Here is a 57,671-nt window from a genome sequence, read left to right on the forward strand (position 1 = left end):
TAAGCTTATGTACACCCTTTTCCTCCCGAGCAATCGGGAGGGAGAAACTTTCTAATACACTTTTTATATTCTTTATCTCAGTATGTTAAGATATTTGCTCGACGCAAGAGCAGTCAAAAGACGAAAGTCACAAGTCCAAAAGGTAACTTTAGACTTTAAGACCTTCGACTTTAGACTAACAACCTTAAGGTGGTTATTGCGGCGGGGCTCACCTCTTCCCATCCCGAACAGAGTAGTTAAGCCCGCCTGCGCAGATGGTACTGCAGTTATGTGGGAGAGTATGTCGTCGCCTTTCTTTGAAAAGCCTATCTGCAAAGATAGGCTTTTTTTGTTTTATAGTGATAGTATTTTTAAGCTAATATTACCAACCCCTCTTTAATTGCACGTTCAAAAAATAGATTTTTATGTGTACTATGTATTAGGTAATATTGATCATGGTATATTAAAAGCAATTAAAAATGCAAATACATTATATGATGAAATTGTTTATATGTGATTGAATTTCAATATATTATTTTTTTTATTGAATTGAAATATTCGAAATAAGTGATTTTAACGTTAATTAGATTTAATAACTAGCAAAGATTTAATCAATATTCTAAAAGTATTGGTTTCTTACTTTTCTTGGTCTAGTAAATTTTCATTAAAAAAATAGATCAAAAAAAAGCAGCAAAATATTTTGCTGCTTTTTCAATTTTATACTAAAAATACTAATCTGCAAAAATGGATTCTGATGTCAGTACGTTCAATTCTATCATGCATTGCTTCATCATTTGAAACGTTCTTTCAATATTATTATCTAAACCTATTGAAAATCGAATTAAGCCATCAGTCAATCCCATTTCTATTTGTTCTTCCATTGGAATTTCGCTTGAAGTTGATGTTCCCGGTGCGCTAAATAAAGTTTTATAAAATCCTAGACTCACAGCAAGGTAACCTAAGTTTTTTTCTTGCATTAATTCCATCAAGGCATTTGCTTTTTCTAAAGTACCTACATCAAGCGTCATCATACCACCAAATCCATACTCATGATTAATCATAGAAGAATACAATTCATGACTAGGGTGACTTTTTAAACCAGGATAAACCGTTTTTAAACCTTCTTTTTCAAAACGTTCGGCTAGATACATTGCGTTATAGCTATGTAGTTTCATTCTAATATGCAGTGTTCTTAGGTTTTTCATTACGCTTGCAGATCGCAAACTATCCATTGTAGGTCCTAATAACATACTAGCTCCACTATTTACATTTTTTAAGCTATTGATAAATTCTTGCGATGCACACGTTACACCTCCCACAGTATCACTACTGCCATTAATGTATTTTGTTAAACTGTGAATCACAATATCAGCGCCTAATTTTGCAGGAGAAACAGATAATGGTGAAAAGGTGTTGTCAACCACGAGTGTCAAGTTGTGCTTTTTTGCAAGTATAGAAAGCCCTTTAATATCAGCAACTTCTAGCAATGGGTTACTCACTGTTTCACAATATAGCACTTTAGTATCTGAAGTAATGGCAGCTTCTACAACATCTAGTTTTGTAATATCAACAAAGGTAGTTTTGATACCTAATCTTGGAGTAAAATTCTTCAAGAAAGCATACGTACCACCATAAATTGTTCTGCTCGAAACAATGTGATCACCAGTTCCGCACAACTGCAAAAGAGTAGGTGTAATGGCACCCATTCCAGATGCCGAAACATTTGCCGACTCTGTTCCTTCCATAGCTGCTAAGGCTTTGTCTAAGTATAAATTACTTGGTGAGGAATGACGAGAATACAAGTAGCAACCTTCCATATTTCCTTCAAACGTTTCGAACATGGTTTTTGCAGAAAGGAAAGTATAGGTTGAGGAATCAGAAATTGATGGATTTACACCTCCAAATTCTCCAAAATACTGTAAATCTTGGATGTTATCTGCGGGATTGAAATTTTTCATAAGTTTTTTTTTTTGAAGCTATTCCTGCTATTCGCTATATCTTTTATTCGCTGAGGCGCATAAAAGGATGCCGCTTCTATCAGGGCTAGGGGATTACGGTTCTAAGATTAATTCTATTTCAAATTAACAGTGTTCTAGATTAATAATCAATATTACTCGTTAATTTTAGATTTTTAAACTATAAAAAGCATTAAATGTTGTTAAATTTTCTAATTTAGCATCAAAAATAGTATTTGTATAGATTTTTTTTCATTTATAAATTTCAAGAATATGATTTTAGACGCTATTGATAAGAAACTCTTGTATTTATTACAATCAGACAGTAAAAAAACAACCAAGGAGCTTTCCTTAAAGTTAAATTTATCAGTAACTGCAGTCTATGAGCGGATTAAAAAACTAGAAAGAGAGGGAGTCATTGCTAAGTATGTAGTATTGATTAATCGGTCCCAGGTCGAAAAAAGTTTTGTGGTTTTTTGTCATTTAAAGTTAATACAACATACCAAAGAATTTATTGCAAAGTTTGAAAGTGAAGTAGTCCAACTAAAGGAAGTTATTGAATGCCATCATGTAAGCGGAGATTATGATTATATTTTAAAAATAGTGGTAAAAGATATGGAAGCCTATAGAGAATTTTTGGTTACAAAACTTACTACACTACAACACATTGGTAGTACTCACAGTACCTTCATGATAAGTGAAGTTAAAAATACCACTGTTATAGATGTATAATAAGTTTTTCTGGATTTCATTTTTTTTTAAGTCCATAAATTAATCCCAAAAAACCTGCTTAATTCAAGCTGAAACAAAACTAATTTCTTAATTTTGTCAAACTTTTATATAAACTTCACAAAATAAATATACTATGAGTTCATTTGACGTAGTCATTATAGGTTCTGGTCCAGGCGGATATGTATCTGCTATTCGTTGTGCGCAATTGGGATTTAAGACAGCAATTATTGAAAAATATTCCACTCTTGGAGGAACATGCCTAAATGTAGGCTGTATTCCTTCAAAAGCATTGCTTGCTTCTTCTCATCATTACAGTGAAATTGCACATTTTGCAGATCATGGTATTGAACTTTCTGGTGAAGTAAAAGTCAATCTTGAAAAAATGATTGCACGCAAACAAGCGGTTGTGGATCAAACTTCAGGTGGAGTTAAATTTTTAATGGATAAAAATAAAATCACAGTTTTTGAAGGTTTAGGTTCTTTTGTTGATGCTACACATGTTGCTGTTGAAAAAGCAGATGGAACTTCTGAAACTATCGAAGCAAAAAATATTATCATAGCAACGGGTTCTAAGCCTTCTTCTTTACCTTTTATCAAAATTGATAAAGAAAGAATTATAACTTCTACTGAGGCACTAAAACTTAAAGAAGTGCCAAAACACCTTGTAATCATTGGTGGTGGAGTAATAGGTATAGAATTAGGTCAAGTTTATTTAAGATTGGGAGCGCAAGTTTCTGTAGTTGAATATTTAGATCGAATTATTCCAGGAATGGATGCATCTTTGTCTAAAGAATTGACAAAAGTATTAAAGAAACAAGGTATGAAATTCTACGTTTCTCACAAAGTGAAATCAGTAGAGAGAAATGGTGAAGGAGTTGTTGTTCAAGCCGAAAATGCTAAGGGAGAAACAATAACATTAGAAGGAGATTATTCATTAGTTTCAGTAGGTCGTCGTCCGTATACCGATGGATTGAATGCAGATAAAGCAGGTGTTAAAATATCTGAAAGAGGAATGGTTGAAGTAAACGATCATTTGCAAACAAATATTCCTAATATCTATGCAATAGGGGATGTAGTTCGTGGTGCAATGTTAGCGCACAAAGCTGAAGAAGAAGGTACAATGGTAGCTGAAATTCTAGCAGGACAAAAACCACACATCAATTATAATTTGATTCCAGGTGTTGTATACACTTGGCCAGAAGTTGCTGCTGTAGGTCAAACTGAAGAGCAGTTGAAAGCTGCTGGAGTTGATTTTAAATCAGGTAGTTTCCCATTCAAAGCTTTAGGTCGCGCACGTGCAGGTGGTGATTTAGATGGTTTTGTGAAAATTCTAGCTGACGCAAAAACAGATGAAGTACTTGGAGTTCACATGATAGGTGCTCGTTGTGCTGATTTAATTGCCGAAGCAGTTACTGCTATGGAATTTAGAGCGTCTGCTGAAGATATTTCAAGAATGTCTCATGCACATCCAACTTTTGCAGAAGCGATAAAAGAAGCAGCTCTAGCTGCTACTGATAATAGAGCATTACACGTATAAGCAGACTATATTTTAACAAAAACCCGTTCAATTTAATTTTGAACGGGTTTTTTATTTAATTGACTTTGCGAAAGTATTTTTTGTATGCGAAATAGCCTATTATGCCAATTAAAATTACGGACCATAATTGAATGATTACCGCAATTATTCCTTCAATAAGATACCAGCCATTTTCGAGTCCATCAATTATTTTCGAACCAAAACCTTGACGAAATTCCTTTTCATTAGCAATCATCTCTTTTTTGATGGTTTCACGTTGGTAAATTTGTAACGTTAAAGTGCTAAAATTTACTTGGTCAGCTAATAAGATATTTTCTAGTTTGCTGTTATCTTTTTGTTCGCTTTTTTGATTTAGGTCGTTTTCTGCCTGCACCACTTCATTTAGTTTTTTGCCTTTGCTATCAATCGCTTTTACAAGTCGCTTTTCTTGATTGGCGTCTCTTTTTTCTTTTAATTGATTTGAAAGTAGTTGTAATGAAACATCGTCGGCCTTAATTATACGATACTCCAGAAAATCAATTTGTTTCGCAATGGTTTTGATTACCGTATCCATTTTGGTATTGGGAACCCGAATAGAGATATTATTCTCAACAGTGTATTTCGTGATTTCTAAAGTGCTGTCTTGGCTCATTTTAACCTCTTTTTTTTCAGAAATTGTACTTTGTAAATTGGTGTAAGTTACAAAACCTCCAAATTTGCTGGTGGCGTTTTCAATAATGTAAGTTGAGTTGGGAACATTTTTTACCTTAAATTTAATATCGGCAGTTCGTACAAATTTTCTATCACTATTTTTTGGTTGTACTGCTGCAGCTGAAGAAACTGTATTACTACTATCTATTGAAGAAGTTGTTGTTTCAGAAGCAGTTTCATCTAAAGAATCCGCTTTTTTGCAAGAAATAGCTAAAATGATTAGCAGTAAAGGGAATAGGACATGGTGTTTTTTAAGCATAATTTTTTGTTTTACAGGTTAATAATTTATTTGTTAATAGGTGTTTTCTTGTTTGCTGGCTTTTTAGATTTTAAGTAAAATGCTACAATTCAAATTTCATGCCATCAAAATAAACTTTGTGTAAATGGGTAAGGAATTACGTTTAAAAGCTTTTTATATTCTTGCTTTTAGAATAAGTCATGATTACCTATTTAACATAAAAATGTTGTAATTTTGAGCTATAAAAAACATTTTAATTCCTTGAGAACATCTATTGAGAAAATTGTAAACGACCCGGAGCGCTTCAAGGAGCAACTTTTAACTTGGTCACAAGAGCACAGAGAAATTATTTTTTTAGATAGTAATTCGTATCCGCAGCAGTACTCATCTTTTGATTGTGTACTTGCAGTTGATGCTTTTACATCTTTAAAAACAGATTATTACAATGCATTTGATGATTTAAAACAGTATCAAGAAAGCACTAAGGATTGGTTGTTTGGTTACTTATCTTATGATTTGAAAAATGACGTTGAGAATGTTTTATCAAAAAACAATGACTTTTTAGATTTTCCAGATTTGTTTTTTTTTCAACCCAAAAAAGTATTTGTACTTAAAGGAAACAAACTTGAAATTCAATATTTGAATTTTTGTGATGATGAAATTGACTATGATTATGCAACTATTTTGTCTACAGAAGGTCCTATCAATACAATTGTTGAAACAGTTCATGTGCAACAACGGATTTCAAGAGAAAATTATTTGAAGAAAGTGATTAAAGTAAAAGATCACATTCACCGAGGAGATATTTATGAAGCTAATTTTTGTATGGAATTTTTTTCAGAAAACACAGTAATTGATCCATTGCAAAAGTTTTTAAAATTAAATTCCATCTCAAAAGCGCCTTTTGCTGTTTATTTTAAGAATCATAAGCATTATATACTTTCGGCATCACCGGAACGGTATTTAAAAAAAGAAGGAGAATTAATAGTTTCTCAGCCCATAAAAGGTACATCAAAACGTTTTTTGGATCCAACTGAAGATGAAGAATCGAAAAATAAATTAGCATTAGACCCAAAGGAACGTGCAGAAAATATAATGATTACTGATTTGGTGCGAAATGATTTGGCACGTACAGCACAAAAAGGCAGTGTTAAAGTAACTGAGCTGTGTAAGATTTATTCTTTTTTACAAGTACATCAAATGATTACTACTATTACCTCTAAACTTGATTCTCAATATGCTGTAATAGATGTCTTAAAATCAACTTTCCCAATGGGAAGTATGACAGGGGCACCAAAAATTTCTGTCATGAATATCATTGACGAACTTGAAGAAACTAAAAGAGGCGTTTACAGTGGAGCAGTTGGATATTTTACTCCTAACGGTGATTTTGATTTTAATGTAGTTATCCGAAGTATTTTGTACAACAGTGCTTCAAAATACGTTTCTTTTTCTGTGGGAAGTGCCATTACTTCTTTATCGGTTCCAGAAAAAGAGTATGAAGAATGTTTGCTAAAGGCTCATGCTATGCTTGAGGTTTTGCGTTAGTTAAGTTAAATAAAATGATACAACAAGTAGAGAAACATATTCAGCAAAACCTATCTTTTTTACAAGGTAATAAGGTGCTTTTGGCAACCAGTGGTGGCATAGATAGCATGGTTATGGTTCATTTGTTTCAGCAAATGGGTTTTAACATGGCTATTGCTCATTGTAATTTTCAGCTTCGAGGTTTAGAAAGTTTTGAGGATCAAAATTTTGTTCAAGAGTATGCATCAAATAACAATATTCCTTTCTTTTTTACCCAATTCGACACCAAGGCATTTGCCGAAGATTATAAAATATCCACACAAGTTGCCGCCAGAGAGTTGCGTTACAGCTGGTTTTACGAAATTTTAGAGCAAGAACAGTACGATTACATTCTTACGGCACACCATGCTGATGATGCTCTTGAAACTTTTATTATCAATTTAAGTCGAGGAACTGGAATTGAGGGTTTGACCGGAATTCCTCAGCAAAATGAGCGTGTAGTAAGACCACTTTTGGCATTTAGCCAAGATGAAATTACACGTTATGCCCAAGAGAACAATATCAAATGGAGAGAAGACAGCAGCAATGCCACAGATAAATACCTTCGAAACAAAATCCGGCATCAGATTGTACCTTTGTTAAAAGATATTAACTCTAATTTTTTATCATCATTTCTTAAAACGCAAACCTATCTTCAGGAAGCTAATGTTATGATGGAGGATGCCGCGATTATGATTTATCAGCAGGTTGCAAAGCAAGAGGATGAAATTATACATCTTGATATTAAAAAATTAAAACAATTACCCAATTATAAATCCTATTTGTACCAGTGGCTCAAAGAATTTGAGTTTACATCTTGGGATGATATTTATGCACTTGTTGAAAGTCAATCAGGCAAGTTTGTTCTCTCTCCTCAATACCGATTATTAAAAGATAGAGATTCTTTAATCCTTAGTCCGATAAATTTCGTAGATGAAAGAGAAGAGTTTAAAATTGATAGCGATTTACACGAAATTGTATCTCCTTTTCATTTGAGTTTTCAGTCGGTTGAAAAATTGACAGCTGTAAATGAAAATATAATTTTTGTAGATGCAGATAAGTTAAAATATCCATTAGTATTACGCCGATGGAGAGAAGGAGATGTTTTTCAGCCTCTTGGTATGGAAGGAAAGTCTAAAAAAGTGAGTAAAATTTTTAAAGACGAGAAAATATCACTCCTAGACAAAGAAAATAGTTGGATTTTGTGTTCCAATGCAGCTATTGTCTGGATCCTCTCAATAAGACAAGACGAACGATTTAAAATAGACCAACAAACTAAAAATATTCTAAAAATAGAACGACGCTCATGAAAAAAATAATCCTTTTACTTATAGCATTTTTGGCTTTTGCCAATGGTAATGCTCAAATTTTAGATCCAGCAAAATGGACTACTAAAATTGAAAAAAAGTCAGATACCAGATATCTCTTGATTTTTAATGCTGTTATTGATAACGAGTGGCATTTATATTCTCAATTCACTCCAGATGGCGGACCGCTTCCTCTTGAAATTATTTTTAAAAACCAAAAAGGAAATTTTAAACTTATTGGCAAAGCCAAAGAAAGCAAAACAAGAACTGCCTTCAATGATATATTTGAGGTAAACGAAACTTTTTTTGAGAAAAAAGCTCAAATTCAGCAAGAAATTGAACTTACAAATACTAAGCTTACTGAGGTTAAAGTAGATTTTAATTATCAGGTTTGTAAAGATGTTTGCATCAATGTTGAAAAGAATTTTACTGTAAAAATTCCGCAAAGTACTGCTGCAGCTACAACAGTGGATCCTATGCAAAGTGTTACCACTGCAGATTCCACGCTATCAAAAGAGGTTGTTGATACTGAGAAAACAGAGATTAAAGCTGATAAAACCGCTAAAATAACAGCTCCTATAGCTGAAAAGCCAGAGGAAAAAAGAGGATTATTGTCTATCTTTTTTATTGCATTTTTATCTGGGTTTGCAGCATTATTAACACCATGCGTTTTCCCAATGATCCCTATGACGGTTAGTTTTTTTACCAAACAAAGTAAAACTAAAGCAAAGGGAATTCGAAATGCTATTATTTATGGTATTGCAATCATTTTTATATATGTTGTTTTAGGATTTTTGGTAACGGCAATATTTGGAGCTGATGCCCTAAATGCTTTATCTACAAATGTATGGTTCAATATCATTTTCTTTATTTTATTAGTTGTTTTTGCATCTTCTTTCTTGGGCGCATTCGAAATCATGTTGCCAAATTCTTGGGCGAATAAAGTAGACAATCAAGCAGATAGAGGTGGTATTATTGGTATTTTATTCATGGCATTGGCTCTAGCCATAGTTTCATTTTCATGTACGGGGCCTATTGTAGGAACTTTATTAGTAGAGGCAGCATCAAAAGGTGGTATTGCACCTATTGTAGGAATGTTTGGTTTTTCATTAGCGCTTGCATTACCATTTATGTTGTTTGCTATGTTCCCAGGTTGGTTGAACTCATTACCTAAATCAGGTGGGTGGTTGAATACGGTTAAGGTTGTTTTAGGTTTCTTAGAATTGGCATTGGCCTTTAAGTTTTTATCTAATGCTGACTTGGTATTACAGCTACATTATTTAGAAAGAGAAGTGTTTTTAGCTATTTGGATTGCGATCTTTGGAACATTAGCTTTATATCTTTTTGGAAAAATTACACTCCCACACGATAGTCCATTAAATCATATTTCTGTAGGAAGATTGTCTTTAGGATTAGTAGTTTTGGCTTTTACAGTGTATCTAATTCCAGGAATTTGGGGTGCACCATTGAAATTAATTTCAGGTTTTCCACCGCCTATGACCTACAGCGAAAGTCCTTATGGAGTAGGAAATTCAAAAGGAGGCTCAGCAACAACAGCTCAAATTTTACCAGATGGAGCTCATTTAGGGCCACATGATTTAATAGCTTTTGAAGATTATGACAAGGGGGTAGCTTACGCAAAATCAGTTAATAAGCCTATTTTATTAGATTTTACAGGTTATGCGTGTGTAAATTGTAGAAAAATGGAAGATTATGTTTGGTCTGATCCAATGATTTTAAAAATATTACAAAACGAGGTTGTGCTTATTTCATTGTATGTTGATGATAAAAGGGAACTGCCAAAAGAAGAGCAATACGTATCTAAAGAAACTGGAAAAGAGGTGGTAAGCGTAGGTAATAAATGGAGTGATTTTCAAATTACCAAGTTTAAAGCAAATGCACAGCCATACTACATTGTTATAGACACTGACGGAAATATGTTATCAGATAAACCAGAAAGTTACAACTCAAATATCAATGCCTACAAGGATTGGTTGAAAGACGGAATTGATTCATTTAAAAAGGCCGAATAGGCCTTTTTTTTTGTTCAAAAATATTTCATAAAGTATTTTTTTTGATGGACATATATTATTTTTATTTCCACATATTTTTTATCTTTAAACCCTATTAAATTTAAAAAACTCATGAAAAAACTACTAAGTATTGCATTATTGATATTTGGTTTCTTATTATCCTCGGCTCAGGATTCTAAACCAAATTATGTAGCAGAAAATTACACTAAAAAAGAAGTGCATATCAAGATGCGCGATGGAGCTGAGCTATTTACCTCAATTTATGCTCCAAAGGATACTTCAAAAAAGTATCCAATTATTATGCAAAGAACACCTTATAACTCGGGACCTTATGGGGCTGATAAAATGAAAAGGTCGATTTCACCTAGTGATACGATGATGAAAGAAGGATATATTGTAGTTTACCAAGATGTTCGTGGTAGATTTATGAGTGATGGTTTGTATGATAACATGCGTGGCTATGTACCTAACAAAAAATCAAAGACAGATATTGATGAAGCATCTGATACGTATGATACAATAGATTGGTTGGTAAAAAATGTACCTAATAATAACGGAAACGTAGGGACATGGGGGATATCTTATCCAGGTTTTTATGCAACGTATTCTTTGTTAAGCAATCACCCCGCTTTAAAAGCAGTTTCGCCACAAGCGTGTATAGCTGATTTCTTTTTTGATGATTTTCATCATAATGGGGCTTATCTTTTAAGTTACTGGAAAGTAACGCCTTTATTTGGACCACAAAAAAAGGCACGTACCACAGAGCCATGGTATACTTTTACCAATACAGGAACCAATGATGATTATCAATTTTTTCTTGATGCTGGACCACTTTCAAATTTAGATAAGTATTACGGAGCCGACAATGAATTTTGGAAACAGTTAAAAGATCATTCTAGTTATGACGATTTTTGGCAAAAAAGAGGTATTCTACAGCATTTAAACAATATTAAACCTGCTGTCATGACAGTAGGAGGTTGGTTTGATGCAGAAGACTTATATGGTCCTTTAAATACATACAGTACGATTGAAAAGAGCAGTAAAAATTACAATACAATCGTAATGGGGCCATGGAGTCACGGAGATTGGGCTCGTAATTCTGCTAAACAGGTTATTGGTAATATTAATTTTGGCGATAGCATATCAGGTTTTTACCAAAAAAATATTGAAGCTAATTTTTTCCGTCATTTCCTAAAAAATAATGGAAAAGGTGAAAACACGCTTCCAGAAGCTTATGTTTTTGATTCTGGTAAAAAAGAATGGAAAACGTATGATGCTTGGCCTCCAAAGAATACCGAAAAGAAAGCTTTTTTCATGCAAGACAACAAGTTGTCACAAATGGCAAAAAAGAATTTTGCCTTTGAAGAATTTATTAGCGACCCAAAGAAACCGGTTCCTTATTCTGAAGATGTAAAACAACAAGGTCTTACACCTAGAAAATACATGACAGATGACCAGCGTTTTGCAGCAAGACGTCCTGATGTTCTTGTTTTTGAAACCGAAATTTTAACAGACGATACAACTCTTGCTGGCGATATTTTAGCGCAATTACAAGTGGCTACAACAGGTACAGATGCGGACTGGGTTGTAAAAGTTATTGATGTTTTTTCTAATGAGGAGCCAGAGACTAAAGAGGTAGCTCCTCATTTAAAAATGAGCAATTATCATATGATGGTAAGAAGCGAAGTAATGAGAGGACGTTTTAGAAATAGTTTTAGTAAACCAGAACCGTTTGTGGCAAATGAAAAAACAGCAGTAAATGTTAAGTTGCAAGATGTATTTCATACCTTTAAGAAAGGGCATAAAATTCAAGTACAAGTTCAAAGCACTTGGTTTCCATTGATAGATCTAAATCCTCAAACTTTTGTTGAAAACATTTTTTATGCAAAACCAGAAGATTTTCAAAAACAAACTCATAAAGTGTATAATGATTCTAAAATAGAATTTACTATTCTTAAATAAAGAGTTGTTAAGATTTATATCTTTTATGAATCAATCCCTTTCAAAAAAAAACACCTAAAAAAGTTACTACTTTTTGAGGTGTTTTTTTTTGAAAATAAATTACTAAATAATTATCGATAACTTATCCTAGTAAATAATGTTTGATTATAAAAATTCACCATGTTGAGAAATGTCAAGTCCTAATTCTTCTTTTTCCTCGCTTACACGTAAAGGTGTTATTTTGTTAACAATAAAAAATAAAACATACGATGCAGTAAAAGCAAAAATTGAAACCACAACTAAAGCTTTTAATTGGTTTAAAAACAAAGTGGTTTCTCCAAAAATTAAACCTTGATTATCTCCCACAATTGAGTTAATTGATTTTGAAGCAAATACGCCAGTAAGAAGCATACCTACCATACCGCCCACACCGTGACAAGCAAAAACATCTAATGCATCATCAATTTTTCCTTTATGAAATGCTCTCACTACAAGATTACTGATGATACTAGCAATTGCACCTATAAACATAGCGTGTGGAATACTCACAAAACCAGCAGCTGGTGTAATAGCCACTAAGCCTACAACTACGCCAATACAAGCTCCCATTGCTGATAATTTATGTCCTAGTATTTTGTCAAGAAAAACCCAAGCCATTCCAGCAGCAGCAGCAGCAACTGTTGTAGTTCCTAATGCTTGTACAGCAAGTCCATTTGAGCCTAATGCTGATCCTGCATTAAAACCAAACCAACCAAACCACAACAAACCAGTACCTAATAAAACATATGTAATTCTTGCTGGATTTACTTTTTGAACTTTTCTTTTACCAAGGAAAATTGCTCCTGCAAGTGCTGCCCATCCTGCACTCATATGTACTACTGTTCCGCCTGCAAAATCAAGCACTCCCATTTTGAAAAACAAACCATCAGGATGCCAAGTCATGTGCGCAAGCGGAGTATAAATAAATAATATAAACAAAACCATAAAAAGTAAATAAGCCCAAAAACGGATACGCTCTGCAAATGCTCCAGTTATCAAGGCAGGTGTAATGATGGCAAACTTAGCTTGGAATAAGGCAAATAGCATAAACGGAATGGTAGGAGCAAGACTCCATGCGGTGTTAGTCCCTACGCCTTGAAAAAATAAGTTAGGAATTGGATTTCCAATAATACCACCAATTGTAGGGCCAAATGAAAGTCCGAAAGCAATTATAACCCATAAAACAGTAACAATTATCATAGCCATAAAACTTTGTAACATTGTACTAATTACATTTTTTTTTCCAACCATACCGCCATAGAAAAAACCTAACCCAGGAGTCATGATAAGTACTAGAGCTGTCGCAACAATAATCCATGCGGTATCGCCAGTATCAAATTTTACAGCTTCGGTTGGAGCTGGTGCGTCGATTAAGAAATAATTTGAAAAAAGGGTAAATAACAAGATTGCAATTAATAGCACACTCAAAACAATTTTTCTCATAGTTTTTTGATTTAAATTTCAATAAAAGTATAAAAATGTTATTTATACCCCATTAAAAATAACAGTATGAGTTGAACTTTTGAATATATATTAAAATGACCCCTATTTTTTTAAGGGTTAATTATAATTTAATCTTAAAATTTACAATTTAACAAGCCCAATTTGAACTTTTTAAAAATTTTGTTATCAATCTTGATTATTTACATGAATTTATGGCATAAAAAAAGACACTAAATTGAAAATATCAATCAGTGCCTTTTAAATGTGTTGTGCAAACTATTATTTCAACGTGTGTCTACTTAAAATTTGATACACTTCATTAATGTTGTTACCGCCTTTTCCAAATTGTTTGCTAATGGGGGCATCATCATTATTAAGCCAAATTTTTAATTCAGCATCCATATCTAATAATCCTGCACTTTCTTTGGAGAATTTTTTGATACTAGAGTAGGGAATGGTTAAATAATCAACTTTAGTTCCTACTAATTGCTTTTCAATCAAGATCAATCTCTTATTGGTGAAAATAAACATATCTCGAATGAGTTTGTATGCTTTTTCAATTACCTCACCTTCAATCAAGATTGGTTCAAATTCTGTAGCAATATTTTGAATATTTACCTCAGACGCATTTCCTAGAATAGCATTAAATAATCCCATAATAATTTATTTTTGGTTGTATTTTGTTTTGTAACGATCGTTTAATTTAGTTTGATGTGTTTCTAAGCTGATCATTCTACCTTGTATGAAAGCATTTGTAAGCTTGTTTGTTCTCATATCTAGAGCATCACCATCAGATAAAAATAAGGTTGCATCTTTTCCTTCTTCAAGAGTACCGCATTGTGCATCAATACCTAATATTTTAGCTGTATTTGATGTTATAAGTTGTAAAGCTTGTTCTTTATCTAAGCCATAAGCAGCACAAGTTCCAGCTAAAAACGGTAGGTTTCTTGTATTCATTCTTTCATGTGACCCACTGTTTTCAAGTCCTACAAGTACTCCTTTGTCAGTTAGTAGTTTTGCATTTTTATAAGGTAAATCAATATCATGATCGTCATTTTCTGGCATTTCATGAACTCTTTTTAATAAAACACCAATGTTGTTTTCTCGTAATAAATCGGCAGTTTTATAAGCTTCGTATCCACCAACAATAACCATTTTTTTGATTCCGCTTTGTTTAGCAAACTGTACTGCGTCTATAATTTGTTTTTCTTCATTAGCATGGATAAATAAAGTTTGAGTGCCATCAAAAAGACCTTTTGTAGATTCTAAAACAATGTTTCTTTCTTTTGAATTTTCGCCTAAATAGGCTTTGGCGTTAGCAAGATAAGATCGTAGTTCTTGAACTTCTTTTGCATATTCTTTGTTAGCTTCAATATTTCCTGGTTCAGCCCACCAGCCGCTTCTTCTAAAAGTGGATGGAAAGTTAACGTGTATTCCATCATTTTCTTTAACCAATGCATCTTTCCAGTGCCATGCATCCAGTTGAACAATTGATGAAGTTCCTGATATTACTCCGCCTCTTGGGGTAATTTGTGCCATTAAAATTCCGTTTGGTCTTACTGTTTCAATTACTTTTGAATCAGCTGTATAGGCAATGATACTTCTTACGTGAGGTTTCATAGCACCTATTTCATCTTCGTCATCAGATGACTTAACTGCGTCAATTTCAACAAGACCTAAAGTAGAATTTGGAGCAATAAATCCAGGGTAAACATGTTTTCCAGCAGAATTTATGGTAACATCATAAGCACCAGCCGCAAGACGTATCACGGTAGCATCTGCAATGAGTGTGATTTTTCCGTTTTCAAAACCTAAAGCACTGTTTTCAATCACTTTTCCATTTCCTAAATGCGCAGTTGCATTCATGATCAAAACAGATTTGGATTGTTTATTTGCGGGTGTTTGTTGCGCTTGAGCTAGTATTGGCAAACCGAGTGCCAAAACTAAGAGGTATATTTTTGTATAATTCATTTTATATTTTTTTTAAGTTACTTGACTAAGCTTAAAGTATGAAATTGAGAAAGTGTTACTCCTCAAGAGTATCGCACTCATATTCTTTTCTTTCTTTCTTTTTAGGCTCTTGTGTGATCATTCCTTTGTTTTTTTCTTGTAACAATTGACCAATCAGTTCACTTCTTTCTTTTGTGATTTCTACTCTTTTTTCAAGATCTTTTTTTGCATCAAAGTAAACAACTCCTTCAATTAAAGTTTGCTCTGCTTTTGCATAAATAGATAATGGATTGTCACTCCATAATACAATATCAGCATCTTTACCTGTTTTTATACTACCCACTTTATCATCAATGTGCAATAATTTTGCTGGATTCAATGTTACAAATTTCCACGCATCCTCTTCAGATATATTTCCGTATTTCACTGCCTTAGCTGCTTCTTGATTTAATCTTCTTGACATTTCAGCATCATCAGAGTTGTAGGCAACTACAAGTCCGGCATTGTGCATAATAGGACCATTAAAAGGAATGGCATCATTTACTTCAAATTTGTAAGCCCACCAATCAGAGAAAGTAGAAGCTCCCACACCGTGCTCTTTCATTTTATCAGCAACTTTGTAGCCTTCTAAGATGTGAGTGTATGTATTTACCCTAAAGTTGAATTTTTCGGCAACATTCATTAACATTAATATTTCTGATTGTACATAAGAGTGACAAGAAATAAAGCGTTCTTTATTTAATATTTCAGCAAGAGTCTGTAGTTCTATGTCTACTCTAGGAGCTTTTCCTTTTTTATTACTTGCGTTAAATGCTTTCCAGCTCAAATCATATTCTTTGGCTCTTTGAAAATAATCAATAAAAACTTGTTCAACACCCATTCTTGTTTGTGGAAAACGAGTAGGATTTGTATTTCCCCAGTTTGATTGTTTTACGTTTTCTCCTAGTGCAAATTTTATAAATCCTGGTTGGTTTTTGTATAACATTTCATCAGCTGCAGCTCCCCATTTCCATTTTACAATGGCAGATCTACCACCAATAGGGTTTGCTGAACCGTGTAATAATTGCGATGTTGTTACACCACCAGCTAGTTCTCTGTATATATTTACATCTTCAGAGTTTACTACGTCTTGAATAGTTACTTCGGCACTAGAGTTGTGTCCGCCTTCATTCACTCCATTAGAAATCGCAATGTGAGAGTGCTCATCTATAATACCGCTTGTAAGGTGTTTTCCTTTGGCATCAATTACAGTAGCAGAGGCATCCGAAATGTTTTTACCCACTGCTGCAATTTTTCCGTTTTTCACCAAAACATCTGTTTCTGTCAGGATTCCTTCTTTTTCGTTAGTCCAAACTGTTGCATTTTTATACAAGATAGTTTGCGCAGCAGGTTTACTAAGATTTCCAAATGCTGTATTTGGGAATGTTCTAGGAATTACAAAATTGTTTTTTTCAACTTTAGTAGAATCGATGATTTTTACAAATGGAGCTGTTTTTACTGCAGACCATTTTACTTCTTTTCCGTCAAATAAAACTGCTTTTCCAGAAAGGGTTTGGGTATCGTCAATAAACCCAATCAATCTTGTAAAACTAGTTTTGGTTGAATCCAAAGGTTTGATCACGGTAGATAACCAATTGTTGCTCATAGAAAGTTTTGAATTTACTTTTTTGGCATCAACAGTTGTAATTTCTGATTTTGGTGCGCTTACTTCACCATTAATTTTCCATTTGAATTTTTCATTGTTGATGGTAAGGTCGTAATTTCCTCTAATATCTTTGATGGTTAAATCATTTATTACGAACTTGTTACCTTGAACCCAGTTTTCGTATAAAATTGTTTTTTCATCAAATATTGCTCCAGATGCAATTACGAAATTAGCTAAACTTCCGTTTTTTAACGATCCAACTTCATTGCTTTTTCCTAAAATAGCTGCAGGAATTGTAGTCAGTGCTTCTAGAGCTTTGGTACTGTCAAAACCAAATTTTATAGCTTTTAAAAGATTCGTTCTAAAATCTTCAATTTTCTTTAATTTATCAGTAGTTAATGCAAATACCACTCCATTGTCTGATAAAACTTTTAAGTTTGTAGGAGCTTGATTCCAAAAACGCAAGTCTTTTAACTCCATTTGATTAGCCTGGTTTGGATCCGAAACATCATACGCTTCTGGGAAGTTTATGGGAATTATAAATTTAGAATTGGTGTTTTTTATTTCTTCAATTCTCTCAAATTCGTTTCCGTTTCCTTTTAAAACGTAATTTAATCCAAATTCTTTAGCGATTTTGGCGGCACGCAAACTGTTTAGTTTGTCTTCAGATGCAAATATTTGAACTAATTTTTCATTATTTGCAAGTGCCTCAAGCGAAAGATCTTTAGTAGCAGAGTTCCCCTTTTTATACCAGTCTAAATCATGATACATTTGTCTTAATAACGCCATCATTCCCATTAAGGACCCAGGATAAGATTGATTTGTGGTAACGCTCCTTGTAAAAGCAAAGTGATTGGTTAACTTGTCTGCCAGCAATTGGTTTTGCTTTTCAAAATTATTCAATGCTATTAAAGTTCCTGTTCCTCTTGCAATTCCGTTAGGAACGTGTGTTCCTACTACTCCAAAACCAGCTTTTAGCAATTCTTCTGCTTTGGCTTGGTCGTATTTAAAGTTTTCATATGCATTAGCCTCGGCTAATATGCTCTCATTCCAGTAATAGCCTATTCTTTTAGTGTCGTATGTAGGCATACGTGGACCAGCAACACTTTTTGGTTTTTCAATTCCAAAACTCGTGTAAATGTCTATGAAGGATGGGTAAATAGATTTTCCTTCAAGGTCTATTGTAGTACAGTTTTTTGGAATAACAACTGAGGCTCCCGCACTTACTACTTTTCCGTTTTGAATCAGTAACGTACCTTTTTCAATAATTTGTGTAGGAGTTACATAAATTTTAGCATTTGTAAATGCGGTAAAATTACTGCTCTTGTTTTGTATACTTTCGTTGTTAGGAAAGTATTCCTGCGCATACGTTTTAGATAGCACCACGCTAAATAAAAGTAGAAATAGAATTTTTTTCATAGTTTAGTTTCTAATTAGTTCTTAAAAGTAAAAAATTGTACAAAGAGTGCAGGCTGTTTACATGAATTTAACATTTGTTTTTTATTATAGTTATTTACTTTGCTTTTAAAGTTTTAAAAAATTTTTATTTTAAGAGCTTATTTAAACATTTATATTTTTTTACATTGTTTGTCATTGTGTTAAAATATAAGGAAAGTTTTTACTAATTTTAATTTAAAATAATGATATATGTTAGTAAAGGTTTTTGGGAGTGCTGTTTTTGGCGTTGAAGCGACAACAATAACAGTTGAAGTTAATATGGATAAGGGTATAGGCTACCATCTTGTAGGTTTACCAGATAATGCCATAAAAGAGAGTAGTTATCGTATTGCTGCTGCGCTCAAAAACAATACCTATGCTATGCCCGGAAAAAAAATCACCATTAACATGGCGCCTGCAGATTTACGTAAGGAAGGTTCTGCCTATGATTTGACATTGGCTATTGGTATTTTAGTGGCTTCAGGCCAAATCAAAGCAGATGCTCTTGAACAATATATTATAATGGGTGAATTGTCTCTTGATGGAAGTTTGCAACCTATAAGGGGAGCCTTGCCAATAGCAATTAAAGCTAAAGAAGAGGGCTTTAAAGGTTTTTTTCTGCCTAAACAAAACGTAAAAGAGGCAGCCATTGTAGCTGGACTTGAAGTCTATGGTGTTGAGAACGTTCAAGAAGTGATTGATTTCCTTGAAGGTAAAGGAACTCTAGAACCTACCACGATTGATACCCGTGCTGAGTTTTATAAAACACTTGATTTTCCGGAGTTTGATTTTTCGGATGTAAAAGGACAAGAAAGTATAAAACGTTGTATGGAAATTGCTGCTGCTGGAGGACACAACATTATTTTAATAGGTCCGCCTGGTGCAGGAAAAACAATGCTTGCCAAAAGATTACCAAGTATTTTGCCTCCCATGACGTTGCGCGAAGCACTTGAAACTACAAAAATTCATAGTGTTGCTGGTAAACTTAAAGAAGTGGGTTTGATGAATCAAAGGCCTTTTAGGAGTCCGCATCACACTATTTCTAATGTTGCCTTAGTAGGTGGGGGAAGTTATCCGCAGCCTGGAGAAATTTCTATGGCGCACAACGGAGTTCTATTTCTGGATGAGCTACCAGAATTTAAAAGAGATGTACTTGAAGTCATGCGTCAACCACTTGAAGATCGAGAAGTTACTATTTCTAGAGCTAAGTTTACGGTAACGTACCCTTCATCGTTCATGCTTGTTGCTAGTATGAACCCTAGTCCGAGTGGTTTTTTTAATGATCCAGATGCTCCACAAACTTCTTCACCACATGAAATGCATCGGTATTTGAGTAAAATATCTGGGCCATTGCTAGACAGAATAGACATTCATATTGAAGTAACTCCTGTTCCTTTTGATAAACTTTCAGATGATCAAAAAGCTGAGAGTAGTGTTGCTATTAGAGAGCGCGTGACTGCAGCTAGAGAAATACAAGCTGCACGTTTTGATCACATGGACCACATTCATTACAATGCCCAAATGAATACTAAACAAATCAGGGAGTATTGTGCTCTTGATGAGGTGTCAAAACAATTATTAAAAACTGCTATGGAACGATTGAATTTATCTGCAAGGGCTTACGACCGAATTTTAAAGGTAGCGCGAACCATTGCTGACCTTGAAGCAGCTCCAGCAGTACAGTCAAACCATATTGCCGAAGCCATTCAATACCGAAGCCTTGACCGAGATGGTTGGCTGGGATAATTTTTTTGATGTTTTTTTTAATTATGGTCTACTCTAAAAAACATAAATGATAGTCTTACTTTTTACAAGACATTAATTCATGATATATCGAATTAGTATATTTTTTAATTCTAAAATAATATTACGTTGCTTTATCTACAATAGCTATGAAAAACGGAATTAGGATCAGTATAAAAGCAATGAAATAGTCTTTTTTATTTTGCCCTTTGAGTCATTGGAATGAACATATTTGAGTTTACAGCTCAAGGTTATTTGCCGAATTGATAAACGGGTCAATTTTGTCATCAGTAAGATTTTGAATGTTTTTAGTAATTTTTTCAATATCCCAATTCCACCATTGTATTGTTAACAATTTTTCAATTTGTTCTTTTGTAAATCTTTTTTTTATCTCATTAGCGGGATTCCCGCCAACAATAGAATAAGGTTCTACATTTCTTGTTACCGTCGAATTCGATGCAATTATCGCCCCGTCACCTATTTTTATTCCTGGCATTATAGTAGAGTTATACCCAATCCAGACATCGTTTCCTATCTCTGTATTTCCTTTATTAGGATACTGTTTTCCTTCCATGGCATTTTTCCAATCCTCTCCAAATATTGCAAAAGGATAAGAACTTATTGATTTTGTAAGGTGATTTGCCCCATTCATTATAAATTTCACATCAGAAGCAATCATACAAAATTTGCCTATAATTAATTGGTCTCCAATAAAATCAAAATGATATTTTACGTTTTTCTCAAAATTAGCAACGTTTTCAAAATCATCATAATAGGTATAATCTCCAATAATTATGTTGGGGTTTGTGATTGTGTTTTTTAAAAAACAAAGTTTATTATAATTTTCTAATGGAAATTGGGTGTCTTTATTAGGTATTTTCATTTCTGAATTTTTCTTGGTGATGTTTTTATCTTCGGGAGATTCTGCTTTTCTAAAACTTCATTGATTTTTATTTGAACAGTAAGGTATACTCTAATTTGTTAATTAGCATTCTGGTAAATGTTCTGGTTTTGCAATGTATTAAAAGTGATCTTTATTTTTACCAATAGCATGTTTCATTTTTTGTCCCATACTGCTCGTTGCATAACCTAAAACACTTTCTTTTTTTCGTTGCCCGTTTGATAAATATTCAATACTAATGGAGCAGTCTCTTGGAATCTCAACCCAAACAGTTTTACTTTCTCCAACTTCTAGTTTGTCAATCTTTCCACCGCCACAACCCACAATGTTTATCTTTGTCAAAGTTGTTTGTGTTGTGTTTGTAAAATTGATTCTCATGGTGTTAAGCAAAATAATTGTAAACCAACAATAAAGGAATAGTATTGGAATATTTATCAACATAAGGCTACAGGATGTGAGTAGTTTTTTTCTGCTGTCTTTGTCCTGTCTAGCTTTAATTAGAATGAAAATAAGAATACCAATGTTAATTAGAACTATAAAAGGGATAAAACTGTAACCAACGATAAGCACTTCATCTGATGAGGTTAGAAAATAAAGACTAAAAATACAGGTCCCGAGCAAAAATGAAATAAAAGTAGTTAGTCGTCCTAGTTTTATGTATCGGTCTGCATTCATGTGTTTTCTATTGTTATTAGTTTGTTTTAAAACACGTTTGTTTGGTTTTTCAATGTAAAATTAGTAGATTTAAACTACAAAAAAAATAGCTTCTTTAAAAAAGTATAGAAATAAATACGTCAAAAGAGAGATTTCGATAAAGATCTCTTTTACTTTTGTCAGATGTTAGAAATTCTGTACCAAGACGATTATATTATTGCAATTAATAAGCCAAGTGGATTGTTGGTTCACAAATCATTTTATGCGCGCGATGCAAAAGTGTTTGCTATCCAAGAATTGAGAAATCAAATAGGAGGGCAACATGTTTATCCTATTCATCGTTTAGACCGCAAAACATCAGGTGTCTTGTTATTTGCGTTGGATACAGCCGTTTTAAAAATTATGAATGATCGATTTGCCTCACGTGAAGTCGAAAAAAAATATTTAGCAATTTTACGTGGTTGGTCACACCAAGAACTAACGATTGATTATGATTTAACCAATGATGATGGTGTTGTACAAAATGCAATAACCTATTTTCATCGATTGCAAAGTGTTGAAATTGAGTTGGAATTTAATAAACAGCCAACGTCACGATATTGTTTGGTTGAAGCGATTCCTGAAACTGGGCGTATGCATCAATTACGAAAACATTTCAAACATATTTTTCATCCCATTTTAGGAAGTCGGCCACATGGATGCAACAAACAAAATAAATTATGGTTGGAGCATTTTGAACTGAAAGGAATGATGCTTCATGCGCATCAATTAATTTTTAATCATCCCATAACAAATGAACAATTAATCTTGAATGCAAAGATTAATGAAGAGTTTAGCAGAGTAGGTACTATTCTTAATCTAGATTTGAGTACGTATGAATAGCATGCTGATTTGTAAAGCAATGCTTTAAGTTATTGCTGTATTTTGAAGCAATAGTTTCAGTATAAATAGGATCATATTTCAGATTTTTGATTAATTCTTGAGACATTTATATCGAATGTTATTTTTACGGATTTAAATTTAAAGGTTAAATTCATAGATATTTTCGCAACTTTTACGATAAATTTATTTTTCAAAATGTTACTTCGTTCTGGGCGTAGTTCAGGATTTTGTTTTCTCTTACTGCAGTTGAACGATTTCTTTTTTAGTCATAAATTTCACATTATAAGACCTTCACAAGATGATGGAAATTAGCAGTAGTGCTACCGTAGATTTAGTTCAACTACTGTTTCACCAAACTTGTAAAACCCAAATTAGCAAACAGAAATATAAAATAATAAAAACGCTACTTTGAAAACACAAATTCTTCCCTTTGAACTTCTGCTTTTTTACAAACTTCGTTAAATTCTTCCACTGATTTAAACTGTAGTTGCTCGATAATTTTATATTCGTAAAAAACCGTGAAACTATCATTTTTGAAAACCCAAGGTTCTACTGTGATTTCTTTTTCAGCCTTGTAAAACGTTTGACTCATATCACCATCAGGGCTTTCAGACACTTCCATTTTACGTCCTTCGGGTTGTATTTTGTCCATGCAAATAAGAAGTGAAAAAGCATCGCACCATTCTACAAGGCGGTACAAGCGATGCATGTATTCTTCGTTTATGTTTAAATGTTTGAAAATATCTTTGCGGTTTTTTTCTTGCTCCTTCAAAAAAGTTTTCAAATTCTGGTCTTGACCGTGAATTGAATCACCACAAATGAAATCTAAATGTAAGGAGGTCAATAATGCATTTAACTGACTTTTTGAAGTTGCATTTTCCATTACATTGAGGTATCGCTTTAAATCCGTTTTTTTAGATTCATCGTTGACTAAGAAATGTCTTGGCGCACCTGCCTTGGTTAGGTTTTTATTTTCTAATGTTTCTACAACCCCGTCATCATGCTCTGCAATTGCAATGAGTGTTGGAACAATGATATCATTTGGCAAATCAATATCGTATTGATATCCTATCATCGCAGCTAAAAGGCCGTGAGAGTGCTGGTTTATAATTTTCCAACCTTTAGCATGTGAAGCAACAATCATAATACGGAGGTTTTCAAATTAATATTTAAAATAAAAAAGATTTCATTATAGAAAATTCTCTTATAATTCAAATTTACCATAATATATCCAAAGAAGGCAATAATTCTAACCTTGGTAGTAATTAAAAAAAGTGGAATAATAAATTTATGTAAGTTCAAGTTATAAGCGTAACAGATAAATTAAAAACTCTTGGAGTTATGCCATTGCGATGACGAGCTTCCCGCTGGTGCCTTTTACAAATTTATAGTGATCCACTTTTGCTAGTGTTCATGAGCTGGTGTAAGGGATTAGATAACATTGTTTTTGTCACGCAAGCAACGAAATTCTGGCTGCTAGCTATTGTTTTATTTGGTCTTAAAGTCCTTTTTTATTAGACAATTTGGAATGAACGGTTTTAATTTTTTCAATTGTTAAGAAGGAGTGAACACAAAAATATAAAAAAGGAGAAATTATTTTTTCATTTAGAGTTTAGGTCAATTTGAAATAAACTAACCGTTGCGTTGTCATAATGTGCAGGAAGTCCTTCAGTATTTTTAAGTTTTAATAAACCTAAAAACTCAAAGCCACATTTTGTGTAGTAATTAATCAATCCTGAATTATCGCCAACTGTATCCATTCTAATGAATTTTTTTTGATTTTCAATAGCATAAATTTTTGCCCACTCAACGATTTTACCCACTAAATTTTGTCCGCGAAAATCAGGACTGGTTGCTATTCGGTGAATGTAAATAGCTGGTTCTTCGTTACGTTCCTCCCAAATTTGTGGATCGTCAAAAGTTGTCGCCCAGACACAAGCAATTTTACCATCAACCACTACTTTCCATTGTCTGTTTTCTAAAATTTCAGTTTCAATAAGTTGTCTGTCAAATTCTGGCCAGTGATGGGTAAATCTCGTCTTCTGAAAATCGGTTGCGATTTTGTATAAACGGAAAATTTCGTCGGTATCGGTACTGTTGCTATTCTGTATTTGAAAGTTCATTTTTGATTTTCTTTTTATTTTATAATAAACAGCATATAGTCAATTTCTTTTTTGAAAAGACTATATGCTGTAATTTTTGTTAATTATGCATCAACAAGTATCACTTGACCAGTAATAAATCCATCAACCGAGCGCTCAAACGCTTTACCAACCAATGCACTTGGTACAGGTTGAAATCCTGGCATCATATCGCCATAAACATCCCAAGCTTCTGCTAAAACTGTTGGATTTACTGAATTTACACGAATACCTCTTGGCATTTCGAAGGCTACACATTTTACAAAGGTATCAATGGCACCACTTGTAGTTGCATCTGCAATAGCAAAAGGAATAGGCTTTAAATTTAGTATACTTGTAATAAGCGTAAAGGAACCTTTATCAGCAATGTATTACTGACCTATTCTAACAATATTGATTTGCCCCATCATTTTACTCATTACTGTAGTCATCCATTGCGCTTCAGTCATTTCCTCGAAGGTTGCATATTCACATACGCCAACTGTATTCACAACTGCATCAAAGTGACCAACCTCCTTGAATAATTTTCTCAAAGATTCTTCACTGGTAATGTCAACTTGGAAGTCACAACCGTCTTGAGAGCGACCTGCTGTAATCACTTTGTGTTTTCCTAAACCTGTAAGTGCTGCTTTTCCCATTTTCCCATTAGCACCTATTAAAATTACTGTTTTCATATATTTAATTATTTTTAATTTGAAGTGCAAAATTACACTCCTGCCCTACTAAGCACGTAGGACATTTGTCTAATAATTAAATCGATGCTCTTATTCTACTTAAATGTCTTTGAGTAATTCCAAGATAGGAAGCTATGTAGTGAAGTGGAATTTGTTGCACAAATTGTGGATAGTTGTTTATCAAATCTACATATCGTTTTTGGGCGTTGGATTTTTGATGATTAAATATCCATTTTTCGAGTTCAACATATTCTTTTTCAGCAATTATTTTTAAAAAATTCAACCATTTATTGTTTGATTCCGCAAGGTTTTCTAATTCTTTTTTTGAAATTGAAATTATTTCAGAATCGGTTAAAGCTTGTAAATTTTCTTCTGATTTATTCTGTGTAATAAATGAAGAATAAGCCACTAATAACGAATTAGGAAAGGTAAAGCAATAGGTTATTTCTTCATCATTATTAGAATAATAGAATGAACGAAAAATACCAAAATTCACGAAGGAAAGCGTGGTACAGATTTCATCTTGTTTAATGAAAAAATCTCCTTTTTTTATCGTAGAAATAGTCGCTAAACTTATAAATTCATTTATTTCACTATCTGTAAATAAATTATATTGTTTTAAGTATTCCAACAGTTGATTTTTCTTAAACATAGTACTTGTTTTAAGCTTTAATTCTATAATTCGTATTTATATTTTGCTGCTTTGCAAAGTTAGCAATTACAAGTGTAGAATTTTAAATCCCTTTCAAATCATTGATGAGATAAAAAAAATATGACATTGATTTACTGGCTGTTTTTCTATAAAATCATTTGTGCTTAGTTTATTAAAAGACTCTACTTTCTCCATCATTTGGAATAAAAACTTTATCAGAAAGTCCAATTTTTGAAACTTCTGCTTTTAATTGTTTTCTGGTTGTCGGACAATGATTTACAGCTTCTAAATGGTTAGCGATAACTTGATTTGGTGCGTTTTTTACAAATTTTAATATTTCGTCCATTCGCATTAATAAAGGTTGAAAAATATCTAATTGCGCTGTTCCGCAAGCTACAACAGCAACTTCAGGTTTTAATTGTGTCAAAACTTTATGAACATCATCAGTATAAATGGTATCCGCGCTTAAATAGATTGATTTTTCATTTGGTAATTCTATATAAAATCCCATCACATTTCCCATTGGTTTTGCAACAAATCCGTAACCGTGAACTGCTGGAATACCTATAATTTTTCCTCCTAAAAAAGGGTTTTTTATCCAATATTCTATAGTTTGAAAAACTTTTAAACCTTTTTTTAGTAATACATCTTCGTCTTTTATGCTACATATCACAGGTATTTGTTTAGAACGTAGAAAATTTTCTGCTTCCTTGTCTAAATGGTCTGGATGTAAATGTGTTAATAAACAATGCGTCGTTTTTTCAACAAGTTTCATTGCATTACTTGGTAAATCTACAATAGGATTTCGTTGTGCTTTAAAACGGAAAAGTGTAAAAGTGGGTCCAGCTGTTCCTTTTTTTCCAAGCATTGGATCAACTAAAATTACTTTATCTCCAGTTTCTATGATCATAGTGGCATTTCGCAGATGATGTATTTTCATTTTTTGATGTTTTAAATTGAAAGTACAAAGTTGCTTATTGGTACAATAGATTCCATTGATTGAAATCAATAAATCAAAAAAATAAAGTGTACTCGATATTGATTTGAATCAATGCACCTAAATTTATTCAATATTATTTTTGCAATAATAAAAGTTACAAAGAAATGAACTATAAAGTTGAAGTACTATCGAATACTATTTTTGCTACAAATTCTTATTTAGTAATTGATAATCATAAAAATACATTAATTGTTGACCCAAGCTTTGATCCTAAATCAATTGAAAGAAAAATTGATTTTTTAGGTTTGAAAGTTGTAGGTATATTGGTAACACATGCGCACCAAGATCATATTTTTAGCGTTAAGTATTTTATGGATTTATATAATGTAGCGGTATGGGCTTCAGAGAAATCAAAAGAATTGTTTGGAGATCGTGTGTGCAATCTTAGTTTTATTGGTTCTCAACATTTTGGACTAGAGGAAACTATTTTGGATATTCCTGTGAAAATTTTGGAAGATCAAACCACCTATCAAATAGAAAACTTTGTTTTTACAACCGGTATTTATCCCGGTCATAGCATTGGTTGTACTGTTTTTGATTTTGGAGAATTTATGCTGACTGGTGATTTTATTTTCAAAGGAACTATAGGGAGAATAGACTGGCCTGGCTCCAATCCTGAGGATATGAAGAATAGTTTGATGTTATTTAAAGATAGATACAAAGCAATCGATATGCCAATATATGCTGGTCATAATGATGCCACAACTATTCAAAATGAATTGAATACGAATATTTTTTTATTAGATCCAACAAATGTAAAATGGTTGTAGGCTATATTCTTTTTCTAATTCTGCTTAATGTTTCAGGAGTGATTCCTAAATACGAAGCAATATGATATTGAGGGATTTGTAGTAACCAGTCCGGTTTTGTCTTCATAATATCGAGATATAATTCTTCGGCGGTATTTACAAAATGGTTGAATTCTTCGGTTTCTTTATTGACAACAATTCGTTGAAAAATGGTTTCAACAAATAACTTACCACAATTGTATTGGTTAGTAAATGTCGAAAATATTTTTTTTGATAAAACTCTCAAATCAACATCAGTTAAACATTCTTGGTATTTTTTTGTAGCGGTAGCGTGTGCAAAGGATGAAAAATCGGTTATAAAACCGGCATCTGTAAAAAAATTGATATTTTTTTCTTTGTCGGTGGTTGCATAATATTCTCGGATTATTCCTTGATCTAAAAAACGAAGTTCATTTTCTACTTTTCCATTTTCTAAAATGATTTCCCCTTTTTTGAATGATTTTACAGTAAAAGTATTTACAAATTCATCTAAACCTTCTTTGTTAAAAGGAAATTCATTGCTAAAAAATAATGATAATTTGTCTGATTTTGTCATAATTACTCTTAAGATAATTTTGCAGTTCGTTCAATAAATTGCTACCAATTTATCTTTACATAAGATACCCCTTTTTAAACAATTAAATTATATGTTTAAGCAAAGGTATGTTTCGTTTTTTAATTTCAAATGTATTTAATTTTTCCAATAAAAGGATCTAATGAATATTTATTTAGTGAATACTTTTCGTTCTAAATTTTGTGTAAAGTAAGTATGTTTTTCTGAAGTTGTAAATGAAATAATGCAATGAATTCTTAACTTAATTTTTAATTTAAAAAAAGTTAATAGGAATAATTATTTTATAAATAATTGAAATATAATTGTTCATTATCAATACTTTTCTATTGCTTATTTAAATAATTAATAGACGTAGAATTATTGTAATCTGCTAATCTGTTAACAAAAAAAAACGGCGCTTCAAGTTACACTGAAACGCCGTTAGCTATTTTTAAACTGATTATCGAATACTTTTCACGAAGGTTGCTATATTTTGGGTTCCGTTTTGAGTTAAATCTTGAATAAACGCGCTGCCTATAATGGCTCCTTTAGCAAATTGTGTAGCTTGATTAAAAGTTTCGGCATTGTTGATTCCAAAGCCTATAACTTGTGGATTTTTCAAATTCATGTCGGCAATTCGTTCGAAATATGTTTCTTGTGTGGCTCCAAAACCAGATTGAGAACCGGTAACACTTGCTGAACTTACCATGTAAATAAATGCATCAGAGACGCTGTCTATAAAATGAATACGCTCTACAGAAGTTTGTGGTGTTATTAAAAAAATGTTTTTAAGACCGTATTTCTCAAATATATCTTTGTAAGAATCAGCGTATACATCTACGGGTAAATCTGGAATGATTAATCCGTCTATTCCTATTGCAGCACATTTTTTACAAAAATTTTCAATTCCATATTGCAACATAGGGTTAAAGTAGCCCATGATGATTAGTGGTATGGAAACGGTTTCTCTTATTTTTTCCAGTTGGTCAAATAACACTTGCGTGGTCATGCCGTTATGCAAGGCTTGTGTAGAACTTTCTTGAATCGTTGGTCCATCGGCTAGTGGATCACTAAAAGGCAGTCCAATTTCAATCATGTCAACTCCATTTTTTTCTAAGTCTTGGATTATTTGCACGGTATCGTTCAAGCTAGGATATCCAGCCGAAAAGTAAATGGAAAGGATCTTATTATTTTCTTGTAATTTCTTATTAATTCTGTTCATGATATATTGATTTCCCTTTTTTATTAGGGTTTAGTTATATGCTTACTTTTATTTAAATTACGGCGCTGTAGGCCCAGGCTTTCTGTTTTGATTGGAGTTGTACTTCAACTCTTTTATAATGCAGCCCTTCATATAAATCAGATTGGTGAAGCTCTTTGGTACTAATTTCGTAAACCATTCCATTAATGGTATTTTCTTGATTTTCAGTTTGGGTAATAATGGGGTAGTTGACAATGCCAAATTCTTCTTCAATTTGTATTTGTTTTACCACATACCCTATTAGTGTTTCTGGAGTGCCCTCTAGAATGCGTCCAAACAGGTCTTTTTGTATGTCCTCGTTTTGTAAACTACCGTAAGCAAATAATTTTTCCATAATGTGGGTTTGACAAATTTAATTTAAAACGTGATATGCTATTCTTGATTGCGTTAAGGATGGCAGCGGTATCTCCCGGTTTAGAAAAACAAGGCTTTTGCCGTAGTTTTTGTTAATCGGGAATTTAGCGTACAGCCTGACCTCGCTTTTTTCGGCGAGGGAACGCCTTAAAATTAAGTCAAAAAAAACATCTCACATGATAATCGTGTATTAAATTATAATTTAAAATAATCTATGTAAGTATTTAAATCCTTGTCACCACGGCCAGATAGATTGATTACTACAATATCATCTTTCTTGAATTTCATTTCGTCTAATACTGCAAAGGCATGCGCACTTTCTATGGCAGGAATTAAGCCTTCCATTTTAGATAATTTGATACCCCAGTCCATAGCTTGTTCATCAGTAATGGAGATAAATTGAGCTCTTCCAGTAGTATATAAATTAGCGTGCATTGGGCCAACACCAGGATAATCAAGTCCCGCCGAAATGGAGTAAGGCTCTGTTATTTGTCCATCGTTGGTTTGCATTAATAGTGTTTTACTACCATGAATAACACCTATTTTTCCTAATGCTGAGGTAGCTGCGCTTTCCCCAGAGTCTACGCCTAATCCAGCTGCTTCAACAGCAATGATGTTGACTTCTTTTTCGTCCAGGAAATGATAATACGTTCCTGCAGCATTGCTACCACCGCCTACGCATGCAATAACGTAATCTGGGTTTTCTTTTCCTTCTTTTTCAAGCAATTGCTCTTTTATTTCTTTTGAAATGACACTTTGAAAACGCGCCACCATATCAGGATATGGGTGTGGTCCTACCACTGATCCTATGATGTAGTACGTATCTACAGGATTGTTAATCCAGTCTCTAATGGCTTCATTAGTAGCGTCTTTCAAGGTTTTAGAACCAGACTTTGCAGGTCTTACTTCGGCGCCAAGCATTTTCATTCGGGCTACGTTTGGCGCTTGTCTTTTTATATCCACTTCACCCATGTACACAATACATTCTAGTCCCATTAAGGCACAGACCGTTGCTGTAGCTACACCGTGTTGTCCAGCGCCAGTCTCGGCAATAATTCTTTTTTTGCCCAATCGTTTGGCTAGGAGTATTTGTCCTATGGTGTTGTTTACTTTGTGTGCTCCCGTGTGACACAAATCTTCTCTTTTGAGGTAAATTTTAGTATTGTATTCTTCGGATAAGCGTTTTGCAAAATACAAGGGAGTAGGGCGGCCTACATACTCTTTTAGCAAGGCATCAAACTCTTCTTGAAATTCAGGTTCTGCGGTGATTTTTAGGTAATTTTGGCGAAGTTCTTCTACATTTGGGTATAACATTTCAGGAATGAAAGCACCACCAAATTCTCCATAATATCCTTTTTCATTAACGTTGTAACTCATTTTGTGTATGTTTAAAAGTTAAAGTTGTAAATTATGTTGCAACTTTTGTAATAATGTAATGTCTTTTAATCCAGGCTCTGTTTCAAATTTACTGTTTAAGTCTAGAGCGTGAATTGGTAAATTGGTATTCAAGATTTGTTGTATAGATTCAACCTCATCAAGGCTTATTCCACCACTTAAAAAGAAAGGTTTAAGTGAAGGATATTTTTCTAAAACCCGCCAGTCAAATGTATTGCCGTTCCCACCCGGAAGTTTTCCCTTAGTATCAAATAAAAAGTAATCACATACCGTTTCAAAAGGTTTTAGTTCTTGAAAATCAAAGGTGTCATTGACCGAGAAAACCTTGATGATTTCTATTCTTTTTCCTTGTAATTTTTCGTTCAAATCAATACAAAAAGCAACCGACTCATTACCATGTAATTGTATGGCTTGTAAATTGTATTTTTCGGCTTTCGCCAAAATTACTTCGATGTTCTCTTGTACAAATACGCCCACTTTTTTTATGGATGCTGGTAATTCTGGCATCTCTCCATCAAAATAACGACTGGATTTATCCCAAAAAATAAATCCCAAATAATCTGGTTTTAGCGCAGCAAGTTCCAAGATGTTTTCTGGATATTTCATACCGCAAACTTTTACTTTTACACCCATTTTTCCTGACATAACAGGAGACGAAAGGGGAGTTGTATTTGGGTTATTTATTGAAGGTTGCATAATGTCTACCTGTTTTGATTGTTGTGTTTTATTTTTTAAAATTAAGAAAGTAGTTTCTGGATAAATTCAGTAGCTGCTTTTCCTGCGTTGTCTGTTTTCATAAAATTTTCTCCTATCAAAAATCCTTTAAAACCATACGGTTGGAGTTCGTTAATAGCTTCTACACTGGCGATTCCACTCTCAGATACTTTTACAAAATCATCTGGGATTTTTGAAGCGAGTTGCTTGCTGAAATCCAAACTCACTTTAAAAGTTTTTAAATTTCTGTTGTTAACACCTATCATGTCAAGTGACGGCATAATAGATTTTTCTAACTCTTCATGATCATGTACTTCAAGTAACACTTCTAATCCTAAACTATGTGCAAACTCAGATAAATGTTTGATTTCCTCTCGTGTTAAAACCGCAGCGATTAGCAAAATTAAATCGGCACCGTGAGCTTTTGCCTCTAGAATTTGGTACTCATCAACTATGAATTCTTTTCGCAAAAGCGGAGTGTTTACTGTTGCTCTAGCCAAAAGTAAATCATCAAGAGAACCGCCAAAATACTTCCCATCAGTAAGTACTGATATGCCACAAGCACCTGCAGTTTCATATCCTTTTACCACTTCTTCAACCGTAAAATTATAATTAATTTCAGCTTTTGATGGTGACCTGCGTTTGTGTTCCGCAATTATTCCAGAGTTACTGGCTCTAAGTGACTGACTTAATGAAATTGTTTTTTTTGTGAAAAATACTGAGGATTCTAGCTGTGATACCGGAATTATTGTTTTTTTGAGAATCACTTCTCTTTTTTTGTCAATTATAATTTTATCTAGGATATTCATTCAATTTTTTGTTTAAAATTTACTTTGTTTAATTTTAAAGGTGTTTGAAATTCCAACAGCCTTAATTTTAAACTATTTTATTTGCTTAATTCTTGTAATTTCTTCAAAGATAAAAGTCCTTTACCAGATAATAAACTTTCTTTTGCTATTTGAAATCCTTCTAAAGGCGAGCAATTTGTAACCGTTGCAATAGCCATTGCAGCATTGGCACAGACGACATTATTTTGAGCCTCGGTTCCTTTTCCAGCAATAATTGTAGTAAACATTTCAGCCGATTCTTCAATGGTTGTTCCGCCTTCAATTTCTTTTTGTGTTAGTAAGTTTACACCAAAATCTTCGGGATTCAACATGCCTTCTTTGGTTTTTGATATTGTTTTTGAAGCGCCAGTCAGGGATATTTCATCATATCCATCTAAAGAATGAAGTATGGTGAAGTTTACATCCGTATTTTGATACAAATACGCATACATTCTAGCAAGTTCTAAGTTAAAAACACCTACTAATTGATTTTTTGGAAAGGATGGATTCACCATAGGTCCTAGCATATTAAAAAATGTTTTTACAGCCAGTTCTTTTCTAATAGGACCCACGTTTTTCATTGCAGGATGAAATAAGGGTGCGTGTAAAATACAAATCCCAGCTTGGTCCATACAACTTTCTAGAAAACCATTGTCATTACTAAAACGGATACCTAGTTTTTCCATTACGTTACTAGAACCAGAAATGGATGAAACCCCATAATTACCATGTTTAGCTACTTTTATTCCGGCACCTGCCGCTACAAACGATGCTAATGTTGAAATATTAAAGGTATCCTTCCCATCTCCGCCAGTACCACAAAGATCTATGGTGTTATAAGCAGATAAATCTACTCTAATACACAATTCTAAAAGTGCTTCTCTAAAGCCAGCAAGCTCCTCAATAGTTATGCTACGCATCATGTAAACGGTAAGGAATGAAGCTATTTGGCTGTTGTTGTAACCTCCGTTTGAAATAGTAATCAATACGTTTTTTGCTTCCTCTCTAGAAAGGGTTTCGTGATTGATCAATCGGTTTAATATATTTTTCATTTTTGATCGTTGTTCTTAATGGTAAACTTTTTGTGTGATGTTTTACTAGGAGATTTTTTGAAACTAGTTTTTAATCCAGTTTTCCAAAATTCGTTTTCCATTTGGAGTCAATACACTTTCAGGATGAAACTGCACCCCACGTACATCATATGTTTTGTGACGCAGAGACATTATTTGTCCGTTTTCGTCAAGAGAGGTAATCTCTAGAACGTCAGGTAAATGAGTATCTACTACCCAAGAATGGTAACGCCCTACCTCAAAGGAGTTTCCTAAACCTTCAAAAAGATGTTCATCAGTCACGGTAGTTTCTACCATAGAGGCAACACCATGATATACTTTGTCAAGATTAGAAAGGGTTCCACCGTAAACCTCACCAATGGCTTGCTGCCCTAGACACACTCCAAAAATACTCTTGGTAGGTCCATATTTACGAATCACTTCTTTTAACAAACCCGCTTCATCTGGAATTCCAGGTCCTGGTGAAAGCAGAATTTTATCGAAAACTGAAATTTCATCAATATCAAATTGATCGTTTCTATAAACGGTAACTTCACAGTCTAAATCTTCAAGATAATGTACTAAATTATAGGTGAAACTATCGTAATTATCAATTACTAAAACTTGCTTTCTTACAGCAGTTGTTGAAGTAGATGGAGTGGTTATATTGTTGCTCATTTTGTTTTTTATTTTAATATTTTCTTGAAAATGAAATCCTTTCACAAGGAATTTATTAGAATTGGATTTAAATCGTTTCGGCTAAATCTAATGCGGCATTTAAGGCTCTTAATTTATTGTACACTTCTTGCATTTCACTTTCTTCATCAGAGCTTGCCACAATTCCGGCACCCGCTTGACAATGCAATTGATGATTTTTGCTTAAAAAACTTCGGATCATAATGGCGTGATTGAAATTACCATCAAAATCCATAACACCTATTGCGCCTCCATAAAAATTCCGACTTGTTTTTTCATATTCTTCAATGAGTTGCATCGCACGGTGTTTTGGTGCACCACTTAAGGTTCCTGCAGGAAACGTATCAGCAACTACTTGCATCGTTGTGGCCGTGTCATGTAAATGTCCTGTAACTTTAGATACCAAGTGAATAACGTGCGAAAAGAATTGTACTTCTCTATATTTTTCTACTTGAACAGCATGACCATTTCGGCTTAAATCATTTCTGGCCAAGTCAACGAGCATCACGTGTTCACTGTTTTCTTTTTTATCCTCAGATAATTGTTTGGCAAGGTTTGCATCTTTCTCATCATCTCCTGTACGTTTAAAAGTTCCAGCAATGGGATGAATTTCGGCTTTTCTATCTTTTACTATAATTTGAGCTTCGGGAGAGCTACCAAAAATTTTGAAATCACCATAATCAAAGAAAAATAGGTAGGGAGAAGGGTTGATGCTTCTCAAGGCTCGGTATACATTAAACTCATCACCTTTGAAGCCTTGCGTAAATCTTCTTGACAAAACGAGCTGAAACACATCACCTCTAAAACAATGTTTTTTTGCTAAGGCCACATTTTCTTTAAATTCTGCATCAGTCAGATTTGAGAAACCATCACCTTCTTTTGAAAATTTATACGAAGCAATATTTCTAGATTGAAGCAGTTGTTCTAGCTCGGCAATATTATTACGACCGTCTAAGCTGTGGCAAAAGAGATAAGCTTCGTTTTTAAAATGGTTAATTGCAATAATATTTTGGTAAACCGCATAATACACATCAGGAATGGAATTGCTGTTTTCTTTTTTTGCGATTGTAACTTTTTCAAAATACCGAACCGCATCATAAGAAATGTATCCAAATAACCCGTTGTTTATAAATTTGAAATTGTTTTTATCTGACTTGAATTGTCCAGAAAATTCTTGAATTACAGCTGGAATATCAGTGCTTGCATCAATATTTATTTTTTGAGAAGTACCGTCAGGGAATGATTTATAAATGACTTCATTTTCTATTTTTAAGGATGCAATGGGATTGCAACAAATATAGGAGAAGCTGTTGTCATTACCGTGATAATCACTACTCTCTAGCAAAAGACTATTGGGAAATTTATCTCTAATCTTAAAGTATACACTCACTGGTGTAATGGTGTCAGCTAAGATTTGCTTGTATTTAGTTTGTAATGTAAAAGATTTCAATTTTTTATATTTTAAGTGTTGTGTCAATTTTTATCAAAAAAAAAAGGCTTGTCGTGATGACAAGCCTTTTATATTTATAGTTTTAAAAATACCATAGGAACTTAGTTCACGACGTTTGACGTAAATTATTCCACCACCAAGTATTGTTTAAAATTGTGTTCATTGTTGTTTTATTTAATGCAAATATATAAATGTAAATTCAATTATGATGCGTTTTAATATAAAATTAAATAATTTTTTTTCAATTTTTTGTTACAAATGTAAAAATGGAGCTTTTCTTAGTATCAAATTTAATATGAATTACTTACTAGCTAAATTTGTGTAGGATCTTAAACGGAAATCTGGAATTTTTTTCAATGATGGTTGAATGAAAAAATCTAAAGTTGGTATAGTTGTATAGTCAAATGCGTAGGAGGCGTTGCTGTACCAATTTTCTATTTCAACGTTATTTGCGGCTACTTCACTAATTATTTTTGCGGAGCAATTATTAGATATTACTCCTCTAAAGCTAACACGATTTAGATTTTCACTTATATATCCTATCTTTGAATCTAAAACAGCAATTGCAGAAAAGCCATGTATTACGCTATTATCTAATGTTAAAAAGCACTTATCTTTAATATAAATAGCTTCCTTTACAAGTCCTTGATTGTTTTCTTGCGTATTAAGTAAGGACATGTTGTTGGCGGTGATTGAAGTAGCTTTTTTAGTAAAATCGCAGTTTTCTATTTTATCATAATTGTCTATTTCAAAGCATCTAGAGCCTGCAACATCGCTTGAAAATGGATCTCTTATGGCAATACTATTGGTAATTTTAGCTTGTGCACCTTGAGTAAAATCAAAATCATCATCAGTAGAACGGTATGAAATAATATTGTTTAAAGTTGTTTTACCTCCATAACATTCAAAGGAATCATCATTAGAAAAACTAATTTGAATGTTTTCTAGTTTGGTTTTGTTTCCAACTCCTGCAAGTGACAAACCATTAAGTTCTTTTTGTTCTTTGAGTTTTCTACCAGAATATTCAATACGTACATATTTTAAAATTCCAGAACTGTCCTCTTCATTTGTTCCACCGTAATAGCTTACCTCTGGATTTAAATTAAAGTCTAAAAAACCGATTCCACCAATCCTATTGATTGGTGCATCGCCAAGAATTACAATTCCACCCCAATCTCCAGGTTTTCTTGATAAAACAGCATTGTTAGAGGTAAATACAATAGGAGCAGTTTCATTACCTTCGGCCATAATCTTAGAACCTTTTGTAATTACTAGCGTTCCGCAGGTTTCTTTATCACCACGAATAACGGTTCCTGGCTCAATAGTAAGCGTTGCTTTGTTCGTAACATAAACTACACCTATTAATCGATAAGTGTTTTTACGTTGTAAGGTCATATTGCTACTTATAACCCCTGTTAATATCGTTGTTGCTTCATTATATTCAGTACTAGCGGGTTTGAAATTAGTCCAATTGTTAAACCAGTTGTCTTCTCCTAATATTCCTTTAAGTTGTTGCGCGTTAATATACAAACAAGAAAGTAATAAAAGTAGTGTCATTTTTAGTTTCATAATATTTGTTTTTGTAGGTTCGGTTATCATAAGATATGGAGGTTTTTAACAATCCAAATTTACTTATGATCTGTTAAGACAGACTCTACTTAATATTATGAGTTTATTATGAATAATCAGCGTATGTTATTTTTATGCAACTTAACTTAATTTGTTGCGCTATTTTAAATTTATTTTGTATTAAAAGTGAAATTCTACTTCTAATCAATTAATAATTATAATTTTAAGATATTTTGAGTCAAGGTTAAACTATTGAGACGGTTAATAAATAATAGAAACTTGTTTAAATACAAAACCCTATCAATTGCTTGATAGGGTTTAGAGTGGTATTTAATTTGAAATTAGAATTTCAAATTTACAGCTAAAGTGAAATCATCATTGATTGCTTTGTCACCAATAGCACTAAAGATGCTAGCTGAGTTGTACTCTATTTTATATTTAGTTCTGTCTACAACAACATTAGCAGTTGCAGTGTTAGCCGTAGTAGCCATATCAAAAGTTACAGGTTTTGTAATTCCTTTTATAGTTAAATCAGCAGTTACAGTGTAAAGATTAGCTGATTTGCTTGCAATTTTTTTGAAAACCAAAGTTGAAGTTGCAAATTTGTCAGTTCCAAAAAAGTCATCTGCTTTTAAGTGTCCTTCTAATTTTTCTTTTCCTTGACCTGCTTTCAAGTCAGTTACAGTCATTGATGTCATATCAACAACAAAAGAACCTCCAGCTACTTTTTTTCCTTTAAATACAAGGTTTCCGCTTTTAAGGTTGATAGTACCTTCATGTGCTCCTGTTACTTTTTTTCCAACCCAGCTGATAGTACTTTTAGATACATCTACTGCTTTTGTTTGAGCGTTTACTGTTACTGTTGTTAGCGCTATTACTGCTGCTAATGCAATTGTTTTTAAGTTTTTCATTTTTAGTTTGTTTAAAGTTGATTAAAAAAAATTATAGTGTAATAAATAAATCTTCGTTTGATTTTCTAACTTTTTTATAATGCTGTGTAGCATCTTCTTCATGACGGTACCCTATTGTTGCAAGAAGGGTAGCATTTAGACCTAGTTTATCAAGTCCTAATATTTCATTAACCTGAGCAGGGATGAAGCCTTCCATAGGAGTAGCATCAATTTTCAATTCAGCTGCACTGTTTAATAAGTTTCCTAAAGCAATATAGGTTTGTTTTGCAGACCACAAGTTTCTACTTTCTTCAGGTAATCCTACAATATTTCCTTTCATGTAATCTACGTACCCTTGAATACTTTCTAACGGAATTTCACGAGTTTCGCTCATTGTTTTTGCAAAATCGTCAATTCCTTCTGCACCAAAGTTTAATTCATTTGCAAAAACAATTAAATGTGATGCATCTACAACTTGAGCTTGTCCGTAGGCAGCAGGCTGTAATTGAGCACGTAATTCAGGATTTTCTACTATAATAATTTTGTAGGGCTGTAATCCATAAGAAGATGCTGTTAAACGAATAGCTTCTTTAAGAGTTGCTAAATCTTCTGTTGTAATTTTTTTTGATGCATCAAATTTTTTTGTAGCATATCTCCAATTCTGGTTTTCTATAAAAGTACTCATAATTATTTTTATTTATTGTTTTCTATATTTTTCTAATAAAGCGTTTAGCTGTTCAATTTCTTCGGATGTTAGATTTTGAGCAAAAAAACGTTCATGTGCTATAACTTTTGGATCTAATTCTGATAAAACCTCTAATCCTTTTGATGTAATTAAAACTTCTATTTTTCTACGATTATCAGGACAAACTTTTCTAGTTACATATTCTTTTAGTAGCAATTTGTCTACAAGACGAGTAGTGTTGCTCGTTTTGGCAAGCATTCTCTCTTGAATTACAGACATGTTTGCTGGATTTCCTTTTTGACCTCTTAATATTCGTAGCACATTGTACTGCTCACTTGATATTTCAAATGGTTTTAGGATTTCATTAAAATTTTCTGTAATCACATTTTGAGTGTACAAAATATTGAGGATAATTTTTTTTGAATTATCCATTGCTACAGTTGATTTTAATATTTCTTCAATTTTCATATTTGTATATATGTAATTTGTTGGTACAAATATAGTATTTATTATTGTTGTATATACAAATGTATTTTAAATTTTTGTTAAATTTTAGTTTTTAAATGGTAAATGCCGCAATACTAAGAATTAAAAAACTTTCGTTTTGTTTGTTAATATCATTTGTTTAACTAGCTAGATGAGTATTTGAACGGGTAAGATGTAAGTTTCATCATTTAATTTTTTAATAGATTATTTTTTTTGTTATATTTAGCATTTACTTTAATACTAATGTTTTATGAATGAGGCTAATTACAGCTATGATGAATTGCTTATTTTAGTAAAGCAAAAAGAATTACAACTTCAAACCTTAATAGAAAAAGAATCTTGTAAAAAAAACTTTGAACAATTAATTCATAGTTCACAGGATTTTGTGTGTGTTGCTAATGCCGACTGTTATTTTAAAGAAATAAATCCGCCTTTTGTTGCGGTTTTAGGGTACACAGAACAAGAACTTTTATCACAGCCTTTTCTAAATTTTATTCATCCTGAAGATCTTGAAAAAAGTTTAAATGAAGTAAAAAGGCTTGGTAAGGAAAAAGAATCAATAAACTTTGAAAATCGTTATTTAAAAAAAAATGGTGAGATTATTTCGATTCAATGGATTATTACCGTTTCTCATCAACATGGTCTAGCTTATGGTATAGGAAGAGACGTCACTTGTATAAAAAGAATTCAAGAGCAATTATTAGAAAGTGAAAAATTACTCAATGATGCCCAACATATTGCAAAATTGGGTAGCTGGAGATATGAGTTAGACACCAAAGAAATGTTTTGGTCCAAGGAATTATATATCATTTATGAATTAACAAAAGTCCCTTATCAAGATCTATATCAGGAATTTTTGAATATTTTTTCATCCCAAGACGTTACTTTTTTTCTTGATAAAGTTAATCTAGCGCTCATTGATAAGAAGGAATTTGATTTTGAACGAAAGGTATTATTTTCTAAAAATAATGAAAAATGGCTGTATGCTATAGTTACACCGCAAGTAGACCAATCAGGTAACGTAATTGCTTTTCACGGAACTGTTCAAGATATAACTGAAAAAAAGCGCATCGAATATGAAATTAAAAAACGTGAAAAAGTTGAGGTTGCTCAGCAGATACAATTAATTCAGCGAGAAAGTGATTTAAAATTTAAAAATTACATAGAGAATGCTCCAGATGGTGTATTTGTTTTAGATGAGTACGGTAATTATCTAGAAGTGAACCACGCTGCAACTGTGCTTTCTAGCTATTCCAGAGAAGAGTTGCTCACTAAAAAGTTTGGGGATTTATCAGGAATGGAAAATCATAAGGAGTATTATAGGGAATTTAAAAATTTAGTTGAAAAAGGAGTTGCCAAAAAAGAAATTCAAGCAATTTTAAAAGACGGCTCTAAACGATATTGGCAAGTTGAAGCAGTAAAAATTGCCGAAAATAGGTTTCTAGGTTTTGTAAAAGATGTTACAGAAAAAAAAGCTATTGAAGATAAAATTGCTCAAAACGAACGTCGTTTTAGAGCATTAATAGAAAATAATGTAGACATCATTTCCTTAGTAGATGAGAAATTAAACATCATTTTTAGGAGCGAGTCAGCACAAAGAGTTACTGGATGGTCACATGAAGATTTCGACAATATTTCAGTTTTTAATTTTATTCATCCTGATGATCAAAAAGAAATTCCATATCTATTAAAAAAAGCACTCAGTGAACCAAGTGCGCCCTTTTTTATTTCCTTACAATTAAAACACAAAAAAGGGCATTACATCTGGCTCGAAGGCTATGTAAACAATTTACTGCATGATCCTGATATAGGTGGAATTGTTATTAATTTAAGAGATGTAACATCTACTAAAAAAGCACAAGAATTATTAAATGAGGAACGCAATAAATTTCAAAAAATTGCCGCAACTTCACCGGGTTTAATATATTCCATGAGACAAAATAAAGACCAATCTTTGTCTTATACGTATGCTAGTAATGCCATTCAAGAAATTTATGGATTTCATTTTGAAGATATTGAGTTTGATACTTCAAAACTATTTGAGCGCATTCATCCAGATGATATTAATGATGTTATTGATAAGATAAAAATAACCAAAACCAAATTAGTACCACTCAAGACACAGTATCGTTATTTTCACCCGCAAAAAGGTTTGGTTTGGCATGAAGTTAACTCATTACCAGTATTGGAACCGGAAGGGACTGTAATTTGTCATGGTATTATTACAGATATCACTGATCGAATTCTAGCTGAACAAAAAATCATTAAAACCAATAGATTGTATTCATTTATAAGTCAAATGAATCAAATGATTGTGCGCACTACAGATGAGCAAACTTTATTTAGAGAAGCGTGTACAATTGCTGTTGAAATAGGTAAGTTTAAGCTAGCATGGATTGGTATGATTGATCCAGTTAGTGAAAAAGTACTTCCTGCCATGGTTGCCGGGGAGCATGAAAATTATGTTTCTGTAATCAAGACAATTTCTACAAATAAAAATATTCCTGCCGGTCAGGGGCCTATAGGAAGATCGGTTAATGATAAAAAGCATGTAGTTTGCAACAACATTGAGACTGATTCTTCAATGAACCTTTGGAAACAAGAGGCATTGGGTAGAAATTACAAATCTCTATTGGCTATCCCTATTAAGAAGTTTGGAAATGTAGTAGGAGTCATTACATTTTACGCCGGTGAGATTAATTTTTTTGATGATGAAGAGATTACTTTACTTATCGAGGCCACAGAAGATATATCTTTTGCACTTGAAATTTTTGAAAAAGAAACATTAAGAAAACAAGCTGAGGAAACAATTTTTGAAAGTGAACAACGCTACCATACCTTAACAGAGGTTTCTCCTGTAGGTATTTTTAGAACTGACCCTACAGGGTATACCACGTATGTAAACCCATACTGGAGTCAATTATCAGGTTTGTCATTTCAAGAAGCATTAGGAAATGGATGGTTTAGGGCGGTGCATCCGGATGATATAGTTAATCTTGCAGGTCGCTGGAATAACGATACAAAAAAATTAAGTTCTTCATTTTCTGAGTATAGATTTGTACGCCCAGATGGATCAATATCTTGGGTAATGGGCAAGGCTATACCAGAGCGAAATGTAAAAAATGAAATACTAGGTTACATAGGTACAATTACTGATATCACCGAGCGTAAACTTGCTGAGTCTGAAATTTTAAAAGAAAAACAGCTTTCCGAGGTTGTTATAAATAGCCTTCCTGGAATTTTTTATCTCTACGATGAAAAAGGGAAATTTGTAAAATGGAACCAAAATTTTGAAGAAATAACGGGATACAATGAGGAAGAAATTTTGAGTATGAGTCCACTTGATTTCTTTGATGACGATCAAAAAAAGAGACTCGCTCCCCGAATACAATCTATATTTGATACCAAACAAGGCAATTCTGATAAAAATAGTGAAGGTTTTGAACTTGAATTCTTTACTAAGTCTAAAAATAAAATTCCGTACTATGTAAACTCAAGATGTATTTCATACGAAGGTAAAAAATGCATCGTAGGGATGGGAGTAGATCTTACCGAGATTAAAAAAGCAGAAGAGAAAATTAGAGCTGCCAATGAGCGTTTTGAAATGATCTCAGCAGCTACAAATGATGCTGTTTTTGAAGTCAACTTAATAACAGGTGAAAGCTGGAATAATCAAGCATTTATTGATTTGTTAGGTTTTGGTAGCACAGTTGCAAATGGTGTCAATAATATGATTGTTTGGCGTTCTAAACTGCATCCAGATGATAGAGATAGGGTTGTCAAAAAACTGGAAGACACATACGCTGGAACTACAAATAATTGGTCTGATGAGTTCAGGTTCATGAAAGCTGATGGAACCTACGGAATATTTTTTGACAGAGGTATAATAACCAGAAATGAAGATGGTAAAGCGGTCCTACTCAATGGAGCATTAACGGAAATTACTGAATTAAAGAATATCAAAGAGCAGCTTGAAAACAGTGAAGAACGCTATAAAAGTTTGATTGAGCAAGCTTCAGATGCAATTATGATCAGTAATAGCAAAGGTAAATTACTTGAAGTTAATGAAAGTGCTTGTAAAATGCTAGGCTTTACAAAAGAAGAATTATGTACTAAAAACTTTAAGAATTTATACATTACAGATGAGCTTGTCAAAAAACAATTAATTTTCAATGAATTAATAAATACAGAGCAAACATTGATGGAGTGTAATATGTTGCACAAAAATGGTGCTTCTATTGCTGTAGAGATTACAGCTAAAAAAATTGTAGACGGTAGAATTGTAGCTATTGTAAGGGATGTAAGTGAGCGTAAACAAATTGATGATGAGTTTATGCGCATGCACAAAAAAATGGAGGCTATACTTGGCGCAATTCCAGATATGCTTTTTGAAATTAATCTTGATGGTAAAATTTTTAATTATCACTCTCGTAGAGACGATTTACTTGCTGTACCACCAGAATATTTTTTAGATAAAAAGTTTTCGGATGTGCTGCCTGAATCTGCCTCAAACATAATTCTTGAAGCTATCAATGAAGCTTCGGTTGATGGATTTTCAGCGGGTAAGCAATACATTCTTGAGTTAGCTCAAGAAACACATTGGTTTGAACTTTCGGTTGCACCAATGAAAGAAAATTTAGATAACGAAATTCACTTTATTTGCCTGTGTAGGGATATTACTAAAGCGAAACAATCTGATATTGCATTCTTTAAAAGTGAAGAACGATACCGCGGATTATTGAATAACCTTGATGCAGGAATCATGGTATACAAACCTGATGCCTCCATTATTGTAAACAATCAAAAAGCAAATGAATTATTAGGACTAACAGATGAAGAGTTGAAAGGCATTTCTACTCATGATAGAAATCTTACTCTTTATGATGAATTTGGAAATGAATTGTTAGTTGAGAAATATCCAGTAAACCAAATTATTTCAACTAAAGCGTCCTTAAAAAACTTTAAGATGGGTGTAGTTCACACCTCTAGAAAAGAACCAATATGGGTTTTGGTAAACGGGTATCCTGACTTTGATCACTGTGGAGATATCAATGAAATTGTAATTAGTTTTATGGATATAACAGATCAAAAAGTGCTTGAAATGGAACTCCTTAAAGCTAAAGAATTAGCTGAAGCTGCAAACAAAGCCAAGACAGATTTCTTAGCTAATATGAGTCATGAAATTAGAACACCCTTAAATGGTATCATAGGATTTACACATTTATTAATGAAGTCTAATCTTAAGAAAAATCAAGCGGAGTATATGACCACTGTAAATGAATCTGCTACTTCATTAATGGATATTGTAAATGATGTTTTGGATTTCTCCAAAATAGAATCGGGTAAACTAGAGTTGAATCTTGAAAAAGTAAATCTGTTTAAACTAACAAATCAAGTAATCAACTTGTTTAAGATTCAGGCCATCAAAAAAAATATTAACTTAATCCTTGATATTGATAAATCAGTGCCACAATACATCATTGCGGACTCTGTTAGACTCAAGCAAATTTTAGTAAACTTGTTAAGCAATGCAATAAAGTTTACTCATTTTGGAGAAATTAGATTGGATATTAGTCAAATTGATAAAAATAAAAAACAATCAGCAACAATAAAGTTTTCGGTTAAGGATACTGGTGTTGGGATTAAAACTTATAATAATGAAAAAATATTCAAATCCTTTGTACAAGAAGACAACTCTACAAATAGAAAGTTTGGTGGTACAGGATTAGGATTGGCTATCTCAAATCAGTTGCTGGCATTAATGGATAGTAAGTTAGAATTAATCAGTAAATACGGTGATGGTAGTGATTTTTACTTTGTGGTCAAATTTACAAGAGCGAGTTTCAAAAATGATTTAGACACACCAATTATTCCTAAAAATAATATCGTAACTAGCTTGCCGGAATGTATTTTAGATGATAAGAGAGTTTTGATTGTTGAGGATAATAAAATCAATATGTTGCTAGCTAAAACATTAGTGAAAAGAATCATTTCTAATTGTCAAATTTTTGAAGCCAAAGATGGTAACGAAGCTGTGGAACTTTATGAAAAAGAAAGACCTGATGTAATTCTTATGGACATACAAATGCCTAATAAAAACGGTTATGAAGCCACTGATGAGATTAGAAAATTTGAAAACTCTCAAGACATCCCTATCATTGCCATTACAGCAGGAATCATGGTAGGGGATAAAGAAAAATGTTTTGAAGCAGGAATGAATGATTATCTTCCTAAACCAATAATTCAAACAGATTTAGAGCGCGTGCTACAAGCTTGGTTGAAAAAATAACTTTCAACGATGAGGTTCATAAAAAAAAGGTATTTGAGTAGTCAAATACCTTTTTTATGGTTTTTAGAGATATTAAGTTCAATACAAATTAGTACTGCATATTTTCTAGATAGTACTTTGCGGCGCAATTGAATAATTAGCTTCATATAAAAGAGCTTCTTGAAGTTTTTCAATTGCAATCATTGATTGACTTACAATGACAATTTCTTGGAAGTTTGTACTTATTGAAACTTGAAGTATACCTTCGATATCAGTTAATTTTGAATCTATTGTTTCGGCACATGTAGAGCAAGTGACTCCTTTTAATTCATACAAGTTCACAATCACATTCGTGTTTTTTTCAAACGTAAAAAACAACTCTGAATTAGCTCTTGGCGAAATGGAGTTCTGAGCAATCTCCATTTTTTGGATACGGAAAGCATTTTTAAAAAGGGCTTCATATTCTTTTTGGCTTCCGCCAAAAGGAGGCCCAGACTCAAATTCTCTGTTAAAAAACAGGCCAACTAGAATTCCATTTTCAGCTAAAAGTTGGTGCATTTTCCACATGTATTTTTGTCGCATGAAGGGTGGAATAGCACAGAAAAAGGTTTGTTCTATAATACAGTCATATTGACCAGAATGTGTAAAAAAATCACCTTGAATAATCTTTATGTTTGGATTGTTAGCATGTTTTTTTGTTAAGGCTGCAACCGGTGATGGTGCAATATCAATAACAGTGATGTTAGTAAAACCATTTTGTAGCAAGTAATCAGCCTCGTGACTGTTGCCGCAACCAGGAATTAAAATACGCCAGTCTTTATTGGTTATAGTATTTATAAATTCTTGAAGTGGTGGCGCTATGGTTCCCAAATCCCACTTTGTAGTTTGTGCAACATATTGCGATTCCCAATAATTAGCATCAATGGGTTGTTCGCAGCTGACTACACAACATTTTAAATCAGACATATTATTTTTTTGTTCTAATTGTTACTTCTAGTTTGGGTTTCTAAGTATTTACTACAGAATTATTCCTGAAGGATTTATTATTTTAATATTTTAATATTTTACTTTGGCAGACAAAATCTGTTTTTGGAATACTCGTTTTTGCAATTGCGTTGAATCCTCCTTCAATTTCGGTAAAGTTTCTAAAACCGCGAGCCTCAAGGATGGAAGCCGCTATCATACTGCGGTACCCACCAGCACAATGAATGTAAAAATGTTCTTTTGGGTCAATATCTTTAATCCAGTCATTTATAGCAGCAAGTGGCTTATTATAGGCTTCATCTACGTGTTCTGCACTATATTCAGTTTCTTTTCTAATATCAACGATCTTGCTTTCACCTATTTTTACTTCTTGTTCAAATTGTCCTGCCGAAATTCTATTGATTGTATCTACCTCATTTCCAGCATTCACCCACGAATCAAATCCTCCGTCAAGATGACCTAATAAGTTATCAAACCCTACACGACTCAATCGCGTTACTGTTTCTTCCTCTTGTCCTACTTCGCAAATTATCAATATAGGTTGTTGTACATCAGCCACTAGCGCACCTACCCAAGGAGCAAAATCACCATCTATACCTATGTTTATTGATTGCGGGATAAATCCTTTTGCGAAAACACCGTTTTTACGAGTGTCAAGGAGTAGCGCACCATTTTCTTCGGCAGCAGTCTCAAATTCTCTAGGAGATAGCGCTCGCATTCCTAAATTTAGAACACTTTCAAAACTGTCATAGCCTTTTTTATTCATGGCTACATTCATACCAAAATACGCTGGCGGAGGCAATAAACCATCTGTAACTTCAGCAATAAACTCTGCCTCAGTCATTGTTGCGCGTAAGGCATAATTTGTTTCTTTTTGATTTCCAATGGTTGAAACCGTTTCTTTACTCATGTTTTTTCCACAAGCACTACCCGCGCCATGTGCAGGATACACAATAACATCATCAGCCAAGGTCATAATTTTATCACGTAGCGAATGATATAAGGTAGCTGCAAGCTGATCTTGTGTCATGTGAGCCGCTTTTTGAGCTAGATCAGGTCTTCCAACATCACCTATGAATAAGGTGTCACCAGAAAAAATGGCATGGTCTTTTCCGTTTTCATCAATTAATAAAAACGTAGTACTTTCCATGGTGTGTCCTGGAGTATGCAACACCTTGATTGTAACATTTCCTAAAGTAAAAATTTGACCGTCAATTGCTGTTATGCATTCAAATTCACAAGTGGCATTTGGACCATAAACAATAGGAGCATTTGTAGAACGACTCAAATCTAAGTGTCCGGAAACAAAATCAGCGTGAAAATGCGTTTCAAAAATGTATTTTAATGCCACACCGTCTCTTTTTAATCTATCAAGATATGGCTGCGTTTCTCTAAGCGGGTCTATTATGGCAGCTTCACCATTTGAAGTAATATAATAGGCACCTTGTGCTAAACATCCTGTATATATTTGTTCAATTTTCATTTTATAATTTTTTATTAGTACAAATGTACTTCTGTTTTTTTGTTTGTACAGTGATATTTGTTACATAAAGTTTTTATTTAAAAAAAAATTCTTTAGTAATTATGTATATGCCCATAAAAAGTACAAACCAACCAAAAATAGGTTTTAGTTGCGCTCCATCTATTTTTTTTGATAGTTTTAAACCAATGATCATTCCTATAAACGCCATCCCCGATATTAAAAAAAGAATTTTATAATTTATGGGTGTACCAATGTATAAATCTCCGCCAAAACCAATACTCGAGTTGATGAAAATAATAAGCAATGACGTGCCAACTGCTTGTTTCATGGGTAAATTTGCAAAGAATAAAAGAGCTGGTATAATTAAAAATCCGCCTCCGGCACCCAGAAATCCCGTTACAATCCCGATGAGAAATCCAATGCCACTCAGCTGTAGATAATTAGTTTTCGTTGAAGTTACTACTACCGTTTTAGATTTTCTAATCATGGCAAGTGCCGATGCAATCATGAGAACTGAAAAAACAGCCATAATAAGAACATTTTTTGAGACTTGATATGAGGCTATTGAGAATAGGGTAGTGGCTATTTTGGGAAATATAACTTCGCGAATTATTAATATTGAAACTACTGATGGTATTGCAAAGTACAAAGCCGATTTGATTTTTAAATTCCCCATCTTGTAATGACTAATACATCCAAATAAAGCTGTGATGCCAACTATAAAAAGAGAATAACTAGTCGCAATTTCGGGATCTATTTTAAAAAGATATACTAAAATAGGTATGGTAAGAATGGATCCACCGCCGCCTATTAATCCTAGTGATAGCCCAATTATGATGGATGCAATGTATCCTAAATATTCCATAAACGTTGTTGTTGAAAGGTGAACTAATTTTTAAAAACGTAAAATGTTAGTTTTAAAGAAGTTCAATATTATTACGATGAAGTGACACTTTTCCTCTTTGTTCCATTTTTTTTAACAATCGAGAAATTACTTCCCTTGATGTATTTAAGTCAGATGCTATTTCTTGATGAGAAAGTTTTAGTTCTTTACAGCCACAAGAGGTTGAATGCCTTTGCAAATAAAATTCTAATCTTTCGTCCATAGCTCTAAAGGCAATGCTATCTATCACTTCAAGAACTTCTTCAAAGCGGCTTCTGTAGGTGTCAATAACAAATTCGTACCAGCTTCGGTGTTGCATCATCCATTTATCCATCAATGGCAACGGAATCATAACCAGATCAACATCCTCTACAACAAGTGCCATAATTTGACTTTTTTCGTTTTTAGTAGCACAAATCATAGAAATTGCACAAGCTTGTCCTGGTTGTAAATAATACATGAAAAATTCCCCTCCATTTTCATCTTCCCTGTAAATTTTTATTTTTCCTTGAATAACTAGTACGGTACTTTTTATATACTGACCTGTACGCATAATTACGGTTCCAGCTGGATAAGATTGTAGCACTGCATTATTTTCTATATCGTGAACCAAATCAGCAGAAAAGGAATTGAATGATTTTTTTATGAAGTCAATCATTTGTTGAATTTATATTTTCCATAAAAGTAATCTAAAATGCCAAATTTATTAGTTTTTTTAAAGACAAAATACAATTAAACCTCTCATTAATAGGTTGTTAAAATTCAAATCCCTATCGATTTTGTAGGCTTATCAAGTATGTTATTTATTTTACTGATAGTGAATGTTTTACGCAATCGTTTTCTTAGGATTAATATCTAATTAACAATTGATACGATAATTGTTTGCTAAAAACATCGTATTTTTACAAAAAACAATACTATGAATTTAACACAAGAAGAGTGGGTTTCTCAATATGAGGCCGACCAAAACACAGTAATTTTAGACGTAAGAACTGAAGATGAATTCAATGATGGTTTTATAGCTAATGCCATAAATATTGATATTCATAGGGGACAAGATTTTGTAACTGAAATTGAAGCATTAGACAAAAACAAGAATTATTATATATACTGTAGATCAGGTATGCGTAGTGCAAAGGCTTGTGAAATTATGAATCAATTAGGATTTGAGAACACCTATAATTTACTAGGAGGTATTTTAGATTGGGAAGGTACTGTAGTAACGCCTTAATATTGCGCATGCGCTTGCTGATTTTTAATTTTAAACCTCAAAAAAATGAATGTGATTCCCGAAGAATATCAGATTAAGAGTTTATTAAATCAAGACACCTATCTTGTTGATGGTGAATTAAAAAAATGGGAGGGACAAACTACTGCTGTTTTTTCTACAATTTCATCTACTCTGGAATACGGCCCTACCATACTTGGTTCAATACCATTTATGGGAGAAGAGGAAGCTCTAGAAGCTGTGCAAGCAGCAACTAATGCCTATAACAATGGTCAAGGACTTTGGCCTACCATGAAAGTGTCGGATCGTATTAAGTGCATGACAAATTTTGTCAAGCAAATGAAAACAACTCGAGCTGAGGTAGTAAAGTTCCTAATGTGGGAAATAGGAAAATCATTGCCAGATTCTGAAAAAGAGTTTGATAGAACCGTGGAATACATTTATGATACTATTGAAGATTATAAATTATTAGATAGAAATTCATCCCGATTTACTAAAAGCCAAGGTGTTAACGCCATGGTTCGTCGTGGTCCTCTCGGGGTTGTATTGTGTTTAGGACCGTATAATTATCCTTTAAATGAAACTTTTTCGTTGCTGATTCCTGCATTGATTATGGGTAATACTGTAATTTTTAAGCCAGCAAAACATGGAGTTCTTTTAATTTCAACATTGTTAGAAGCTTTTAGAAATAGTTTTCCAAAAGGTGCCATCAATATCATTTACGGTAGAGGTCGTGAAGTAGCTTCGCCAATTATGAAATCTGGGAAAGTGGATATTCTGGCGTTGATAGGGAATAGTAAGTCGGCTATTGCACTTCAGGATCAGCATCCTAATAAAAACAGATTGCGATTAATATTAGGACTTGAAGCGAAAAACCCAGCCATTATTTTACCAGATGCTGATCTTGATTTGACTATTCAAGAATGTATATCGGGCACATTATCCTTTAATGGTCAGCGTTGTACAGCATTAAAAATAATATATGTTCATGAAAGTATTGCAGATGAATTTAACACCAGGTTTGCTGCAAAAGTTGATGCTCTCGCTTTTGGTAATCCTTGGGACAAAGATGTAATGTTAACTCCTTTGCCGGAAAAAGAAAAGCCAGCTTACATCCAGGAGTTAATTGATGATGCAATTAAAAATGGTGCTACAATCATCAATGAAAAAGGGGGTGAGCATACGCCAAATTATATTTTCCCAGCAGTTCTGTTTCCAGTGAATAAAGAAATGAGAGTGTACCATGAAGAGCAGTTTGGACCTGTTGTTCCTGTCATGACTTTCAAAGATATTCAAGAGCCATTAAACGATATGGCTGAGTCTAACTATGGACAACAAGTAAGTTTATTTGGTAGGGATATTAAAACCATTGCACCATTAATTGATAGTTTAGTAAATTTAGTGTGTCGAGTAAATTTGAATAGCTCTTGCCAAAGAGGTCCAGATGTGTATCCCTTTACAGGTCGAAAAGACTCAGCAGTGGGAACACTGAGTATTCATGATGCGCTGCGCTCGTTCTCCATTAGAACCTTTGTTGCCTCAAAGGATAATGAGTACAATAATGAAATTTTACAAGCATTATTAAACAGCAAAGAATCAAATTTTGTAAACACTGATTATACTTTATAATCCGATTTAGTAGTTTTATAAAGCCATCTCAATGAACATGCCCCAATAAGTTAGACACTAATTGGGGCAATTTTTATGGAGAGAAAAATAAAATAGATTTCATAAAAAAGGTGATCTATTGCTAGGTCACCTTTTAAACAAATTAAAATTCAATATTTAAACCAAGTCAAAACGATCAAGGTTCATCACCTTAGTCCATGCAGCTACGAAGTCAGTTACAAATTTTTCATGTGCATCGTGGTATCCGTAAACTTCTGCAAGTGCTCTTAATTCAGAGTTAGAACCAAAGATTAAATCAACTCTTGTTCCAATCCATTTTAAACCTCCAGCCATTCTATCACTACCTACAAAAGCATCATCAGATTCTGAAACGGCTTTCCAAGTTGTTCTTAAATCTAATAAGTTTACAAAGAAATCATTAGTAAGTGTTTCTGTTATGCTTGTAAAAACTCCATTTTGAGATTTATCAAAATTAGTATTCAACACACGCATACCGCCTATAAGAACTGTCATTTCTGGAGCTGTTAATGTCAATAACTGCGCTTTGTCAATTAACATTTCCTCGGCAGAAACGGTATATTTAGTTTTTACATAATTTCTAAATCCATCAGCTTGTGGCTCTAAAACTGCAAACGACTCAACATCTGTTTGCTCTTGTGAAGCATCCGTACGTCCAGCGGCAAAAGGAACTTTAACTTGAATTCCTGCATTTGCTGCAGCTTTTTCAACTGCTGCATTTCCAGCTAGTACAATTAAATCGGCAATTGATACTTTTTTATCAGTATTATGAGAATTGAATTCATTTTTGATATTCTCCAGCGCAGCTAAAACACGATCTAATTGTGAAGGATTGTTTACTTTCCAACTTTTTTGTGGTTCTAATCGAATTCTAGCTCCGTTTGCTCCTCCACGCTTATCAGATCCTCTAAAAGTAGATGCTGAGGCCCATGCTGTACTTACTAGCTCTGATATACTTAATCCAGCTGATAAAACAGCCGCTTTAAGTGCTTCAACGTCTTGCTCGTTAATTAATTCAAATGTAACCTCAGGAACTGGATCTTGCCAAATTAACTCTTCAGCTGGTACTTCATTTCCTAAGTAACGTACTTTTGGCCCCATATCTCTATGAGTCAATTTAAACCATGCTCTTGCAAAAGCGTCATTAAATGTATCAGGATTTTCTAAAAAGTGACGAGAGATTTTCTCATAAGCAGGATCAACACGCAAAGATAAATCAGTTGTAAGCATCATTGGTTGATGCGTTTTTGATGCATCATGAGCATCTGGAACTGATCCTGAACCACCATTATTTACTGGTTTCCATTGGTGAGCACCTGCCGGACTTTTTGTTAATTCCCACTCATAACCAAATAGGTTTTCAAAATAATTATTACTCCAGTTTACTGGTGTAGTAGTCCAAGCACCTTCAAGACCACTTGTAATGGTATCTGCACCATTTCCAGTGCCATAGGTATTTCTCCAGCCTAAACTTTGCTCTTCAATAGATGCACCTGCTGGTTCAGCTCCTACATATACATTAGGATCAGCAGCACCGTGAGTTTTTCCTAGTGTGTGTCCTCCTGCAATCAAGGCAACTGTTTCCACATCATTCATAGCCATACGTGCAAATGTCTCTCTAATGTCACGTGCTGCTAATAGTGGATCTGGATTTCCATCTGGTCCTTCTGGGTTTACATAAATAAGACCCATTTGTACAGCAGCCAAAGGATTTTCTAACTCACGATCCCCTGAGTAACGGCTGTTTGGTTCTGTACTTAAAGACAACCATTCTTTTTCTGGTCCCCAATATATATCTTCTTGTGGTTCCCAAACGTCTACACGACCTCCAGCAAAACCAAATGTTTTAAATCCTGCTGATTCTAAGGCACAGTTCCCTACTAATACCATTAAATCTGCCCATGAAACTGTGTTGCCATATTTTTGTTTTATGGGCCACAATAACAAACGAGCTTTGTCTAAGTTGGCATTATCTGGCCAGCTGTTTAATGGTGCAAATCTTTGTGTTCCAAAACCTGCTCCACCACGACCATCTGCAATACGGTATGTTCCTGCGCTGTGCCAAGCTAAACGTATAAAAAACGGACCGTAGCTTCCGTAATCTGCAGGCCACCAGTCTTGAGAAGTTGTGATAACTTGTTTAATATCATTTTTTAAAGTCTCTAAATCTACTTTTTTAAATTCTTCAGCATAATTAAAGTTAGCTCCCATAGGATTGTTCTCTAATGAATTCTGACGAAGAATATTCAAACGGAGTTGGTTAGGCCACCAATCACGATTTGTTTTACCGTGAGTAGTACTTTGTTTTGGCGCAGCAGATGATGCCCCAGAGAAAGGACATTTGCTTTCTCCATTTACATTGTAAGAGGTTGGTTTTGCATTATTTTCCATAGTATGTTTGTTTTTTATTTTTTCTAAATACAAAGTTATTTAAAAAATTCGTAGTGAATTAAAAATTCAATAGATAAAAATTATAGTTTGAATTATTATTTATATGCTAATATATAAAATGTTACTCTTTCAAGCTCAAATTTAAGGTGTTAAGTTTGTATTAGTCTCTTGTTATTTTGAATTTTTTTATGACATCAAAATATACACACACTCTAGATTGTTTTTATAAATCGTTAATTGTAAATTTAGAAAAAAAAATATTTTGGAAAAAGACATTAATACTATGGGAGAAAACCCAATTCAATCTGAAGCTGAGGCCTGGTTAGGAATTTTATATACTTGTATAAAAGCGGATCATTATATATCTGAAGCCGAAAGAAAATCGCTATCAAGAATACTTTATTCTAAAGAAAAATTTAAGAATGTAGATTTCGGACCTTATTATGAAACTGCCATTGCATTGTACAAAGAGTTGGGACAGCTTAAATATATAAAAGCATGTTGTTCTTGGATAGAAACCGAAGATAAAGAAACCTTGTTTGCTCTTGCCTTAGACGTCTTATTGGCTGACGGAACATTAGAAAAAGAGGAAAAAAGTCTTATTGAAATTTTATCCAATCATTTAGGTGTGAGCACCTCTATGTCTAGTAAAATTATAGAAGTTATGTTTTTAAAAAACAGAGGGAATATTAAAGTGTAGTTGTGGTTTAGCGCTAAATAAATGTTTTTTTTTTAGTAATTGAGACTACAGTCTTTACTATAAAACAAGGTTTTAAAAATTGAAGTTGACTATTAAATTGATGTTACTCATGTTGGTCTTATTGAAAATAAAATTTTTATTGCCGTAAGTTTCAACTTCATTAAATTTGTGTACATACAATAATTGAGCGTCAAAACCTTTTAACATTCCTTGAAATTGATAGCGAAAATCTACATTTGTTTGAACATAAGAAGGTAATCCGTATTTATTTAGGGCAACGTTTTTTACATCTGGTAAATCAAAATATCCTATAGCTAGTTGCGATTTGAATCTCTTTTTAGGATTTGAATATTGTATTTTGGTCATTAAAGCGTGCACATCCCCAAAACCTTCATTTCGTTCTCTGGCCATAAAGGTGTAAAACGGGTCTCGACCCCATTCTCTGGGCATGAGATACCGACCTTTAGCCGTTATTCGGTTGTAGTTTAAAGTAAATTCTATTTTTTTATTTTGCCAACCTAATCTTCCTCCAAAGGTTTGAGAAGTACCATTTTTTTCGAAATAAGTTTTGCTTTGATCCTCATTTCCGCCAAAATTCAATGCATTTTGATAAATTGATTGAAAGCCAAAAAGCAGTTTAGAATTGGGATTCAAATCGTATTTATAATCCATTTGGAACAATGCAGAATTGAATATATCCTCAGCATATTGGTTCCATAAAAGTATCTTTAAATTTTTTATAGATTCATTTTGTAAACCAACAATATAAATTCCGCTAGTGTTTAAATTTCCAGCATAATTAGATTTTGTTCCATCGGGATTGATGCCGGAGGGATAAATGCCTATAGATTCTCCCACGTCAAAATATTTCATGGTGCTTCGTGGTGAAATTCCATATAGGTAGCCCAGATTTATTTTAGTTTTCTTGAGTTCGTTAAAATCAATCCAAATTCCATCCACTACGGTTGGGCGCATTCTGCCGTCTTGCAGATTTATAAAGGACGTATTGAGTAATTGTTTTCCAAGAGTTATATTCGAATTTTTGAAATTGTATTTCAAGTACAATTCTTCTAGTCGGCTTAAATTGTCTTTGCTTGATGGATTTTGAATGTCAAAAAGCGCTACCTCGTATCTGTTTGATAAATTGGTCACAGGATCTTTTTTAGAAAAATCAGAAGAACCAATATTGAATATGTAATAACCGCTGACACCAAATTGAAAATTATGAAATTTGGCCGTTTCAAATTTCACGCCTCCACCAAGTGCATTGGCATAATAATCAGATAAGCCACTTTCATTATTAGTACTCATAAAAAAATAGCGGAAGTGACCATTGAAATTCCCGTTTTTGAAAGTATTTAGAATTGAGGTAGAATAAACTTTTTCGTTATTTCTTTCTTTCCAAACCATTGGCTTTTCTGAAATCTCATGATGTTGTGCAACAGCATTATTGCTACTACAAATAATACCGATTAAAAGTATACTATTGAAAAAATATTTCATTTGTAAGTAATTAAATTTAGGCAAGATAATATCATTAGATACCAGCAATAGGTCTCCTAAATTGTGCTGTTTCGATTTCTAACATCCCTTTTTCTGGGTAGGAATATAAAGTGAAAGGAATTTTAACTCATTATCATGAAACCATGCAGTTATTGAGGAATTAAAAAATAAAACGACTGATAAAAGTCCTCACAAGAAAGCAACAACTGCAAACAGATGTATCATTTTTTTTTAAGAATGTAATATATCAATCTGCAGTTTCTTTCTTTGGAATCATAAAATATATTAATGAGGCAGTTTATCTCTAAAATAACCATAAACCCATGTTCCAACGATTGCAAAGAATAGGGTTACAATCATCACGGTGGCTCCCGTTCCAATTTGTGCAAACAACGGTCCTGGACAAGCTCCGGTTACTGCCCAACCCAATCCAAAGATAAGTCCACCATAAATTTGCCCTTTATTGAAGGTTTTGTCGTGGAACTCAATTTTTTCTCCATAAATGGTTTTGATATTGAATTTTTTTATCAGGAAAACGGATATTATTCCCACAACAACTGCACTTCCAATTACGCCGTACATGTGAAAAGATTGGAAACGAAACATTTCCTGAATGCGATACCAACTGATAATTTCTGCTTTGATGAAAACAATTCCAAACAATATACCAATAACAAGATATTTTAAATTATGGTACCATTTGTGTTGTAATTGACTTTCGTTAATAC

At 33.2% G+C, this 57,671-nt stretch carries 47 protein-coding genes and 1 rRNA gene (1 of these 48 running past the window's edge); 14 read left to right on the forward strand and 34 right to left on the reverse strand.

Features of this window, described 5'->3' with window-relative positions; genetic code table 11:
* The first annotated feature begins 185 nt into the window (after positions 1-185).
* Positions 186-295 (forward strand): 5S ribosomal RNA (gene rrf / locus IQ05_RS12880).
* Positions 296-710: 415 nt separating this feature from the next.
* On the opposite strand, the gene IQ05_RS12885 is transcribed toward rrf, so the two are convergent.
* On the reverse strand, positions 711-1,937 hold the full coding sequence (locus IQ05_RS12885) for an aminotransferase class I/II-fold pyridoxal phosphate-dependent enzyme (RefSeq protein WP_144893594.1): 1,227 nt from the start codon (positions 1,935-1,937) through the stop codon (positions 711-713).
* A gap of 270 nt (positions 1,938-2,207) precedes the next feature.
* Between IQ05_RS12885 and IQ05_RS12890 the strand changes: the two genes are divergently transcribed.
* Together IQ05_RS12890 and lpdA are read left to right on the forward strand one after the other, a co-directional pair.
* Entirely contained in the window at positions 2,208-2,666 is a 459-nt protein-coding gene (locus IQ05_RS12890; RefSeq protein WP_144893596.1) for an Lrp/AsnC family transcriptional regulator, read from the forward strand.
* A 133-nt stretch (positions 2,667-2,799) separates the two neighbouring features.
* Positions 2,800-4,203, forward strand: coding sequence for a dihydrolipoyl dehydrogenase (lpdA, locus tag IQ05_RS12895; RefSeq protein ID WP_144893598.1), 1,404 nt, complete (start codon positions 2,800-2,802; stop codon positions 4,201-4,203).
* A 55-nt stretch (positions 4,204-4,258) separates the two neighbouring features.
* Here the strand turns inward: lpdA and IQ05_RS12900 are convergent, their stop codons facing one another.
* A complete protein-coding gene (locus IQ05_RS12900) occupies positions 4,259-5,152 on the reverse strand; it encodes a DUF4349 domain-containing protein (protein ID WP_144893600.1) in 894 nt (297 codons plus the stop codon).
* Between the two features lie 240 nt (positions 5,153-5,392).
* Between IQ05_RS12900 and IQ05_RS12905 the strand changes: the two genes are divergently transcribed.
* From IQ05_RS12905 to IQ05_RS12920, 4 genes are all read left to right on the forward strand, one after another.
* A complete protein-coding gene (locus IQ05_RS12905) occupies positions 5,393-6,679 on the forward strand; it encodes an anthranilate synthase component I family protein (protein ID WP_144893851.1) in 1,287 nt (428 codons plus the stop codon).
* A gap of 14 nt (positions 6,680-6,693) precedes the next feature.
* Positions 6,694-8,007 (forward strand): tRNA lysidine(34) synthetase TilS, encoded by a 1,314-nt coding sequence (gene tilS, locus IQ05_RS12910; protein ID WP_144893602.1) that lies wholly within the window; start codon positions 6,694-6,696, stop codon positions 8,005-8,007.
* On the forward strand, positions 8,004-10,037 hold the full coding sequence (locus tag IQ05_RS12915) for a protein-disulfide reductase DsbD family protein (protein WP_144893605.1): 2,034 nt from the start codon (positions 8,004-8,006) through the stop codon (positions 10,035-10,037). Before tilS ends, IQ05_RS12915 begins: the two co-directional genes overlap by 4 nt.
* Positions 10,038-10,148: 111 nt before the next feature.
* Positions 10,149-11,999, forward strand: a complete 1,851-nt coding sequence (locus IQ05_RS12920; protein WP_144893607.1) for a CocE/NonD family hydrolase — start codon at positions 10,149-10,151, stop codon at positions 11,997-11,999.
* A gap of 144 nt (positions 12,000-12,143) precedes the next feature.
* Here the strand turns inward: IQ05_RS12920 and IQ05_RS12925 are convergent, their stop codons facing one another.
* The 4 genes from IQ05_RS12925 to IQ05_RS12940 form a co-directional block, all read right to left on the reverse strand.
* Positions 12,144-13,460 (reverse strand): ammonium transporter, encoded by a 1,317-nt coding sequence (locus tag IQ05_RS12925; protein ID WP_144893609.1) that lies wholly within the window; start codon positions 13,458-13,460, stop codon positions 12,144-12,146.
* A 279-nt stretch (positions 13,461-13,739) separates the two neighbouring features.
* Entirely contained in the window at positions 13,740-14,117 is a 378-nt protein-coding gene (locus IQ05_RS12930) for a PH domain-containing protein (protein ID WP_086455037.1), read from the reverse strand.
* A 6-nt stretch (positions 14,118-14,123) separates the two neighbouring features.
* Complete coding sequence (locus IQ05_RS12935) at positions 14,124-15,431, reverse strand: amidohydrolase family protein (protein WP_144893612.1); 1,308 nt, start codon at positions 15,429-15,431, stop codon at positions 14,124-14,126.
* A 55-nt stretch (positions 15,432-15,486) separates the two neighbouring features.
* Entirely contained in the window at positions 15,487-18,474 is a 2,988-nt protein-coding gene (locus IQ05_RS12940) for an amidohydrolase family protein (protein WP_144893614.1), read from the reverse strand.
* Positions 18,475-18,702: 228 nt separating this feature from the next.
* On the opposite strand from IQ05_RS12940, the gene IQ05_RS12945 reads away from it, so the two are divergent.
* On the forward strand, positions 18,703-20,238 hold the full coding sequence (locus IQ05_RS12945; protein WP_144893616.1) for a YifB family Mg chelatase-like AAA ATPase: 1,536 nt from the start codon (positions 18,703-18,705) through the stop codon (positions 20,236-20,238).
* Positions 20,239-20,473: 235 nt separating this feature from the next.
* On the opposite strand, the gene IQ05_RS12950 is transcribed toward IQ05_RS12945, so the two are convergent.
* Complete coding sequence (locus tag IQ05_RS12950) at positions 20,474-21,118, reverse strand: CatB-related O-acetyltransferase (RefSeq protein ID WP_144893618.1); 645 nt, start codon at positions 21,116-21,118, stop codon at positions 20,474-20,476.
* Positions 21,119-21,256: 138 nt separating this feature from the next.
* Positions 21,257-21,514, reverse strand: a complete 258-nt coding sequence (locus IQ05_RS12955; RefSeq protein ID WP_144893620.1) for a hypothetical protein — start codon at positions 21,512-21,514, stop codon at positions 21,257-21,259.
* Positions 21,515-21,973: 459 nt separating this feature from the next.
* Between IQ05_RS12955 and IQ05_RS12960 the strand changes: the two genes are divergently transcribed.
* Positions 21,974-22,672, forward strand: coding sequence for a pseudouridine synthase (locus IQ05_RS12960; RefSeq protein ID WP_144893622.1), 699 nt, complete (start codon positions 21,974-21,976; stop codon positions 22,670-22,672).
* A gap of 403 nt (positions 22,673-23,075) precedes the next feature.
* Here the strand turns inward: IQ05_RS12960 and IQ05_RS12965 are convergent, their stop codons facing one another.
* The 6 genes from IQ05_RS12965 to IQ05_RS12985 all read right to left on the reverse strand — a co-directional run bounded on the left by IQ05_RS12965 (position 23,076) and on the right by IQ05_RS12985 (position 27,079).
* Positions 23,076-23,816, reverse strand: a complete 741-nt coding sequence (locus tag IQ05_RS12965; protein WP_144893624.1) for a DUF3891 family protein — start codon at positions 23,814-23,816, stop codon at positions 23,076-23,078.
* A gap of 457 nt (positions 23,817-24,273) precedes the next feature.
* A complete protein-coding gene (locus tag IQ05_RS12970; protein WP_144893626.1) occupies positions 24,274-24,795 on the reverse strand; it encodes a GNAT family N-acetyltransferase in 522 nt (173 codons plus the stop codon).
* Positions 24,796-24,878: 83 nt separating this feature from the next.
* Complete coding sequence (locus IQ05_RS15460; protein WP_208653368.1) at positions 24,879-25,055, reverse strand: Rossmann-fold NAD(P)-binding domain-containing protein; 177 nt, start codon at positions 25,053-25,055, stop codon at positions 24,879-24,881.
* 129 nt (positions 25,056-25,184) lie between these two features.
* A complete protein-coding gene (locus IQ05_RS15465) occupies positions 25,185-25,487 on the reverse strand; it encodes a KR domain-containing protein (protein WP_208653369.1) in 303 nt (100 codons plus the stop codon).
* A 76-nt stretch (positions 25,488-25,563) separates the two neighbouring features.
* The gene (locus IQ05_RS12980; protein WP_239106926.1) at positions 25,564-26,139 is read right to left on the reverse strand and encodes a Crp/Fnr family transcriptional regulator; all 576 of its coding nucleotides are present in this window, start codon (positions 26,137-26,139) and stop codon (positions 25,564-25,566) included.
* Between the two features lie 172 nt (positions 26,140-26,311).
* A complete protein-coding gene (locus IQ05_RS12985) occupies positions 26,312-27,079 on the reverse strand; it encodes an MBL fold metallo-hydrolase (RefSeq protein ID WP_144893628.1) in 768 nt (255 codons plus the stop codon).
* A 164-nt stretch (positions 27,080-27,243) separates the two neighbouring features.
* Here IQ05_RS12985 and IQ05_RS12990 point away from each other — a divergent pair, with 164 nt between their 5' ends.
* Complete coding sequence (locus IQ05_RS12990; protein ID WP_144893630.1) at positions 27,244-27,909, forward strand: MBL fold metallo-hydrolase; 666 nt, start codon at positions 27,244-27,246, stop codon at positions 27,907-27,909.
* 1 nt (position 27,910) lies between these two features.
* Here IQ05_RS12990 and IQ05_RS12995 read toward each other — a convergent pair whose 3' ends face one another.
* From IQ05_RS12995 to IQ05_RS13055, 13 genes are all read right to left on the reverse strand, one after another.
* On the reverse strand, positions 27,911-28,483 hold the full coding sequence (locus tag IQ05_RS12995) for a Crp/Fnr family transcriptional regulator (RefSeq protein WP_144893632.1): 573 nt from the start codon (positions 28,481-28,483) through the stop codon (positions 27,911-27,913).
* A gap of 457 nt (positions 28,484-28,940) precedes the next feature.
* A complete protein-coding gene (gene trpA / locus IQ05_RS13000; RefSeq protein ID WP_144893634.1) occupies positions 28,941-29,702 on the reverse strand; it encodes a tryptophan synthase subunit alpha in 762 nt (253 codons plus the stop codon).
* Between the two features lie 52 nt (positions 29,703-29,754).
* Complete coding sequence (locus tag IQ05_RS13005) at positions 29,755-30,075, reverse strand: gamma-glutamylcyclotransferase family protein (RefSeq protein WP_144893636.1); 321 nt, start codon at positions 30,073-30,075, stop codon at positions 29,755-29,757.
* 215 nt (positions 30,076-30,290) lie between these two features.
* Positions 30,291-31,472: a tryptophan synthase subunit beta gene (gene trpB / locus IQ05_RS13010; protein ID WP_144893638.1), complete on the reverse strand. Its 1,182-nt coding sequence runs from the start codon at positions 31,470-31,472 to the stop codon at positions 30,291-30,293.
* 18 nt (positions 31,473-31,490) lie between these two features.
* Positions 31,491-32,186, reverse strand: a complete 696-nt coding sequence (locus IQ05_RS13015; RefSeq protein ID WP_449404244.1) for a phosphoribosylanthranilate isomerase — start codon at positions 32,184-32,186, stop codon at positions 31,491-31,493.
* A 41-nt stretch (positions 32,187-32,227) separates the two neighbouring features.
* Positions 32,228-33,013: an indole-3-glycerol phosphate synthase TrpC gene (gene trpC, locus IQ05_RS13020; RefSeq protein ID WP_144893640.1), complete on the reverse strand. Its 786-nt coding sequence runs from the start codon at positions 33,011-33,013 to the stop codon at positions 32,228-32,230.
* 77 nt (positions 33,014-33,090) lie between these two features.
* A complete protein-coding gene (gene trpD / locus IQ05_RS13025; protein ID WP_144893642.1) occupies positions 33,091-34,083 on the reverse strand; it encodes an anthranilate phosphoribosyltransferase in 993 nt (330 codons plus the stop codon).
* 63 nt (positions 34,084-34,146) lie between these two features.
* Positions 34,147-34,758, reverse strand: a complete 612-nt coding sequence (locus tag IQ05_RS13030) for an anthranilate synthase component II (RefSeq protein WP_144893644.1) — start codon at positions 34,756-34,758, stop codon at positions 34,147-34,149.
* A gap of 67 nt (positions 34,759-34,825) precedes the next feature.
* Positions 34,826-36,226 (reverse strand): anthranilate synthase component I family protein, encoded by a 1,401-nt coding sequence (locus IQ05_RS13035; protein WP_144893646.1) that lies wholly within the window; start codon positions 36,224-36,226, stop codon positions 34,826-34,828.
* A 300-nt stretch (positions 36,227-36,526) separates the two neighbouring features.
* Positions 36,527-37,795 carry a hypothetical protein gene (locus tag IQ05_RS13040; protein WP_144893648.1) on the reverse strand — a complete coding sequence of 423 codons (1,269 nt, stop codon included), beginning with the start codon at positions 37,793-37,795 and terminating at the stop codon, positions 36,527-36,529.
* Between the two features lie 341 nt (positions 37,796-38,136).
* A complete protein-coding gene (locus IQ05_RS13045) occupies positions 38,137-38,706 on the reverse strand; it encodes a YceI family protein (protein WP_144893650.1) in 570 nt (189 codons plus the stop codon).
* Between the two features lie 31 nt (positions 38,707-38,737).
* Positions 38,738-39,370, reverse strand: a complete 633-nt coding sequence (locus tag IQ05_RS13050; RefSeq protein ID WP_144893652.1) for an NAD(P)H-dependent oxidoreductase — start codon at positions 39,368-39,370, stop codon at positions 38,738-38,740.
* A 12-nt stretch (positions 39,371-39,382) separates the two neighbouring features.
* Positions 39,383-39,838 carry a MarR family winged helix-turn-helix transcriptional regulator gene (locus tag IQ05_RS13055; protein ID WP_086454059.1) on the reverse strand — a complete coding sequence of 152 codons (456 nt, stop codon included), beginning with the start codon at positions 39,836-39,838 and terminating at the stop codon, positions 39,383-39,385.
* Positions 39,839-40,106: 268 nt separating this feature from the next.
* Between IQ05_RS13055 and IQ05_RS13060 the strand changes: the two genes are divergently transcribed.
* Positions 40,107-46,145: a PAS domain S-box protein gene (locus IQ05_RS13060; RefSeq protein ID WP_144893654.1), complete on the forward strand. Its 6,039-nt coding sequence runs from the start codon at positions 40,107-40,109 to the stop codon at positions 46,143-46,145.
* Between the two features lie 105 nt (positions 46,146-46,250).
* Here the strand turns inward: IQ05_RS13060 and IQ05_RS13065 are convergent, their stop codons facing one another.
* From IQ05_RS13065 to IQ05_RS13080, 4 genes are all read right to left on the reverse strand, one after another.
* On the reverse strand, positions 46,251-47,090 hold the full coding sequence (locus IQ05_RS13065) for a methyltransferase domain-containing protein (protein WP_144893656.1): 840 nt from the start codon (positions 47,088-47,090) through the stop codon (positions 46,251-46,253).
* A gap of 82 nt (positions 47,091-47,172) precedes the next feature.
* Complete coding sequence (locus IQ05_RS13070) at positions 47,173-48,591, reverse strand: MBL fold metallo-hydrolase (RefSeq protein WP_144893658.1); 1,419 nt, start codon at positions 48,589-48,591, stop codon at positions 47,173-47,175.
* Positions 48,592-48,664: 73 nt separating this feature from the next.
* Positions 48,665-49,456: a sulfite exporter TauE/SafE family protein gene (locus tag IQ05_RS13075; protein WP_144893660.1), complete on the reverse strand. Its 792-nt coding sequence runs from the start codon at positions 49,454-49,456 to the stop codon at positions 48,665-48,667.
* Between the two features lie 52 nt (positions 49,457-49,508).
* Positions 49,509-50,132 carry a Crp/Fnr family transcriptional regulator gene (locus IQ05_RS13080; protein ID WP_144893662.1) on the reverse strand — a complete coding sequence of 208 codons (624 nt, stop codon included), beginning with the start codon at positions 50,130-50,132 and terminating at the stop codon, positions 49,509-49,511.
* A 261-nt stretch (positions 50,133-50,393) separates the two neighbouring features.
* Between IQ05_RS13080 and IQ05_RS13085 the strand changes: the two genes are divergently transcribed.
* Together IQ05_RS13085 and IQ05_RS13090 are read left to right on the forward strand one after the other, a co-directional pair.
* The gene (locus IQ05_RS13085) at positions 50,394-50,705 is read left to right on the forward strand and encodes a rhodanese-like domain-containing protein (RefSeq protein WP_144893664.1); all 312 of its coding nucleotides are present in this window, start codon (positions 50,394-50,396) and stop codon (positions 50,703-50,705) included.
* A 45-nt stretch (positions 50,706-50,750) separates the two neighbouring features.
* Positions 50,751-52,331 carry an NADP-dependent glyceraldehyde-3-phosphate dehydrogenase gene (locus IQ05_RS13090; protein WP_144893666.1) on the forward strand — a complete coding sequence of 527 codons (1,581 nt, stop codon included), beginning with the start codon at positions 50,751-50,753 and terminating at the stop codon, positions 52,329-52,331.
* A 156-nt stretch (positions 52,332-52,487) separates the two neighbouring features.
* Here the strand turns inward: IQ05_RS13090 and katG are convergent, their stop codons facing one another.
* Complete coding sequence (gene katG / locus IQ05_RS13095; protein ID WP_144893668.1) at positions 52,488-54,740, reverse strand: catalase/peroxidase HPI; 2,253 nt, start codon at positions 54,738-54,740, stop codon at positions 52,488-52,490.
* A 262-nt stretch (positions 54,741-55,002) separates the two neighbouring features.
* Here katG and IQ05_RS13100 point away from each other — a divergent pair, with 262 nt between their 5' ends.
* Positions 55,003-55,440: a tellurite resistance TerB family protein gene (locus IQ05_RS13100; protein WP_144893670.1), complete on the forward strand. Its 438-nt coding sequence runs from the start codon at positions 55,003-55,005 to the stop codon at positions 55,438-55,440.
* Positions 55,441-55,512: 72 nt separating this feature from the next.
* Here IQ05_RS13100 and IQ05_RS13105 read toward each other — a convergent pair whose 3' ends face one another.
* Both IQ05_RS13105 and IQ05_RS13110 read right to left on the reverse strand, forming a co-directional pair.
* Entirely contained in the window at positions 55,513-56,943 is a 1,431-nt protein-coding gene (locus IQ05_RS13105; protein ID WP_144893672.1) for an OprD family outer membrane porin, read from the reverse strand.
* Positions 56,944-57,228: 285 nt separating this feature from the next.
* Positions 57,229-57,671: the 3' portion of a DUF6691 family protein gene (locus IQ05_RS13110; protein WP_144893674.1), read on the reverse strand. 55 nt of this gene lie beyond the right edge of the window; the window shows 443 of its 498 coding nt (coding positions 56-498); its start codon lies beyond the right edge, outside the window; the stop codon is at positions 57,229-57,231.

The sequence above is a fragment of the Flavobacterium tiangeerense genome, from assembly GCF_007830355.1.
Lineage (GTDB): Bacteria > Bacteroidota > Bacteroidia > Flavobacteriales > Flavobacteriaceae > Flavobacterium > Flavobacterium tiangeerense.

What these genes read in the sequence shown, in the direction of transcription:
- IQ05_RS12945 (WP_144893616.1), top strand. Translation starts at nt 18,703, where the DNA reads ATGTTAGTAAAGGTTTTTGGGAGTGCTGTTTTTGGCGTTGAAGCGACA.
- IQ05_RS12980 (WP_239106926.1), bottom strand. Translation starts at nt 26,139, where the DNA reads ATGTTTAAGAAAAATCAACTGTTGGAATACTTAAAACAATATAATTTA.
- IQ05_RS12990 (WP_144893630.1), top strand. Translation starts at nt 27,244, where the DNA reads ATGAACTATAAAGTTGAAGTACTATCGAATACTATTTTTGCTACAAAT.
- tilS (WP_144893602.1), top strand. Translation starts at nt 6,694, where the DNA reads ATGATACAACAAGTAGAGAAACATATTCAGCAAAACCTATCTTTTTTA.
- trpB (WP_144893638.1), bottom strand. Translation starts at nt 31,472, where the DNA reads ATGAGTTACAACGTTAATGAAAAAGGATATTATGGAGAATTTGGTGGT.
- trpC (WP_144893640.1), bottom strand. Translation starts at nt 33,013, where the DNA reads ATGAATATCCTAGATAAAATTATAATTGACAAAAAAAGAGAAGTGATT.
- IQ05_RS13005 (WP_144893636.1), bottom strand. Translation starts at nt 30,075, where the DNA reads ATGGAAAAATTATTTGCTTACGGTAGTTTACAAAACGAGGACATACAA.
- lpdA (WP_144893598.1), top strand. Translation starts at nt 2,800, where the DNA reads ATGAGTTCATTTGACGTAGTCATTATAGGTTCTGGTCCAGGCGGATAT.
- IQ05_RS12935 (WP_144893612.1), bottom strand. Translation starts at nt 15,431, where the DNA reads ATGAATTATACAAAAATATACCTCTTAGTTTTGGCACTCGGTTTGCCA.
- trpA (WP_144893634.1), bottom strand. Translation starts at nt 29,702, where the DNA reads ATGAACAGAATTAATAAGAAATTACAAGAAAATAATAAGATCCTTTCC.
- IQ05_RS13070 (WP_144893658.1), bottom strand. Translation starts at nt 48,591, where the DNA reads ATGAAAATTGAACAAATATATACAGGATGTTTAGCACAAGGTGCCTAT.
- IQ05_RS12930 (WP_086455037.1), bottom strand. Translation starts at nt 14,117, where the DNA reads ATGGGATTATTTAATGCTATTCTAGGAAATGCGTCTGAGGTAAATATT.
- IQ05_RS13085 (WP_144893664.1), top strand. Translation starts at nt 50,394, where the DNA reads ATGAATTTAACACAAGAAGAGTGGGTTTCTCAATATGAGGCCGACCAA.
- katG (WP_144893668.1), bottom strand. Translation starts at nt 54,740, where the DNA reads ATGGAAAATAATGCAAAACCAACCTCTTACAATGTAAATGGAGAAAGC.
- IQ05_RS13055 (WP_086454059.1), bottom strand. Translation starts at nt 39,838, where the DNA reads ATGAAAATTGAAGAAATATTAAAATCAACTGTAGCAATGGATAATTCA.
- IQ05_RS12915 (WP_144893605.1), top strand. Translation starts at nt 8,004, where the DNA reads ATGAAAAAAATAATCCTTTTACTTATAGCATTTTTGGCTTTTGCCAAT.
- IQ05_RS13075 (WP_144893660.1), bottom strand. Translation starts at nt 49,456, where the DNA reads ATGGAATATTTAGGATACATTGCATCCATCATAATTGGGCTATCACTA.
- IQ05_RS12885 (WP_144893594.1), bottom strand. Translation starts at nt 1,937, where the DNA reads ATGAAAAATTTCAATCCCGCAGATAACATCCAAGATTTACAGTATTTT.
- IQ05_RS15465 (WP_208653369.1), bottom strand. Translation starts at nt 25,487, where the DNA reads ATGAAAACAGTAATTTTAATAGGTGCTAATGGGAAAATGGGAAAAGCA.
- IQ05_RS13030 (WP_144893644.1), bottom strand. Translation starts at nt 34,758, where the DNA reads ATGAGCAACAATATAACCACTCCATCTACTTCAACAACTGCTGTAAGA.
- IQ05_RS15460 (WP_208653368.1), bottom strand. Translation starts at nt 25,055, where the DNA reads ATGCCAAGAGGTATTCGTGTAAATTCAGTAAATCCAACAGTTTTAGCA.
- IQ05_RS12890 (WP_144893596.1), top strand. Translation starts at nt 2,208, where the DNA reads ATGATTTTAGACGCTATTGATAAGAAACTCTTGTATTTATTACAATCA.
- trpD (WP_144893642.1), bottom strand. Translation starts at nt 34,083, where the DNA reads ATGAAAAATATATTAAACCGATTGATCAATCACGAAACCCTTTCTAGA.
- IQ05_RS13065 (WP_144893656.1), bottom strand. Translation starts at nt 47,090, where the DNA reads ATGTCTGATTTAAAATGTTGTGTAGTCAGCTGCGAACAACCCATTGAT.
- IQ05_RS12965 (WP_144893624.1), bottom strand. Translation starts at nt 23,816, where the DNA reads ATGATTGTTGCTTCACATGCTAAAGGTTGGAAAATTATAAACCAGCAC.
- IQ05_RS12970 (WP_144893626.1), bottom strand. Translation starts at nt 24,795, where the DNA reads ATGAACTTTCAAATACAGAATAGCAACAGTACCGATACCGACGAAATT.
- IQ05_RS12985 (WP_144893628.1), bottom strand. Translation starts at nt 27,079, where the DNA reads ATGAAAATACATCATCTGCGAAATGCCACTATGATCATAGAAACTGGA.
- IQ05_RS13045 (WP_144893650.1), bottom strand. Translation starts at nt 38,706, where the DNA reads ATGAAAAACTTAAAAACAATTGCATTAGCAGCAGTAATAGCGCTAACA.
- IQ05_RS13105 (WP_144893672.1), bottom strand. Translation starts at nt 56,943, where the DNA reads ATGAAATATTTTTTCAATAGTATACTTTTAATCGGTATTATTTGTAGT.
- IQ05_RS12920 (WP_144893607.1), top strand. Translation starts at nt 10,149, where the DNA reads ATGAAAAAACTACTAAGTATTGCATTATTGATATTTGGTTTCTTATTA.
- IQ05_RS12995 (WP_144893632.1), bottom strand. Translation starts at nt 28,483, where the DNA reads ATGACAAAATCAGACAAATTATCATTATTTTTTAGCAATGAATTTCCT.
- IQ05_RS13060 (WP_144893654.1), top strand. Translation starts at nt 40,107, where the DNA reads ATGAATGAGGCTAATTACAGCTATGATGAATTGCTTATTTTAGTAAAG.
- IQ05_RS12900 (WP_144893600.1), bottom strand. Translation starts at nt 5,152, where the DNA reads ATGCTTAAAAAACACCATGTCCTATTCCCTTTACTGCTAATCATTTTA.
- IQ05_RS13050 (WP_144893652.1), bottom strand. Translation starts at nt 39,370, where the DNA reads ATGAGTACTTTTATAGAAAACCAGAATTGGAGATATGCTACAAAAAAA.
- IQ05_RS13040 (WP_144893648.1), bottom strand. Translation starts at nt 37,795, where the DNA reads ATGAAACTAAAAATGACACTACTTTTATTACTTTCTTGTTTGTATATT.
- IQ05_RS13090 (WP_144893666.1), top strand. Translation starts at nt 50,751, where the DNA reads ATGAATGTGATTCCCGAAGAATATCAGATTAAGAGTTTATTAAATCAA.
- IQ05_RS13080 (WP_144893662.1), bottom strand. Translation starts at nt 50,132, where the DNA reads ATGATTGACTTCATAAAAAAATCATTCAATTCCTTTTCTGCTGATTTG.
- IQ05_RS12960 (WP_144893622.1), top strand. Translation starts at nt 21,974, where the DNA reads ATGTTAGAAATTCTGTACCAAGACGATTATATTATTGCAATTAATAAG.
- IQ05_RS12955 (WP_144893620.1), bottom strand. Translation starts at nt 21,514, where the DNA reads ATGAGAATCAATTTTACAAACACAACACAAACAACTTTGACAAAGATA.
- IQ05_RS13015 (WP_449404244.1), bottom strand. Translation starts at nt 32,186, where the DNA reads ATGCAACCTTCAATAAATAACCCAAATACAACTCCCCTTTCGTCTCCT.
- IQ05_RS12940 (WP_144893614.1), bottom strand. Translation starts at nt 18,474, where the DNA reads ATGAAAAAAATTCTATTTCTACTTTTATTTAGCGTGGTGCTATCTAAA.
- IQ05_RS12950 (WP_144893618.1), bottom strand. Translation starts at nt 21,118, where the DNA reads ATGAAAATACCTAATAAAGACACCCAATTTCCATTAGAAAATTATAAT.
- IQ05_RS12925 (WP_144893609.1), bottom strand. Translation starts at nt 13,460, where the DNA reads ATGAGAAAAATTGTTTTGAGTGTGCTATTAATTGCAATCTTGTTATTT.